Source organism: Bradyrhizobium sp. Ses1, from assembly GCF_059512365.1.
The window spans coordinates 57,146-113,610 of sequence record NZ_JCAMOQ010000001.1 but is presented as its reverse complement, the minus strand read 5'-3'; the positions used below and the strand labels follow the sequence as shown (position 1 = coordinate 113,610).

The following is a 56,465-nucleotide window of genomic DNA, read 5'->3' as shown; positions in this document are numbered from 1 at the left end:
GCTGAGGCCGGTAGGGGCGTTCATGAAGATCATCGAGAGCTCGCGGCGTTCCGCCGTCGGTTCGCCTGAGGTCTCGATCAAATGGGCACTATGGGTCACCGGGTCGAAGACGATCACGGGCTGCGCCGGAAGTTGCAGAGCCAGAATCATCCGTTCGCCGGCGTGCAGCTCGATCGTCTCCAACACAGCCTTACTGGCGAGCTCGGCGAACGCGTCCGGCCTGGGGGAGACGACCCCCGTCCCGAAAAAGACCTGCCGGTGATAGTCCCAGAAGCCGAGTTCGTCCGGAGAGTGGGCGGCGATGCGGCGAATCCGTGGGCTGACCGTGAAGCTGACCTCCACCGTTTCGTCCAGCACCGGCTCGCTCGCCACCCCGCAGAACGCGCAATGGTAGTCCTCCTTCTGCACGCTCCGCAACGTGGCGTTGGCGCCGAGGATGCCGCCGCAGCTCGGACATAGAATGTTCCAGGACATCTCGAACAGCCCAAGCCGCGATGCGTGCAGAAGGGCCGCGATGACCTTTTCCTCGTCCAGGCCGCTGCCGGCAGCGAAGGCCACGGCATTGAGCCGCGCGAGTTCCTCGTCACGGCCGTTCTGGACGAGATTATCGACGGCATCGACCACGACCGGGTCGGCCGAGCGGCGCAAGGCGTCGAACAGGGTGTCGCGATCCTGCATGTGCCGAGCATACCTCAAATGTCCGGCGACGACATCCGGCCGCTAGGGTCGAAGTGCGTCGATAGCGTGGGCTATGAGAATACCGACGCTCAATATAATCAGACATGAAATTACTGCATCAAACATGCCTTTAGGGGATGATCTCGTCCCTGATCAGTCAAAAGGATTCGACCGCAGGGGAACATTTCCGGCACTGTCGATGCGTCGAGGCCACAACCCCGCGTCATGTGAGACCAAGCGAGCGCTACGCGGCCTCGAACACGATCAAGATTGTCGTTTCCCCTTCCGAAGGGTGGCGGCTACGACCGCGGTCGACAGGTTCTGATGGCTGACGGCGCCAAAGGCGCTCACCCGGAGAGCAATAGGTCAGTGCAATGGCAACAAGTCCATTGAAGGCGAGCCAAGCCGCAATGACCCCGAAACAGGTTACAGTGTAGTCCACCGACCACCCATCAAGCCGTCGCCCCCTGAGATAGGCCACGACGTCTTTGTGTCGTTATGGTGGTCACAAGGAATGTAATCTGTGATTCAGGCTAACCGTACCAAATGAGCAACAGGAGATTTCGCGATCACACCCTGAAATGCTTCGAGAGCTTCAGGCCCTGGGCCTGGTAGTTCGAGCCGATGCGCTGGCCGTACATCGCATCGGGCCGGGCCAGCATCTTCTCATAGACCAGGCGGCCGACGATCTGGCCGTGCTCGAGGATGAACGGCACCTCGCGCGAGCGCACTTCCAGCACGGCGCGGGCGCCCTGCCCGCCGGCGCCGGCATAGCCGAAGCCGGGATCGAAGAAGCCGGCATAGTGCACGCGGAATTCACCGACCAAGGGATCGAACGGCACCATCTCGGCGGCATAGTCCGGCGGCACCTGCACGGCTTCCTTCGAGGCGAGGATATAGAACTCGCCGGGATCGAGGATCAGGCTGCCGTCGGGGCGCGCGCGGATCGGCTCCCAGAAATCATCGACCGGATAACCACCGCGGCGATCGACATCGACCACGCCGGTGTGGCGCTTGGCGCGATAGCCGACGAAGCCGCCGGAATTCTCGCCCGAGAGATCAACCGAAACCGCGACGCCATTGGTGAGATCGGCATCGTCGATATCGACCAGGCGTTCGGCGTCATGCAGCGCATCGAGCTCGTTGGCGCTGAGGATGGCATCGCCGGTGCGGAAGCGCACCTGGGACAGCCGCGAGCCCTCGCGCACCAGGATCGGAAACGTCTTGGGGCTGATCTCGGCATAGAGCGGGCCGTGATAGCCGGCACCGATCATGTCGAAACGGCGCGTGCCGTCGGCGATCACGCGGGTGAAGACATCGAGCCGCCCGGTCGAACTCTTCGGGTTCGCAGCTGCGACGATCTCCGGCGGCAGCGCGAGGCTCTCGAGCAGCGGCACGATGTAGACGCAATTGGTCTCCAGCACCGCGTCGTCGGCGAGATCGATCTCGTGCAACTTGAGCTCGTCGATGCGCTCGGCAACGGTGGCGTCGGGACCGGGCAGAAAGCTCGCGCGCACGCGATAGGCGATGTCGCCGAGGCGAAGATCGAGGCTCGCGGGCTGGATCTGGCTCTCCACAAAGGGATAGACCGGCAGGATCAGGCCCGCGTCCGCCATCGCCGCGATCATGCGGTCGGGCAGGATCCCATTGGCATCGTCTTGCAGTACGAACGACACAGACGCGGTCCCTCAAGACGGCTTAGAGCCATAAAAGGCCCAAAAAATGGATTTTATCGGTTAGCCGATGCCCGCCTTGACGGAAAGGGCGGGAACGAATATCAGCATGACTTATCCCGTGGTGATTTGAGCCGGCCGGCTTGCAGCCACGTTAAATAAGTCGCTAAACAGGCCGGGGACCTCAGCGATCCCGGCCCTTCAGGCCGGTTTTTTTGTGACCATTTTCCCAAGGACGAAAATGGTCACGTTGGAGGTCCTAATGTCTGCAGCTACACGCTACCGCCCCGAAACCCGGCTGGTTCATTCCGGAACGCTACGCTCACAATTTGGCGAGACGTCCGAAGCAATATTCCTGACCCAAGGGTTCGTCTACGCCACGGCCGAGGAATGCGAGGCGCGATTCAAGGGCGAGGATCCCGGCTTCCTCTATTCGCGCTTCTCCAACCCCGACGTCTCGATGTTCGAGCGCCGCATGATCGAGCTCGAGGGCGCGGAAGCTGCGCGCGCGACCGCGACCGGCATGGCGGCGGTGACGACTGCGATCCTCGCGCCGCTGAAGGCCGGCGATCACGTGGTGGCCTCGAAAGCGATGTTCGGCTCATGCCGCTACGTCGTGGAGGACCTCTTGCCGCGCTACGGCATCCAGTCGACGCTGGTCGACGGGCTCGACCTCGACCAGTGGAAAAAGGCGATCCGGCCGAACACGAAGACCTGCTTCCTCGAGAGCCCGACCAATCCGACGCTCGACGTGCTCGACATCGGCGCGATTGCCGAGATCGCGCATCAGGGCGGCGCACGGCTGATCGTCGACAATGTGTTCGCCACTCCGATCTGGCAGAGCCCGCTGTCGCTCGGCGCCGACGTCGTGGTCTATTCCGCGACCAAGCATATCGACGGCCAGGGACGGTGCCTCGGCGGCATCATCCTCTCCTCCGAGGCGTTCATCACCGAGCATATCCATAACTTCCTGCGCCAGACCGGGCCGTCGATGTCGCCGTTCAATGCGTGGATACTGCTGAAGGGGCTGGAGACCTTGGCGGTGCGCGTCCGGGCGCAGACCGAGACGGCAGCGAAGATCGCGGATGCGCTCGCAAGCCATCCGAAGATCACGCGGCTCATCTATCCGGGCCGCGCCGATCATCCGCAGGCAGCCACCGTGAAGAAGCAGATGCGGTCGGGATCGACCCTGATCGGGTTCGAGGTGAAGGGCGGCAAGGCCGGCGCATTCCGCTGCCTCAACGGGCTCAAGATCTCGCGCATCTCCAACAATCTCGGCGACGCCAAGAGCCTCGTCACCCACCCCGCCACCACGACGCATCAGCGCCTGGGGCCGGACGCGCGCGCCGAGCTCGGCATCAGCGAAGGTTTTATTCGTTTCTCCGCCGGCCTCGAGCACGCCGACGATTTGATCGAGGATTTTGCCCAGGCGCTGGAGACGGTGTGATTCAGGCGAATGGCGCGTGGCGAGTAGGGTCAGCCCTATTCGCCACTCTCCATTCGCTTTCAGCCTTACATCGGCCGATACGTCCGCACATCCGCCGGCACGTTGACGCCGAGCTTGATCTGACCGACCGACTTGATGATGTCGTCGCCGAGCAACTGGGCGAAGCAGGCATAGCCCCAATCGTTCATGTGCAGGCCGTCGGCGATCACGAAGCTGTCGATCGGGATCGACTGTTTCTCATGCCAGTCGCGCATCACTTCAAAACGCGGGAAGATGCTGACATGGCGGAGCTCGGCGATGCGGTTGAGCAGCCGGATCATCTTGTTGGCGCTAGCGGCACGCTCGGTGACGCGCGGCGAATATTGGGGATCGACCAGCACGACGTCGGCGCCAGCCGACTGGATGCGCGTCACGCCATCCTCGACCATTTTTTCGGTCTCGCCGGGGTCGAGATTGCGCAGCACGGCATTGGTGCCGACTTGCCAGATCACGAGGTCCGGGTGGGCGTCGATCACCTCGGTCTGCAGCCGCTGCATCATCTCCGGCGCGTCCTCGCCGCCCCGGCCGCGGTTGACGACGCGGATGTCGGCGCCGGGATACTGCCGGTGCAATTGCGCCGCGAGCCGGTTTGGATAGGTGAATTCCGGCGCCGAAGAACCATAGCCCTGGGTCGAGGACGAGCCGAACGCGATGATGGTGACCGGCTGGCCCGCGGCAAGCTTGCTCGCGACATGGGGCAGCGAGCCCATCGTTTTCGAGACGCCCTTCGGCGGCAGGCAGGGCACGCGACGGAAGATGTCGCTGGCCGACTTCGCGACCTCCTTCACCTTGTCGATCGCCTTGCCGGCGATGCCCTTCTGGGCATCAGCCTCGGCGGCGGCCGCAGCACCGGACGAAATGGCCGGCGTGGATGGTCCCGATTTGTCGGATGGGGGGTGGGATTTCGCGCCGTCAGTCAGCGCGGCATGCTGGTCACCTTGCGCAACTTGCGCGTGCAGCGGCGAGGTCACAAGCATGGACGCCGTGACGGCGGCGGCCGCCACCAGCCATGTGCTTCGGCAAAAAGGGCGGTAGGTCCTCATTAACGCTGGTTCCCTTTAGTTCTGCTGCGCCGGTCCGAGGTGGGCCGCGTCGATCACGAATTTCGACAGCGCACGGCCGAGACAGGCATGCACCCGCTTGGCCAATTCCACGCCGTGGGCGGAGCTGAACAGGTCGAAATCACCAGCATCGTTCCAGTGATGCATGATGGCGAAACGATCAAACAGCGGGACATCATGTTCGTGCGCCGACACCCGCATATTATCTAGGTATGGTGATCCGGAAATCATGCTTTCGGTGCGGGGGCTGTACTGAAGATTGACCAGAACCACGTCGGTTCCCGCCTGTTGCAATGCACCAATTCCCGCATCCAGAGCGCTGCGAAAGTCGTCGGGATCGGTAGCTCGGATGGCATCGACGGTTCCCGTCTGCCAGATCACCAAAGTAGGCCTTTTTGCTTCCACCAGCTTAACAAGGGTGTCGGCTGTATCCCCCGTGGTTTTGGCGCCCTGCAGTTCTACGGACAGGTTAACGGTCGTGCTGGGCAGGCTTTCCTTCAGCGCCGCCTGCAACTTTGCCGGGTAGGCGCTGGCCTCGGAAGAAGGAATCGTGGAGGAGCGGCTGCCGACCACCAGCACGTTCAGGGGTTGGCCGCTTCGCACCGCCTCGGCGACCTTGCGCAACGAGCTTTCGGTGGCCAGCAGATTGGCCGGCACGTCGCAGATCTGCTCGGGATCGCCGGCGCGTGCCGGGGCCGCCGACAGATAAACGGCCAGCAATGTCAGGCCTAGCATAGTCCATAAGCCGGACTTCATACCGCCCCTCCCGCCAGGTCGGCATTGCCGCCGGCGCTCTTGTATCGCGCGGCACCTTTGTCGGCGGAGTGTTTGTACCACGAAATCACCCACGCCATGGCGCACATGATGACAATCCCGGTGACGCTGACCAGGAAGTGCATTCCGGCGCCGCCGGACACCTCGGCCAAGATGAAATGCCCGGCAAATGCCAGGAACACACCAAGGCAGAATATCTCAAGGGAGTGCTGGCCGCAGAGGATCAAAGGTCGCAGCCAGGGCGATTTCAGGCCCGGCCAATCCCGGGGCAGGACGCGGACGGTGATGGCCGCGAGCGCCAGGAAATGGGCAAAGCGCAACACGTCCAGATCGGTCTTGTTGATCGGATACATCCACTGCTCGATGCGGCGCGGCACGATGTGGCCGAGCTGCGGCAGATACCAGGACAGCGTGACCAGGAACGCCGCGAACAGATAGACAATGCAGATCCAGAGCGTGATCGGGGAGGCCAGGATGCGCGACATCCTTCTTGCGCCGCCGAGCGCGCACCAGGCGCCGAACACGAACAATAATTGCCAGGCGAACGGATTGAACGCCCAGACGCCGTTCGGATAGGCGCTGAGATAGAGGTCGAAATGCCAGGTCAGGACGTAGAGGCCGGCCGAGAGCGCCAGCGTCACGTCGGTGCGCCATTTCATCAGCCACAGGATCAAGGGCAGGAACAGCATCAGCACGATGTAGAGCGGCAGCACGTCCATGTTGACGGGACGGAAGCGCAACAGCAGCGCCTGCACGATGGTGACATCGGGCTGCTTGAGGAAATCCATGATCCCCATCTCTTCGGTGTAGAGCGGGTTCTCGAAGCGGGTGGCGACGTAGGAGATTTCCGCAAGAAAGATCGTGAACAGGAACACGTGGGCGACATAAATCTGCCAGACGCGGCGCAGGATGCGCGCGGTCGCCACCACGAAGCCGGCCTGAAGCATCGCACGGCCATAGACGAAGGCCGCGGTGTAGCCGGAGATGAAGATGAAAATCTCGGTCGCGTCGGAGAAGCCGTAATTGCGGATCGTGAGCCAGGTCAGAATGTTCGTCGGCAAATGGTCGATGAAGATCAGCCACAGCGCGAGCCCGCGGAACAAATCCAGCCGCAATTCGCGCTCGGAGGTCGCGGGCATCGTGATCGCGGGCGCGGCGGCGACCGCTGCGCTCGCGTCCTTGGCGTCGGCAAGCTGCGTTCCGGAAATTGGATCGGCAATCGACGTCATCGGGCACCATGACCGTGCGAAGTTTTGCGCTGCCCCGACTCAAAAGGATAATATCCGCCCGCCACTTGCGGACAAGATACGGGATTGACGCGGATGCTCGCGCCTTTAGAGCGGAACTATGGTCAAACGGGGATGAAAAACAGAAACCGCCCAACTTCGTCACCAAGTGCGACGATTGGTTCCGACGGACTTATTGGCTATGATGCGAGTTGAGGAGACTGGAAAAGTGTACCGCGCCGTCACCCGCGACATCGAAGTCACCGTCGAGCCGAACTTCCTGCCGGAACGTTCGTCGACTGAAAACCGGCAATATTTCTGGTCCTACACCATCGTCATCACCAATTCCGGCACCGAGACGGTGCAACTGCGCACCCGATACTGGCTCATCACCGACGCCACCGGCCGCCAGCAGGAAGTGCGCGGCGAGGGCGTGGTCGGCGAGCAGCCGGTGCTCGCGCCGGGCGAGCGCTTCGAATACACTTCGGGCGTGCCGCTGCCGACTGAATCCGGCTTCATGAGCGGGCGCTACCAGATGGTGAGCGAAAGCGGCGAACGGTTCGAGATCGACGTGCCGACATTTTCGCTGGACAGCCCGGACGGGAAGAGGGTGTTGAATTGACGAGCGCTCGCGCTCGTCATCGCCGGGCTTGACCCGGTGATCCATCCCTTCAACGACAATCGTAGGGTGGGCAAAGGCGCTCTTGCGCCGTGCCCACCATCAACACTCCGCTCGAAATGGTGGGCACGCTTCGCTTTGCCCACCCTACGATTCCACGTGCGAGCGCCCTACTCCACCCCGGCCTCTTCCGGCGTGAATTCGTACACCGACGAGCAGAACTCGCAGGTGACGACGACCTTGCCGTCCTTCACCATGTCGGCGCGGTCCTTCGCCGTAAAGCTTTTCAGCATCGAGGACACCGCCTCGCGCGAGCAGGAGCATTGCGCGCGCAGCGGCAGAGGCGTGAACACGCGCACGCCGCGCTCGTGGAACAGGCGGTACAATAGCCGCTCGCCCGACAGATCCGGATCGAGCAGTTCGACGTCCTCGACCGTTCCGATCAGCGACTGCCCCTCGACCCAGGCATCGTCTTCCGGAACCTCATGGGCGGCCGTTCCTTCGGGCGCATCGCCGGGGTGCAGATCGGCCTGCCGCGCGCGCTCCGGCGCCTTCGGCAGGAACTGCAGCAGCATGCCGCCGGCGCGCCAGCGAACCTTGCCGCCGTCGCCGCCGCGCCATTCCTCGCCGACTGCAAGGCGCACGCGCGTCGGGATCTGCTCCGAGCGCAGGAAATACTCATGAGCTGCGTCCTCGAGGCTGCCGCCATGGAGCGCGACCAGGCCCTGATAGCGGCTCATGTCCGGCCCCTGGTCGATGGTCATCGCGAGATGGCCCTTGCCGAGCAGCGCGCCGGAGTCGAGCCCGTCCTGCAATCTTGTCGCATCGTAGCGCGCATAGGCGCGCAGCCGATCGGGCGCCTTGAAATCGACGATCAGGAACGAGACCGGGCCGTCGGTCCGGGTCTGCAGGATGAAACGGCCGTCGAACTTCAGGGATGAACCGAGCAGCGTCGTCAGCACGATCGCCTCGCCGAGCAATTTGCCGACCGCAGGCGGATAATCATGCTTGTGCAGGATGTCGTCGAGGGCGGGACCGAGCCGCGTCAGCCGCCCACGCAGATCGAGTGCATCGACCTCGAATGGCAGCACCGCGTCGTCGACCGGCACGGCCGATGGCGCCCGGGTCGGTGTTTCCGTGATCTTGATGTCGGGGGATTGTGAAACCATGGCGCTCTATCTGGGGTCTTGAGAGGCGAAACGAAAGGGGTTCACATCTATCGTTGTTAGCCGTCATCCCTGCGAAAGCAGGGATCCATAACCACCGATGTGAGCATTGTGAAAAGCTGGGGCCGCAGCTTGATGCAACAACTCACATCGGTGGTTATGGATCCCGGCTCGCGCTTCGCTTGGCCGGGACGACAGCTATCTTGGCGGCGCGCTTACGCGACCGCGTCAAAACACCAGGCCAGAATGCCCTTTTGCGCATGCAGGCGGTTCTCGGCCTCGTCGAACACCACCGATTGCGGACCGTCGATCACCTCGTCGGTGACTTCCTCGCCGCGATGCGCCGGCAGGCAATGCATGAACAAAGCATCGGGCTTGGCCAGCGACATCAGCTTGGCATTGACCTGATAGGGCCGGAGCAGATTGTGCCGGTGCTCGCCGTCCTTGTCGCCCATCGACACCCAGGTGTCGGTGACGACGCAGTCGGCGCCGCGCACGGCCTCCTCGGGGTCGTTGCCGAGCACGATCGGCGCCTGGGTCGCCTTGATCCAGTCGCGCATCGCCTTGTTCGGCGCGAGCTGCGGCGGCGTCGCGATATTGAGGGCGAACTTGAAACGCTCGGCGGCATGCGCCCATGACGCCAGCACGTTGTTGTCGTCACCGGTCCAGGCCACGGTCTTGCCCTCGATCGAACCGCGACGCTCCTCGAACGTCATCAGGTCGGCCATCACCTGGCAGGGATGCGAGCGGCGCGTCAGCCCGTTGATCACGGGGACGGTGGCATGCGCGGCGAGCTCCAAGAGCGCATCGTGGTTGAGGATGCGGATCATGATCGCATCGACATAGCGCGACAGCACGCGCGCAGTGTCGGCGATGGTCTCGCCACGGCCGAGCTGCATCTCGGCGCCGGTGAGCATGATCGATTCACCGCCAAGCTGGCGCATGCCGACGTCGAACGACACTCGCGTGCGGGTCGAAGGACGCTCGAAGATCATCGCCAGCGTCTTGCCTTCGAGCGGCTTCGTGGCCCGCTCATGCGCCTTCAGTCTCGCCTTCATGGCGGCGCCGGCGGCCAGCATGGCGCGCAGCTCGTTGAGCGACATTTCGTTGATGTCGAGGAAGTGACGGGGCGCCTTGCTCATCATCCCGCTGCCTTCTTCGAAGGTCCGCTTGAGAGCGCGGTGCAGGCGCGCTCCAGACAACCGATGGCGTGCTCGATCTCGGCCTCGCTGACGATCAGCGGCGCGAGGAAGCGCACCACATTATCGCCGGCGCCGACTGTGAGCAGCTTCTGCTCGCGCAGGGCGTTGACGAGGTCGCCCGAGGGCACCACGGCCTTGACGCCGATCAGAAGCCCCTCGCCGCGCACGTCGGCGAGAATGGACGGATAGCGGTCAACCGCGGAGGCGAGCTTCTGCTTGAGCAGGAGCGACATCTTCTGCACGTGATCGAAGAAGCCGGGCTTCAGCATCACATCGAGCACGGCGCCGGCGGCCGCGACCGCGAGCGGATTGCCGCCGAAGGTCGAGCCATGCGAACCCGCCGTCATGCCGGAGGCGGCTTCCGCGGTCGCAAGGAAGGCGCCGATCGGAAAGCCGCCGCCGAGCGCCTTGGCCAGCGACATCACGTCAGGGGTGACCCCGATACGCTTGTAGGCGAAGAGATCGCCGGTGCGGCCCATGCCGGTCTGCACCTCGTCGAACGCGAGCAATAGGCCATGCTCGTCGCAAAGCTGGCGCAGCGCCTTGAAGAAAGCCGGCGGCGCGGAGCGCACGCCGCCCTCGCCCTGCACCGGCTCGATCAGAATGCCCGCGGTCTCTGGACCGATCGCGCGTTTCACCGCTTCGATATCGCCATGCGGCACCTGGTCGAAGCCGTCCATCGGCGGACCGAAGCCCTCGAGATATTTAGCAGCGCCGGTCGCTGCGAGTGTCGCGAGCGTGCGGCCATGGAAGGCGCCTTCGAAGGTGATGATGCGGTAGCGCTCCGGATGCCCCTTCGAGAAGTGATAGTGACGCACGACCTTGATCACGCCCTCCATCGCTTCCGCGCCGGAATTGCAGAAGAACACGAAGTCCGCAAAACTCTGCTCGCACAGCCGCGCGGCAAGCTTCTCGCCGTCCGGGCTCTTGAACAGGTTCGACATGTGCCAGAGCTTCGTCGCCTGTTCCTGCAGCGCCTTCACCAGATGCGGATGGGCATGGCCGAGCGCGTTCACCGCGACGCCGGAGGTGAAGTCGAGATAACGCTCGCCTTTGGTCGAGATCAGCCAACAGCCTTCGCCGCGTTCGAAGCCGAGATCGGCCCTGGCAAAAACGGGAAGCAGATGCGACGTGGCGCGGTCGGTCATGGCGATCACTGAAGGGTTCAGACAAGCCTTTCAGACAAGCCCCGGCGGCGTGCAGCGATGCAGACACGCGGCTGGAGCTCATCCAGCGAAAACAAAACGTGCCGCCTTTGCAGGGCGGCACGTGAAGGCATTCTATGCGCGCGGCGGGTGCTGTCAATCGCCACGAAGCCGCCAGGCTGCGCTGCAAAGTGCCGGTAATCCGCAGTTTTCCGGTGTGGTGGAAAAGCCCGATTGCAATCCCTAAATGTCGGAACATGTGGACGCATAGGCGCGGACTCTTGCGCCAGAGTCACGCCATATTGTAGCGTCTAGCCTGTCGGGTACGACATCTCGTGCGGCAGTTTTGATCCCTTAGAGTCCTTTGTGTGCGGCGTACACGTTCGGGTGCGGTTTTCGTGCCCGGCGAGCCTTAAGGGATTCTGCCCGCAGGGATTTTTGAGATTAGGCATCGCAGCGCTGTCCCAGGATCGGCCGGCGCAACGCGAAGGGAAAGATGCGATGACGGTATTGACCTGGTCCGACGAACGCGTCGAGCAGTTGAAAAAGCTCTGGGAAGGTGGCCTTTCGGCCAGCCAGATCGCTGCGGAACTGGGCAACGTGACCCGCAATGCGGTGATCGGCAAGGTGCACCGGCTCGGCCTCTCGGGCCGCGCCAAGAGTCCTGCTGCAGCCGCGCCGCGGCAGCGCAAGGCGCGTCCCGCACAGCCGATGATGCGCGTGGCGCGTCCGGTCTCCCGCGGCAACACCGCGCTCGCCCACGCCTTCGAGGTGGAGGTGGAAGCGGACCCTATCGCCTACGACAATGTGGTACCGATGAGCCAGCGGCTGTCGCTGCTCGAATTGAACGAGGCCACCTGCCACTGGCCGGTCGGCGATCCCTCGAGCCCGGAATTCTTCTTCTGCGGCGGCAAGGCGCTTCCCGGCCTGCCCTATTGCGCGCACCACTCCCGCATCGCCTACCAGCCGGCGGCTGACCGCCGCCGTCCGACGGTCAAGCCGTCACAAGGCAAGTAAACCGACGACAGATCGTAGCCTGGGTGGAGCGCAGCGCAACCCGGGAACGCTGTATCGGCAGGTCCAAATTTCCCCGGGTTACGCTTCGCTGCACCCGGGCTGCGGATTGAGGTCGCCGGTTTACGACTGCTCGGCCTTCGCGAAGCGATCATCGAGCGCGTAGCCCGCACCGCGGACGGTGCGGATCGGGTCCTGCTCGCGGCCGGGATTGAGCAATTTGCGCAGGCGGCCGATGTGAACGTCGACGGTGCGCTCGTCGATATAGATGTCGCGGCCCCAAACGCTGTCGAGCAGCTGCTCGCGGCTGAACACGCGGCCGGGATGCTCCAGGAAGAACTCCAGCAGGCGATATTCGGTCGGGCCGAGATCGATCGGGCGGCCCGAGCGCGCGACGCGGCGCTTCTCGCGGTCGAGTTCGATGTCGCCATAGGTGAGCACGGTGGCGAGCCGCTCCGGGCTTGCCCGGCGCAACAGGCCCTTCACCCGCGCGAGCAGTTCAGGCACCGAGAACGGCTTGACGATGTAGTCGTCGGCACCGGTCGCCAGCCCCCTCACGCGCTCGCTTTCCTCGCCGCGCGCGGTCAGCATGATGATCGGGAGCTGCTTGGTCTCCGGCCGCGCCCGCAGACGGCGGCACAGCTCGATGCCGGAGAGTCCCGGCAGCATCCAGTCGAGCACGACAAGGTCGGGAATACGTTCCTTGAGCCTTGTGTCCGCATCGTCTCCACGGGCGACCGTTTCGACATCATAGCCTTCTGCATCGAGATTGTAGCGCAACAGCGTCGTCAGCGCTTCTTCGTCTTCGACCACCAGAATGCGTGCGCTCATCGGCTTGGCTTCTCCTATAGCGGGATGACTCTCTGCTTGAATCGTCATCCCACTCTTCCTTTGATGTTTGAGCAGGATCTTGGCGGAAAGCCGGCGTCGACTTTCCGGATGTTGCTCTAGTTGCCCGGAACGGTCGTGGCGAACGTCGTCATATCCCCCTTCGGCCGCTTGTCGGTGATCTGCTGACCCTCGATCATGTAGAAGACCGTTTCCGCGATGTTGGTGGCGTGGTCGCCGATCCGCTCGATATTCTTGGCGCAGAACATCAGGTGGATGCAGAACGAGATGTTGCGCGGATCTTCCATCATGTAGGTGAGGAGCTCGCGGAACAGCGAGGTGCAGATCGCGTCCACCTCCTCGTCGCTCTTCCAGACGTTCATCGCCGCCGGCAGATCGTGCGCGGCATAGGCGTCGAGCACGGACTTGACCTGCGACAGCACGAGGTCGGTCATGTGCTCCAGGCCGCGGATCAACTTCAGCGGCTGGAAGTCGTTCTCCAGCGCGGCGACGCGCTTGCCCATGTTCTTGGCGAGGTCGCCGATCCGCTCGAGGTCGGTCGCCACCCGCATCGCGCCGACGATCTCGCGCAAGTCGACAGCCATCGGCTGGCGGCGGGCGATCGTCAGCACGGCGCGCTCCTCGATCACGCGCTGCAGGCTGTCGATCTCGATGTCGGAAGCGACGACACGCTTGCCGAGCGCGACGTCGCGGCGGATCAGCGCATCGACGGATTCGGTGATCATCCGTTCGACCAGCCCGCCCATCTCTGCGACCAGACGGGTCAGTTCCTGAAGATCGCTGTCGAATGCCTTGGCGGTATGTTCAGAAGCCATGATGTCCCTCCTCAACCAAACCGGCCGGTGATGTAGTCCTGGGTGCGTCGATCGCTCGGCGAGGTGAAGATCTTGCTGGTGTCGTCGAACTCGATCAGTTCGCCCAGATACATGAACGCAGTCTTGTCGGAGACGCGCGCCGCCTGCTGCATGTTATGCGTGACGATCGCGATCGTGTAGTCCTCCGACAATTCCTGGATCAACTCCTCGACCTTGGCGGTCGAGATCGGATCGAGCGCCGAGCAGGGCTCGTCGAACAGGATAACTTCGGGCCGCACCGCAACCGTGCGGGCGATGCAGAGGCGCTGCTGCTGGCCGCCGGAGAGGCTCAGGCCGGAGGCGTTGAGCTTGTCCTTGACCTCGTTCCACAGCGCACCGCCGCGCAGCGCTTTCTCGACGCGGCCGTCCATTTCAGATTTCGAAATCTTCTCGTAAAGGCGGATGCCGAAGGCGATGTTCTCATAGATCGTCATCGGGAACGGCGTCGGCTTCTGGAACACCATTCCGATCCGCGCCCGCAGCAGGTTGAGGTCGAGCTTGGGGTCGAGGATGTTGGTCTGGTCCAGCATCAACTGGCCGGTGGCGCGCTGGCCGGGATACAGGTCGTACATCCGGTTGAAGATCCGGAGCAGGGTCGACTTGCCGCAGCCGGACGGGCCGATAAAGGCGGTGACGCGGTTGGTGCCGAGCGTCAGGTTGATGTTCTTCAACGCATGGTGCTCACCGTAATAGAAGTTGAGGCTGCGTGCAGTCACCTTTGGCGCCGCTTCCGGCAGCGACTTCTGGGGAATGGCCGCGCTCGGGCTGGTCGTCGATACGGACAGATCGGTCATTTTGCGCTCCTTTCGGCGCCGAGGATGCGCGCGCCGATGTTGAGCGCGAGCACGGTCAAGGTGATAAGCAAGGCCCCGCTCCAGGCGAGTTCCTTCCAATAGGCGTAGGGGCTCTGCACGAAGTTGTTGATGGTCACCGGCAGGTTCGCCATCGTCTTGGTCAGGTTCAGGCTGAAGAACTGATTGGACAGCGCGGTGAACAACAGCGGGGCGGTCTCACCGGCGACACGGGCGGTCGCCAGCAGCACGCCCGTGATCAGGCCGGAGCGCGCCGCGCGATAGGCGATCCGCTTGATCACCAGCGAGCGCGGAAGGCCAAGCGCGGAGGCCGCTTCGCGCAGCGGGTTGGGGACGAGCAGCAGCATGTCCTCCGTGGTGCGGAGCACGACCGGGATGACGATCACCGCCAGCGCCAGGCAGCCGGCCAGCGCGGAGAAGCCGCCCATCGGCACGACAACCGCGCCATAGATGAACAGGCCGATGATGATCGACGGCGCGCTCAAGAGGATGTCGTTGATGAAGCGGATCACCGAGGTGAGCCGATCATGCTTGCCGTATTCGGCCAGATAGGTGCCCGCGAACAGGCCGAGCGGCGCGCCGATGCCGACACCGATCACGGTCATGATCACCGAGCCGACGATCGCGTTCAACAGGCCGCCATCGGTGGAGCCGGGCGGCGGGGTGTTCTTGGTGAAGACGTCGAGGCTGAGGCCGGCGAGACCGTTGTAGAACAGCGTGAACAGGATCAGCGCCAGCCAGGTCACCCCAAACGCGGCAGCGGCGATGCAAAGCCCGCGGATGATGATGTCGTTGCGGCGACGTGCTTTGTAAATCGGGTTCATGTCAGTTCCCCGCCTTCCTTTCCAGACGCATCAGCATCAGTCGCGCGCAGGCAAGAACAATGAATGTCAGCACGAACAGCAAGAGGCCGAGCAGGATCAGGCCCGACTGGTGCAGTCCGTCACTCTCGGCGAATTCGCTGGCGATCGCCGCGGAGATCGTGGTGCCCGGCGCGAAGATCGAGGAGGAGATGCGGAACGAATTGCCGATGATGAAGGTCACGGCCATGGTCTCGCCGAGGGCGCGGCCGAGCGCCAGCATGATGCCGCCGATCACGCCGACGCGGGTATAGGGGATCACGACGTTGCGGACGACTTCCCAGGTGGTGCAGCCGACCCCGTAGGCCGCCTCCTTGAGGACCGGCGGCACCGTCTTGAACACGTCGACCGAGATCGCCGTGATGAAGGGCAGCACCATGATCGCGAGGATCAGCGCGGCGTTGAACAGGCTGAGATAGGATGGCGGGCCTGCGAATATCGCGCCCAGCACCGGCACGCCGTCGAACAGGCGGATCATGAACGGCTGGAACGTATTGGCGAGGAACGGGCCTAGCACGAAGAAGCCCCACATGCCGTAAATGATCGAGGGGATGCCGGCGAGCAGTTCGATCGCGATGCCGATCGGGCGGCGCAGCCATTGTGGGCAGAGCTCGGTGAGGAAGATCGCAATGCCGATGCCAACTGGAATGGCAATCATCATCGCGATGACAGAGGTGATCAGCGTGCCGTAGATCGGCCCGAGCGCGCCGAGCACCGGCGGGTCTGCCGAAGGCGCCCAGCGCTGGGTCCACAGGAACGAGAAGCCGTATTCCTTCATTGCCGGCCAGGCGCCGGCGATCAGCGAAAGGATGATACCGCCTAGGATCAGGAGCACCGAAATCGCGCAGGCGCGAGTGATCCAGTAGAAGGTGATGTCACCGAGTTTGAAGGCGCTGAGGGCCCTGGCACGATCGTAAGGTCCGGAGGCTGCCATTACGTCGCTTTGAACGGCCATGTCTGCCACGCCAATCCCCTGTGTTTACTCGATCGCAACTTACTGCGCGACCCGTTCTGAACGTTTTCCCGCATCGTCGCAGGATGCACCCCGTCGGGCGTAGACCCGGAATCCACAGCTTCGGTTGCGAAGCGATGGATTCCGGTTTCTCGACTTTGTCGCGCCCGCAGAGGACAGGGCGCGACGCTCGCTATGCGAGCCTCAGCTCTTGATGTCCGACGACCAGGTCTTCTCGATCAGCTTGACGACCGGCTCCGGCATCGGGATGTAGTCGAGCTCTTCGGCGGCCTTGCCACCCTTCTCGAACGACCACTTGAAGAACTTGATGGCTTCGGCCGAGGCCGCCTTATCCGTCGGCTCCTTGTGCATCAGGATGAAGGTCGCCGCGGTGATCGGCCAGGACGCATCGCCCGGCTGGTCGGTCAGGATCACGTAGTAGCCCGGAGCCTTGGCCCAGTCCGCGTTGGAAGCAGCGGCCTGGAACGCAGCAATGGTCGGCTGCACGGTCTTGCCGGCCTTGTTGACCATCGCCGCATAGGTCAGCTTGTTCTGCTTGGCGTAGGCGTATTCGACATAGCCGATGGCGTTCTTGGTCTGGCTGATGTTGCCGGCAACACCCTCGTTGCCCTTGGCGCCAACGCCAACCGGCCACTCGACCGCGGTGCCCGAACCAACCTTGGACTTCCAGTCGGCATTCGACTTGGAGAGGAAGTCGGTGAAGTTGAAGGTGGTGCCCGAACCGTCGGAACGGCGGACCACGGTGATGGCGTCAGAGGGCAGCTTCAGCTTCGGATTGAGCTTGGCGATCGCCGCATCGTCCCACTTGGTGATCTTGCCGAGATAGATGTTGCCGAGCACCTCGCCCGACAGCACCAGTTCGCCCGGCTTGATGCCTTCGAGGTTCACGACCGGCACGATCGCGCCCATCACCATCGGCCACTGGACGAGTCCGTCCTTCTCGAGCTGCTCGGCCTTCAGCGGCGCATCGGTGGCACCGAAGGTCACGGTCTTGGCCTGGATCTGCTTGATGCCGGCGCCGGAGCCGATCGACTGATAATTCAGCCCGTTGCCCGTTTCCTTCTTATAGGCGTCCGCCCATTTGGAATAGATCGGGAACGGAAAGGTCGCGCCCGCGCCAGTGATATCGGCCGCAAAGGCCGACGTCGAAACGGCCACCAAGCCGGCAGCGACGATTGTCCTAAAGAAATTCATGGGGTGGTCTCCAATCCTGTGAGCGAAGCGCCGGATGCGCCCGATCGCGCTCACGCCGGTCCGTTTAGGAGCGGTCGATGCTCGTTTTACGAAGGTTGGATGACAGTTGGATGACACATTCAAGCAATTGAAATTGCTTGATTTTATGCCGCCGCAGGGGTCTTCACCTGGGGAAAACAGGCGGTAAAAGTGGCGCCGTTTTTCGGCACGCTTTCGATCAAAAGACGGCCGCGATGACGGTTAAGAATATGTTTCACCAAGGATAATCCAAGCCCGGTTCCGCCCTGGAGGCGGCTGTCGCCGACGTCGACCCGATAGAAGCGCTCGGTCAGCCGCGGCAGGTGTTCCGGGGCGATGCCGGGACCGAAATCCCGCACCAGGACCCGGATCTCCCGGGCGCCCTCGCCGGAGGCGGCCTCCTTCAGCGAGACGATCACCCGGCCGCCGGAGGCACCGTATTTCAGGGCGTTCTCGATCAGGTTCTCGAACAGCCGCAACAGCTCCTCGCGGTCGCCCGCGATCATGACCGGCGTCTCGGGAAGCTGGATCTCGATCACGACCTGCCGCTCGCGCGCCAGCGGCTCCAGGCCGTCGGCGACCTGGCGGATGATCGGGATCAGGTCGACGCAGGTGTCGGGGCGGACATGGGCCGAGAGCTCGACCCGTGACAGCGACAACAGATCGTCGATCAGCCGCGCCATCCGCGTGGCCTGGGTATGCATGATGCCGAGGAAGCGCTCCCGCGCCCGCGGATCGTCCCTGGCCGGCCCCTGCAGGGTGTCGATGAAGCCCGACAGCGCCGCGAGCGGCGTCCGCAATTCGTGGCTGGCATTGGCGACGAAGTCGGCGCGCATTTCCTCGACCCGGCGCAGCGGCGTCAGATCGTGGAAGGTCATCAGCATGCATTTGTCGGTGCCGCCGAACAGGGTCGGCACCGGCACCGGCGTGATCACCAATTCCATCCAGCGATCGACCGGGACATGGTCGAGATAGGTGGCGCGCCGCGGCTCGGTGGTGGCAATCGCCTCGCGCAGCGCGGTGATGATCTCCGGCGAGCGCAGCGCGAATTGGGCCAGCTCGTTCTTGCGCAGCGCCGGCGCCAACTGGGCCGCCGCGGCATTGAGGTGGATCACGCGGCCGGCACGGTCGAGCAGCACGGCCGGGTCCGGCATGCCCGCGACGACGGCGGCAACCGCCCCGTTCTCGACCGGGTTGACGCTGCGGGTATCCTCGCGGGAGGCCGCCACGTCATGCAGGCGCCAGGGCACCAGCGCCGCGGCGGCGATGCAGAGGAACACCGCAAAGGCGCGGATCAGCGAGAGCTCATCGAGCGCGACCAGCACGCTGAGCGCCAGCCCCGCCGCAAGCAGGACAATAGCCGAGTGCCGCAGCCGGTCGGGCCACGGCGAGAAAAAGGAGGAAGAGGATTCATGAAGGGCCATTGAGCCGGCTTCTTCCTGTTCAGGCGGCGGCGTCAGGCGCTGGTGTCTCCGCGCTCGCGGACATAAACGGCCTCATGCCGCGGTTTGGCGTCGGAGCCAGCTCCCAAATGGCGCAGGCGCTTGATTCGCGCTCCAAGGATAAGCTCCCGAAACGTCAGCAAGATTACAGATATGACAAAAGGTGAAATATAGTAGAGCATCCGGAACAAAAGCATCCCGCCAAGCAGGTCCTCGCGGTCCATCTGCCAGAGGCCGACCAGCATGGCGGCGTCGAACACGCCAAGGCCGCCGGGCGAGTGGCTGGCAAAGCCCAGTAGCGTCGCCGAGACGAAGATGACGGCCACCACGACAAAGCCGAGATTGGGCTCGTCCGGCACCAGCACGTACATCGCCAAGGCGCAGAAGCCGAGGTCGATGATGCCGATGCAGATCTGCAAGAGCGTCAGCGGGCCGCCCGGCAGCGTCACCGTCCAGGGCCCGCGCCCGACCACCCGCGGCTGGGTCCAGACCCAGACCACATAGGCCACCAGCGCGACGATGATGGTGAATGCTGCGACCCGATTGAGCCAGGGTGGAAGCTGATCGATCGCAGCGGCGGCTTCCGGATGATAGGCAATCCCGATGCCGAGCACGGCGGCATTGCCGAGCCAGAAGGTCAACCCGGCCAGGAAGCAGATCTTGGCGACGTCGATCGCGTTCAGCCCCCAGGCCGAATAGATGCGGTAGCGTACCGCCCCGCCGGTGAAGACGCTGGCGCCGACATTGTGCCCGATCGAATAGGAGGTGAAGGCGGCGAGCGCATTGATGCGGTAGGGAACGTGGCTGTGGCCGATCGCGCGCACCGCGAACAGGTCGTAGAAGGTCAGCGTGAAATAGCCGGCCGCCACGAACAGCGCCGCCAGGGCGATCTGGCGCGGCTCGGTACTCTTGATAGCCTCGAGCACCTCGTTGGTGTCGATGCCGCGCAGCATGTGATAGAGCACGTAGCACGCGATCGCGATGACCGTGATGCTAATCGCAACGCCCAATTTGTGCAGGACCTGCTTCTGGCGCAGAAACGCGATCGCCCTGCGGATTGCTTCCAGCATCTAGACCTCGAATTGCGATCCTGCGACGACGGCTATCGGGCGAACCCCGCCGACGCTCCGCTGTTCCCTCCCGCCTGTCGTAGCGCGTTTCGGGTCGAAGTGGAATTCGTCTGGCGACGATAAAACGCGCATCTTCAACACATTAGGGGGAGTTCATGACAGCAGGTGCACAGTTTTGCTGCATTCTCTCCGATCCTACAAGGAGTTGACACGTAGGCGCGGGCCATGGCCAGCCCGGCACCGATGCGACCGAACGTCCCGGCAGCAGCCATCGGGAGCACGAAAACGCGCTTGGCGGCCGCAACTTGCCGCCTCACCCGACCACCTCATCGGGCCGGCTGGCTGCGCGACACCACCCAATCACGCAGCCACGATCCCACCAGGCATCCGGCGAGGTAGAGCGCGAACATGATCAGGAACAGGTCGAGCCAATAGCCGAACCGGCCGGGAACGATGTGGCCGAGCGCAAGGGCGATCAGGATCGCCGCGAGCAGCGCCAGCCATCGCGCCAGCTTTCGTGACACGCCTTCCCCGTGCTGCACCACCGATATCCAGCCCATCGCAAGGCCGATCAACAGCGCCGCGAGCAGCCAACCCCAGAAGAATGTCGCCAGATAGGCCATCACTTCACCACGAAATCGATGCGGCGGTTCTGCGCCTTGCCTTCTTCGCTGTCGTTGCCGGCAAGCGGCTGCGTAGCGCCGTAGCCGACCGCCTGGAAGCGGGTTGGCGGCAGGCCCGCTTTGACCAGATAGTCCATCACCGCCTCGGCGCGCCGTTCCGAGAGCGCCTGGTTGGCGCTCTCGTCGCCGTCGCTGTCGGTGTGACCGGCGATCTCGATCGTGGCATTCGGACAGCGCAGCGCGGTCTCGGTGAGGCGGTCGAGCAGGCCCACGGAATCCGCGGAGATATCGGCCTTGCCCGATTCAAAGCGGATCCTCGCCTTCGACAGCAGCTCGGTGAAGAGCTGCTGGCACACGGTCGCATCCACCGGGGAGGCCGCCGGCTTCACCGAAATATCGGCCTTGTACTGCCAGCCTTGCGGAAAATCCCGGCCGAGCCCGGCGCGGATCTGGTTGGCGGCGGCGTCATAGAACGCATCGCCCGACAGCTTCACTTCGCGATCGGTCACCACGAGCGTGCCGGTCGACAGCCGCGACAAGGCGCCGAGCGCGGGCACCACGGCGTTCGTAAAGCCGGAAGGAGCGCCCAGGCTGGCCTTGAGGTTGTCGACGACCTTCTCTGAGAAGAACTTGCGCCCGGCGGCCGCGACGAGCGCGGCATGAGCGTTGTTGTCGGGCACATTGCCGGTGAGCGTCAGCGTCACCGCCACCGGATCCTTGTAGGCCTGGAAGATGTAGGGCGGCGCCTTGATGTCATTGGCTGCGACCGAATAGCCCTCCGGCAGATTCCGTAGCGCGGCCGCGATCGCCTCGCGCCCGCCGAGCTCGCGCGCCATGCCGGACAGGTTGACCTTGGTGTCGGTCAACGTGATCTTGCCATCCTTCAACTTGCCGATCTGGTCGAGCAGCAGCAGCGCCGCACTGTCGAAGCGCGGCGGCGCGCCGCGCGCGAGCGACATCTGGTCGGCGACTTCGACGCTGCCAAGCGTATTGCGGGCCGCTTCGAGCAGCTTGCCCTTGCTCGACGGTAACGGCGCACTGCCGGTGAGCGTCACCCGGACGACGTCGCGCTCGGCCGACCAGACGAATGGCTTTGCTTCGGGAACGAGTCGCGTCTCGTTATTGACGAGGCGCACGCCGGGCACTGCCTCGACGGAGGCCACCGCGCTCTGACGGCCCTCCTCCGAGAACGCCTCGGCGGCAAACGTCACGTCCCGCCCGGCGACCGCGATCCTGCGCTTGTCAAGGATGGTGTCCTTGAGCGCGGCGTTTGATCGCGCGGCGAGATCAGCCTCCACGGTTGCGGTCGTGGTCCAGGCCGCGATACCCCAACAGATGACCAGCGGAATCACGCCCGGCCACCACTTGCGACTCCACTTGAAAAGTTCGTGCATTCGGGGTCCTGGCTCCGGAACCAGAGAGAAAACAAACCCTTGGCTGACTGTCAAACCCGAAATACCGCGTCTGGCAAAGAGCCGCGTATAACCGGGCCGGCTAACCGTTTGTTCAGCGGTGGTTCGCTAATTTCGCTCCGTAATGCAACCGGCCGGCCGATGTCCCGGATGAAAAAACAGCTCAGAAAAACCGTTATCCGCGCCGGACTCGAAGCGCTGTATTTCTCCGGAGCCCATTTCCTGCTGCGACCAATCTTCGCAGGCGTCGGCGCGGTTTTCATGCTGCACCATGTCCGGCCACGCCGCAACGATGAGTTCCAGCCGAACCACCATCTCGAGGTTGAACCGGAGTTCCTGCGCGCGATGCTGGAGCATCTGCGCTCGCTGGACATCGACATCGTCACCATGGACGAGATGCACCGGCGGATGACCGAGCGCGATTTCGCGCGGCGCTTTGCCTGCTTCACCTTCGACGACGGCTATCGCGACAACCGCGACCATGCACTGCCCGTCATGCGCGAGTTCGACGCGCCGTTCATTGTCTACGCCGCCAGCGATTTCGCGGAAGGGACCGGCCGGCTGTGGTGGATCGCGCTGGAGCAGGTGGTCGCCAAGGCGGCCGCGATCGAGGCGCCGGTCGGCGGAGCGATGACGCCGATCGATACTTCGACGCCGGAGGCGAAACACACCGCCTTCGAGCAGTTGCACGACTGGTTGCGGAGCTTGCCGGGCGAGCAGGATGTCCAGCACGAGGTTTCGGCGCTCTGCGCGCGCCATGATGTCGACGAGACGACGATCGCGCGCAAGTTCTGCATGTCCTGGAGCGAACTGAAGGAATTCGCCAACGATCCGCTGGTGACAATCGGCGCGCACACCATCACCCATTGCAACCTCGCCCGGCAGTCCGAGGACGTGGCGGCGTTCGAGATGACCGCCAGCCGGGAGCGGATCGAAGCGGCGCTGGCGCGGCCGGTGCTGCATTTCGCCTATCCCTATGGCGACAAGATCGCGGCCGGCCAACGCGAATTCGCGCTTGCCAGCGCCGCGGGCTTCAAGACCGCGGTGACGACGCGGCCGGGCATGATCTTCCCGGAAAGCGCCGACTACCTGACCGCCCTGCAGCGCGTCTCGCTGAACGGCAACTACCAGGACGCGCGCATCATCCCCGTCCTCACCTCCGGCGCCGCCACCGCCGTCTGGAACGGCTTCCGCCGCATCGACGCGGCGTAGCTTTTCTACCCTCGCTACGGCGCCCTTCCCTTCTCCCCTTGTGGGAGAAGGTGGCGTGGACGCAGTCCACGCCGGATGAGGGGTTGTCTCCACGGGCGCAGGTGTTCGTGGAGAGAACCCCTCACCCAAGCGAATTTGCCGTAGCGCCGGAGCCGCCCTCTCCCACAAGGGGCGAGGGCGCATCAACTTGCAGCCTTGAAGTTGTGATGATTGGCGAGCGAACAAAGCACGCGAGCTGCTCCGCGTTGCGGGTACTTCCTTGACTCGTCTCGATGCTCCTCTCACAACTTTCGGCAACGCAGTTTGGAGGAACGCATGTTCAAGGATCTGTTTTCACTCAAGGGCCGCGTTGCGCTGGTGACGGGCGGATCGCGCGGCATCGGCAGGATGATCGCCGCGGGCTTCCTCGCGCAAGGCGCGGCAAAGGTCTACATCACCGCGCGGAAAGCCGGACCGTGCGAAGAGACCGCAAAGGAGCTTTCGGCCGAATATGGCGGCGAGTGCATCGCGCTGCCGATCGACATCTCCAGTCTCGCCGGCATCGAGATGCTGGCTGCGGAGATCAAGACGCGTGAGCCGAGGCTCGACATCCTCGTCAACAATGCCGGCGCGGCATGGGGCGCGGACTTCGACGAGTTTCCGGAAAGCGGCTGGGACAAGGTGATGAACCTCAACGTCAAGGCGCCGTTCTTCCTGACCAAGGCGCTGGCCGCGCCGCTGCGCGCGGCCGCAAGCGCCGAGCGGCCGGCGAAGGTGATCAACATCGCCTCGATCGACGGCATCTTCGTCAACCCGCTGGAGACCTATTCCTATGCCGCAAGCAAGGCCGGCTTGATCCACCTGACGCGGCGGATGGCGGTGAAGCTGATCAAGGACCACGTCGTGGTCACCGCGATCGCGCCGGGGCCGTTCAAATCGGACTTGAACCGCGCGGCGCGCGACAATGCCGATGAGGTGGCGACGAAGGTGCCGTCTGGCCGGATCGGCACCGACGAGGACATGGCGGGCGCTGCGATCTATCTCGCCTCCCGCGCCGGCGACTATGTGGTCGGCGCCACCATCACGGTGGACGGCGGCATCGTCTATGCGAATGCCGGGATCAAGGGCAGCGGGTGGGATAGCTGAGGCTAAGATCGCGTTCGAGCTCGCGGCAGCGTCACTCGTATTCGTGGTCGGCGCGCGGCGCGTTGGGCAGTTCGCGATCGAGCGCCTCCCGGTATCGGAGGCAGCCTCGCAAGAATTTCGGCCATGGCGGGACGGCGACCTCCGGCGCAACCCGCTCGGGAAGCAGCCCCCACATGTCGGGATGATGCCAGCACAAATCGTGACCGGTGCTGTCCCGGTGCGCGCGGATACCTGCCCGCAAGCGTTTCACCTCCGCGACCAGTTGGTCGCGGTCCATCCCTTCAAGGTCATGGTCGGGGTCCATGCCGTCTTCTCCCCGAATGCCCGGTTTATGACTCGATCTTCACATACTCGAAATCGCCGGGCTTGTTGTCGATACCTACCTTCGGTGGTGAGATCCAGGAGGCGAATTTCCCGATCTCGGTGACGGGCTTCATCAGCGAAGCCACGAACTCGCCATCTTCGATGGTCGGCAACCATTCGTTCTTGCGTTTGTTCCAGGTGGCATCGTCGATCAGGATGCCCTCGGGCGTCGCCTCGACATCCTTGAACTCGCCGATGGCGCGGTGGAAGGCGACGTGCGGCACCGCGAGCTTGAAGTCGTAGCCTGATGTCGAGATCACCTTGTTCCAGCGCAGCATGCCCTTGACGCAGTCCTGGGTGTAGTCGTCGCGCAGGCGCATGTTGAGCGCGGTCAGCGCCGGTTCGTCGACCAGCTTGAGCTCGCCGTCGATCAGCTTCAGCACCGGATAGGTCGAGTTCTGGAGCTGGTGATCGTCCTCGATCGTCGTCTCCTTGTAACGGCCCTTGATACCGGCGTTGAAGGCGTTGGCAGCGTTGGTCGAGACTTCGGAGCCGAACAAATCGAGCGACAATGAATAGTGCAGGTTCAATTTCTTCTGGATGGTCGGCAGGTCGATCACCCCGAGCGCCCGCACCTTCGCGATATCGGTCGGGTCCTCGATGCCGGCCTCCCGCATCGCCTCGCAGGTCCGCTGCACGACGCGGCTGATGCCGGTCTCGCCGACGAACATGTGGTGCGCCTCTTCCGTCAGCATGAAGCGGCAGGTGCGCGACAGGGGGTCGAAGCCGGATTGCGCCAGCGAGTGGAGCTGCATCTTGCCGTCGCGATCGGTGAAATAGGTGAACATGAAAAAGGACAGCCAGTCCGGTGTCTTCTCGTTGAAGGCGCCGAGCATGCGCGGTGAGTCCGTGTCGCCGGAGCGGCGGCGCAACAGATCGTCTGCCTCCTCGCGGCCGTCACGGCCGAAATATTTCTGCAGCAGATAGACCATCGCCCAGAGATGGCGGCCCTCCTCGACATTGACCTGGAACAGGTTGCGCATGTCGTAGAGCGAGGGCGCGGTCTTGCCGAGGTGGCGCTGCTGCTCGACGGAAGCCGGCTCGGTATCGCCCTGGATCACGATCAGCCGCCGCAGCATGGCGCGGTGCTCGCCTGGCACTTCCTGCCAGGCCGGCTCGCCATAATGGGCGCCGAACGGCACCACGCGGTTCTCTTCCTGCGGCGCCAGCAGGATGCCCCAGCGATATTCGGGCATCTTGACGTAGTCGAACTTGGCCCAGCCACGCGGATCGACCGAATAGGCGGTGCGCAGATAGACCAGCGACTGCTGGAAGCCTTCCGGCCCCATGTCGCTCCACCAGTCCATGTAGCCGGGATGCCAGCCCTCCAGCGCCTTCAAGACCTGGCGATCCGCCGACAGGTTCACGTTGTTGGGAATCTTGGTCGAGTAGTCGACGTTCATGATGTTGACGTTCATGGCAGCCTCCTTGGGGCATATTCTTTCCGTCATGCCCGGGCTTGTCCCGGGCATCCACGCACTTCCCTCCCTCGACGAAGGAAGACGTGGATGGCCGGGACAAGCCCGGCCATGACGCAGCAAATCTTTAAACCCTCGTCATATCGAACTGCGCCTTCTGGCCAGTGCCGTAGCGGCGCAGCGCGCCCTCTTCGCCGACCGCGTTGGGGCGCTGGAAGATCCAGTTCTGCCACGCGGTCAAGCGCGCAAAGATTTTCGATTCCATGGTCTCGGGGCCGACGAAGCGCAGGTTCGCTTCCATGCCAGTGAGGCCGTCGGGGGAGAAGCTGGTGCGCTCCTCCAGGAACACGCGCACCTCGTCGTCCCAGTCGATGTCGTCGAGCGCAAAGGTGACGAGGCCGAATTCTTCGGCCTCTTCCGCATCGAGCGCCTTGCCGATCGCGCCGCGCGCGCGCTCAAGATCGGATGGATCGGCCTGGAAGCGTGATTGCAGACGGGTGAGCCCGTGGCTCATCGGATAGGGGCCAAAATTCATCGCGGTGAGCTGGATCGCGGGCGGCGGGCGGTTGTCGCCCTCGCGCGAGCCGATCAGCATGTAGGAGCGATCGGCCGCGAACACGAGTTCGGCGAGCGTGCCGACGAAACAGGAGCCGGGCTCGACCAGCGCCACCAGCGTGCGCGAGGTGACGTCGATGCGCTTCAGCACGCGCTTCCAAATGTGCCTGATCTCGTTGACCAGCCAATGGGACTTGTTGGCCTCGAGGAAATCGTCATAGGCGACGACATGAGCGGGATCGCCGTGGCTCTTGAATACCAGCATCGCGATCCCGAGCTCGTTGATGCGCAGATGCAGGATCGCGTCATCGAGCTCGCGCGCGACCTGCAGCGGCCAGAACGCCGCTCCTTGCGCGATCAGACCGTCGATATCGGACGGCGGCGCGGCCTCCGGCGCCTGGATCGAGATCGTGGCGATGCGTGCAGGCCGATCGATGTCGACGCTGACGAAGCCGTAGCGGATGCTGTTCTCGTCGATCACGCGGTTGAGGGGCGAGAGCGCAATGCCCTTGCCGCTGCCGTTGCGCGTCGACTTGGCGGCGAATTCCTTGACGCGGTCGGCGAGCTTGCCTTCCAGCTTGCTGTTCGGCGCGATCTCGTCGACGAGGCGCCACTGCACGGCGCGCTTGCCCTTGATGCCTTCCTCGATGGTGCAGAAGAAGTCGGCATGGTCGCGGCGCACCTTGCGCTTGTCGACGACACGCGTCAGCCCGCCGGTGCCCGGCAGCACCGCGAGCAGCGGCACTTCCGGCAGCGCCACGGCGGCCGCGCCGTCGTCGGCGAGGATGATGTGGTCGGTCGCCAGCGCAAGCTCGTAGCCGCCGCCGGCCGCGGTGCCGTTGACGACGGTGATGAAGCGCTGGCCGGAATTCTCCGAGGAGTCCTCGATCCCGTTGCGGGTCTCGTTGGTGAATTTGCAGAAATTGACCTTGTGCGCGTGCGTCGAGCCCGCGAGCATGCGGATGTTGGCGCCGGCGCAGAACACGCGGTTCTTGCCCGAGCGCATCACCACGACCTTCACATCGGGATGCTCGAAGCGCAGCCGCTGCACGGCGTCGGCGAGTTCGATGTCAACGCCGAGGTCGTAGGAATTGAGCTTGAGCTGGTAGCCTTCGAACAGGCCGGCATTCTCGTCGACGTCCATGGTCAGGGTTGCGACCTCGCCGTCGACATCGAGTTTCCAATGCCGGTAACGGGACGGGTCGGTCTGAAAATCGATGTATTTCGCGCCGTTCGCGAGCACGCGATCCTCACCGGCCATGAGCCACCCTTGTACGTTATTGGTTATCTGGATATGCACAATAATGCATGTTTTGGAATTGGTCTAGTCAAAAACGCGAGAACATGCACTTTGCTTCATGTTCCGGCACTCGGCCAATGGCCTAGGCCGCTTGCGGCTGGTCAGTCCGCAACGCCGCCTCGGCGAAATCCGCGATTGCGTTGAGCGTTGCCTCCGGCGCCTCGCGATGCGGCGAATGTCCCGCACCCGGAACGACCGTGACATCGACCGGGCAGTAGCACTCTTCCTTGGCGATCTCGGCCTGGCGCAATGTTCCGTACTGATCGCCCTCGCCCTGCAGGATGGCGATGGGCACGCGGATATAGGCGAGGTATTCGGAAATATCCCAGTCCCGGAATTTCGAATCGAGCCAGGCGCCGCTCCAGCCGTAGAAGGCGTTGTCGACATCCTTGTGCCAGCGCGCCAGCTTCTCCTTCAAGTTCGTACTCTCGTACATCGTCTTGATCTCCGCGATCGACTTCACCGAGATGTCCTCGACGATGAAATGCGGCGCGATCAATGCGATGCCCTGCAGGCGATGGTCCTGGTGCGAGCCGGCGTAGATCGCCGCGATCGACGCACCGTCGGAATGCCCGACCAGAAGCCCGCGGCGGAAGCCAATGGCATCCAACAGCTTGGGCAGCACCTCCTGCGCCTCGGCGTGCATATAGTCGAGCGGCCGCGGCAGCTTCACCGGGCTCGAGGCGCCATAGCCGGCGCGCGAATAGGCGAACACGCCGGCGCCGGTCGCTGCCTGCAGCTTCTCCGGAAAGTCACCCCACAGTCCGACCGAGCCCAGGCCTTCATGCAGCATCACGATGGTTGGTGCTGCGTCAGGAGCCGGACCGATCATGCGGTATTCGAGATCGGAGCCGTTGATGCGAAGGAAGCCGGACGGAGAAAGAGTCATGTTGCTCCTCTTGTGTCTCTCGTCATGCCCGGGCTTGTCCCGGGCATCCACGTCCTTTTGCCAAGTGGCGAGACGTGGATGGCCGGGTCAAGCCCGGCCATGACGACTAGTGTTCCCGCAGCTTGAAGCGCTGGATCTTGCCTGTCGCGGTCTTGGGCAAGCTCTCGACCACCTCGATCCAGCGCGGATATTTCCACGGGCCGATCTTCTGCTTGACGTACTCCTTCAGCGTCTCGTGCAGGCCATCGGTGTTCGCGTCCGCGCGCAGCACCACAAAGGCCTTCGGCTTGAGCAATCCTTCCGGATCGGCTTCCGGCACGACGGCGGCTTCCAGCACCGCGGGATGGGTGATCAGCGCGCTCTCGACCTCGAAAGGCGAGACCCAGATGCCGGAGACCTTGAACATGTCGTCGCTGCGGCCGCAGAAGGTGTAGCGGCCCTCGGCATCGCGGATGTATTTGTCGCCGGTGCGGGTCCAGTGACCCTCGAAGGTCTGCCGGCTCTTGCTGCGCTGGTTCCAGTAGCCCTCGCCGGCGGAAGGCGCATCGACCAGGAGTTCGCCGACTTCACCATCCGGCACATCGGCGCCTGACTCGTTGACGAGGCGCACCTTGTAGCCGGGGACCGGACGGCCGGATGAGCCATACTTGATGTCGCCCGGCGCATTCGACAGGAAGATGTGCAAGAGCTCGGTCGAGCCGACGCCGTCAAGGATATCGACGCCGAAACGCGCCTTCCAGGCATTGCCAACGGATTCCGGCAGCGCCTCGCCGGCGGAGGTGCAGATGCGCAGCCGCTTCCCCGCGGGCATCGTCTTCGACGCTTCATCGTGCAGCATCGACGCGAACAGCGTCGGCACGCCGTAGAAGATGGTCGGGTGATATTTGTTCATCAGCGCGAACATCACCGCAGGCGTCGGCCGCTCCGAGTTGAGGATGGTGGTGGCGCCGACCGACATCGGGAAGGTGAGCGCGTTGCCGAGGCCGTAAGCAAAGAACAGCTTTGCCGCCGAGAGCCCGACGTCGTTCTCCTGGATGCCGAGCACCTGCCTGGCGTAGGTCTCGGCGGTCGCGGCGAGATTGGAATGCAGGTGGCGCACGCCCTTGGGCATGCCGGTCGATCCTGACGAATAGAGCCAGAACGCCGGCTCGTCCGGATGGGTCGCGGCGGTTCTGAAGTCATCGCCCTCGCGCGCCAGCTCGTCGGAAAACGTCTTGTGGCCGTGCGCATCCTTGCCGGAGACCACGACATGCTCGAGGTCAGGCATCCGCCCGACGATGTCCTTCACCATCGGCAGCAGCGCTTCGGAGATGAACAGCACCCGCGCGCGGCAGTCGGCGAGCACATAGGCATATTGATCCGCGGTGAGCAGCGTATTCAGCGGCACCGGCACCACACCGGCGCGGATCGCGCCCAAGAACACGATCGGAAAATCGACCGTGTCGAGCATGATCATCGCCACCCGCTCCTCGCGGTGGACGCCGAGACGGCGCAGCAGGTTGGCAAGGCGACGCGTCTGTCGCTGCAGCTCGCCATAGGTGAGTTGCGAGACGGTGTCGTCGAAGACGAGCTTGTCGCCGCGGCCCTCGTCGACATTGCGGTCCAACAGCCAAGTCACCGCGTTGTAGGAGGTGCCGCTCATGCCCTGCTCCGTACGCCTACGCGCGCCACGACGTCTCTCCCCAGATTTTAAGAATTATAATTCATAGAAAGCCACTGGAGCGGCTTGCTGTCAATCCTCGTCGGCACTATCCTTCCTGCGACTCCTTTGCGGGGGGACATGACAGACCAAGGCGATCCTGAAACCGATTTCCTAGAACAGCTCGGCCGGCGCGTGCGCACGATGCGCGCGCTGCGCGGCATGTCGCGGAAAGTGCTCGCCAAGGTTTCGGGAATTTCGGAGCGCTATATCGCGCAGCTCGAAAGCGGCAAGGGCAATGTCTCGATCGTGCTGCTGCGCCGGGTGTCGCACGCGATGGGCGCGCATCTGCAAGACCTGATCCCTTCCGCTGAGCCGGCGCCGGACTGGGCCGTGATCCGCGACCTCCTGCGCAAGGCAACGCCGGAGCAGATCGCGCATGCCAAGGACATCCTCGCCGGCGGCAGCGCATCCACGCCGCGGCGGTCCTCATTCTCTGGCATCGCGCTGATCGGGCTGCGCGGCGCCGGCAAGTCCACGCTCGGCAGGATGCTGGCGAAACGAATCGGCTGGAGCTTTGTCGAGCTCAACAAGGAGGTCGAGCGCGAGAACGGCCTCTCCGTCGCCGAGATCATCGCGCTTTACGGCCAGGAAGGTTTCCGGCGCATGGAGCAGGCCGCGCTGAAGCAATTGCTCGCGCGGAACGAACTGATGGTGCTCGCCACCGGCGGCGGCATCGTCTCCGAGCCGTTGACCTTCGACCTGATCCTGTCGTCGTTCTACACGATCTGGCTGAAGGCCGAGCCGGAGGAACACATGGCGCGAGTGCGCCGGCAAGGTGATCTGCGGCCGATGGCCGACGATCGCTCGGCGATGGCCGAGCTGCGCAATATCCTGCTCAGCCGCGAGCCGCTTTATTCCCGTGCAACGGCCGTGGTCGATACGGCCGGCCTTTCCGTCGATGCCGCAGCCGCGCGGCTGATCGAAGCAGTGACGCCGGTGCTACAGAACAAGGCGCGCAGTTTTGGATTGCGCAGCGTGGCGATGTAGTTACGCCAACCACGCAACTCCCCGTCGTCCCGGGCTTGACCCGGGACCCATAACCACAGGCCTTTGTTGTATGCTCCGCTGCAACTGCTTGCTCGCGCCACAACCTCTCCCTGTGGTTATGGGTCCCCGCCTTCGCGGGGACGACAGTCGTAGAATGGAAAGAGCGAAGCGCAACCCGGGCTACACGCTTCAGAGCAACCTGCCTTTCACATCCTCCGCTCCCTCGCGCAGCAGCGGCAGGAAGCGTTCGATCAACTCTTCCGTCGGCACGCGGTCGACATGGGCGCCCATGTTGATGGCGGCAACAATAGTGTCGTCGTAGCGGCGCACCGGCACCGAAATCGAGCGGAAATGCGGCTCGGCTTCGCGGTCGACCAGTGAATAGCCCTTTTGCCGATCGGCGATGATGGCGGCGAGCAGCCGCTTCGGGTCGGTCACCGTCTGCGGCGTCAGCGCCTCGCGGCGCATCGCCTTCAACCGCATTGCCAGTTCTTCATCGCGGAGCCGGCCGAGCATGGCGCGGCCGACCGAGGTGCAGAAGGCCGGCAGGCGATAGCCGATATCGAGACCGCTGGAGAACATCCGCGCCGGGCTGCCGCGCGCGACGAACACCACCTCGTCGCCATCGAGCAAGGCCAGCGAACTGATCTCCTGCGCCGCGCTCGCGATACGATCGAGCACCGGCTGCAGCACCGCGATCACCTGGTTCGAGCGCAGGTACGATCCTGCGAGCGTCAGCACATGCGCCGTGAGCGTGAACAGCTTGCCATCGGTTGCGACGAACCCGCCGCGCTCCAGCGTGAACAGGATGCGCCGCGCGGTGGCGCGCGGCAGGTCGGCGGCACGCGCCAGATCGCTCAGCGTCGCAGGGCCGGTGATGGTGCCGAAGATCTGGAGCAGCCGCAGCCCACGGTCGAGGCTTTCGACGAAATCGGTGGCGCGCTCCTCGCGATCTTCACGCTTCAGCTTCGGCATAGGCCCGCCCCTGGCGGCGCGGATCAAAAATTGGGCTTGCCGCCGTATTGAGCCATGGCATAATTCGCCCATTCGTTCAATAGGCGAACAAATCCAAATACCCGGGAAGGAACGCCGCCATGATGAGCCAGGAGCAGAACGACCTGATCACCCGCACCGGGCCGAAGGATCCGTGCGGGAAATTGATGCGGATGTACTGGCAGCCGGCGGCGCTGGTGGACGAACTCGAGGGGCCGCGGCCGGTGCGTCCGGTCAGGCTGCTTGGCGAGAACCTCGTACTGTTTCGCGACGAGAACGGCCGCTACGGCCTGATCGACCGCCACTGCGCGCATCGCGGCGCCGATCTCGCCTTCGGGCGGCTCGAACATGGCGGGCTGCGCTGCGCCTTCCACGGCTGGCTGTTCGACGTCACCGGTCAATGCCTGGAGACGCCGGCCGAGCCGAAGAACTCGCAGCTCTGCAAAGGCATCCGGCAGCGCTCCTATCCCGTGGTCGAGAAGAGCGGCATCCTCTGGGCTTATCTCGGCGAAGGTACCCCGCCGGCCTTTCCGGAGATCGACTGCTTCGTGGCGCCCGGCAGCCACACCTTCGCCTTCAAGGGTCACATGAACTGCAACTGGCTGCAGGCGCTCGAAGTCGGCATCGATCCCTCGCACGCCTCCTACCTGCACCGCTTCTTCGAGGACGAGGACACCTCGACCGCATACGGCAAGCAGTTCCGCGGCGCGTCCGCGGGATCCGAGATGCCGATGACCAGGATCCTGCGCGAATATGACCGGCCCATCATCAATGTCGAGCACACCGAATATGGCCTGCGGCTGATCGCGCTGCGCGAACTGGATGAAGAGCGCACCCATGTGCGCGTGACCAACCAGCTCTTCCCGCACGGCTTCGTCATTCCGATGAGCACGGAGATGACGATCACGCAGTGGCATGTGCCTGTCGATGACGAGAACTGCTACTGGTACGCGATCTTCACCAGCTACACGGCGCCGGTCGACAAGAAGAAGATGCGCGACCAGCGGCTCGAGCTCTATGAGCTGCCTGACTACATCTCGCGCAAGAACAGGTCGAACGATTACGGCTTCGATCCGCACGAGCAGATGACGGCGACCTATACCGGCATGGGCAACGACATCAACGTCCACGACCAATGGGCGGTGGAATCGATGGGCCCGATCCAGGATCGCACCAAGGAGCATCTCGGCCGAAGCGACAAGGCGATCGTGCAGTATCGCCGACTGCTGCGCCAGGAGATCGAAAAGGTGTCCGGCGGCGAGAAGCCGATGCTGTTCCTGGACGAGGCGACGTCCCGCAGCATCCAGGGCCCCGCGACCATGGACGGCATTGGGCCGACCCAGGGTTGGGAGCTCTACTGGATGGAAGTCGACGTCAAGCGGCGCCGCGGCGCGCCGTGGGCCGCGCCGGTGCCGAGCGAGATCGCCGGCAAGGTGCGGCATCTCTCGGCGGCCGAGTGATGCTGCTTTCCCCGTCATTGCGAGCGAAGCGAAGCAATCCATCCATCCACACGCGCGGAGGCAATGGATTGCTTCGCTGCGCTCGCAATGACGATCAATGCAAAGGAACAGCGCGTTGAGCTTTGTCCAGCGTCACGGCCTGTGGTCGGATGAGCAGAAGGCGGCGGCGGCGCGCGTCCGCCGCATCGTCGAAGAGAAGAACCTCGAAGTTGTCAGGCTGTCGTTTCCGGACCAGCACGGCATCCTGCGCGGCAAGACGCTGATCGCAAGCGAAGCGGTGCGCGCGCTGGAAAACTGCTGCTCCATCACCACGACCATGCTGGCGAAGGACACTTCGCACAAGACGGTGTTTCCCGTATTCACCGCCGGCGGCGGCTTCGGCATGAAGGAGATGGAAGGCGCCGCCGACGTGTTGATGGTGGCCGACCCCACTACGTTCCGGATACTGCCATGGGCGCCCACGACGGGCTGGCTGCTCTGCGACATCTATTTCAATGACGGCCGGCCGGTGCCGTTCGCGACGCGCAATCTCTATCGCAGGGTGCTCGAGCAGCTCGGCGCGCGCGGCTATGACTTCGTTGCCGGCCTCGAGGTCGAATTCCACCTCTTCAAGCTCGACGACGCGCATATGGCGCCGGAGGATTCCGGTCAGCCGGGCCGGCCGCCCTCGGTGAGCCTGCTCTCGCACGGCTATCAATATCTGACCGAGCAGCGCTACGACCAGATGGAGCCGGCGCTGGAGATTATCCGCCGCGACGTCCTTGCGCTCGGCCTGCCGCTGCGCTCGGTCGAGGTCGAGTTCGGCCCGAGCCAGTGCGAGTTCACGTTCCAGCCGACCGCAGGCATCGAGCCCGCCGACACCATGGTGCTGTTCCGCGCCGCCGTGAAACAGATCGCGCGGCGGCATGGCTATCACGCGACCTTCATGTGCCGCCCGAAGCTGCCGAACGTGTTTGCGTCGGGCTGGCACCTGCATCAGTCGCTGGTGTCGCGCACAAGCGGCGAGAATGCACTCATGGCGAGGGAGCCCGACCAGGCCTTGAGCCCGTTCGGGTCCTGCTATCTCGCCGGGCTGTTGGAGCATGCCCGCGCCTCCACCGTGTTCACGACGCCGACCATCAACGGCTACAAGCGCTACCGCTCCTACTCATTGGCGCCGGATCGCGCGATCTGGGGTCGCGACAATCGCGGCGTCATGATCCGCGTGCTCGGCGGCGCGGGCGATCCCGCGACGCGGCTGGAGAACCGGATCGGGGAGCCGGCCGCCAATCCCTATCTCTACATGGCCTCGCAGATCCTGTCGGGGCTCGACGGCATCGACCGCAAGCTCGATCCGGGGCCATCGGCCGACACTCCGTACGAAACCAAGGCGGCGCTATTGCCAAAGAGCCTGCGTGAGGCGGTGTTCGCACTGAGCGACGATCCGTTCTTCCGTCAGGCGCTGGGCGCGGAGTTCGTCGATTACTACGTGCATATCAAGAACGCCGAGATCGAGCGCTTCCAGGCCGAAGTCTCCGACTGGGAGCATCGCGAATATTTCGAGATGTTCTGAGGGGACGGACGCCGCGAACAAGGACAGTAGACCTCACCAAATGACGGCGATATTCCTCACACGCGCGTGAATCGGTTTCGTGCATTGTCGCCCGACGAAATCCACTATGGCCGCAACGAAACCATTTTGCCAAGCCACGAAAATCTCCTGAAAGAATAAGGGGTCAACCTACCCCTCCATGATCAACAGCGGAGTTCGATCATGTTGGCATATTTCTTCAACATCATTTACCGCTTCGCCTGCCGCGCCAGCCTTGCGCAAATGGGACGGCACCATCTGGGCCGCTGACATCAAAGCATTTATGTGCGCCCGTCCGGCGTATCAGACCACGGCGTTTTGCTTGATGACCTCACGGTAGAATGAAGCGCTCAATTTCGGGGTACGGCGTTGCGTCTTGAAGTCGACGTGGTAGAGCCCGAACCTTTTCTGATAGCCATCCGCCCATTCAAAATTATCGATCAGGCTCCAGTGGAAGTACCCGGCCACGGGCACTCCCTGTGACGTCGCGCGCTGGAGCTGCTGCAAATAGTTGCGCAGATACATCACCCGATCGAGGTCGTAGACGTTGCCGTCCGCTGCAGGTTGGTCCGACGACGACGTCCCGTTCTCGGTGATATAGATCGACCGCACGCCCCACAGCTTTGCCGCGTGACGCGGCGCCCAGTACATCGCCTCGGGGCCGAACCGGAGCCAATCCGCATCCATGTGCGGGAACGATGCGGGAAACGGCGCCAAGGCGAAGCCGCGTTCGTTGTCGGCCGCCAGCACGTAATGGTCGGGCTTGTAGATGTTCAGCCCCAAGAAATCGATCGGCGACGAGATGATGCGGAGATCTTCGGTCGTGTATTTTGGGGCGTCCTTTCCGGCCTGAGCCAGAAAGCCGTCGATGTACTGCCCTTCGAGCATCACGGTCAGATAGCCGCCGTTGAGTTCACGTGTCGCGATTTCTGCGGCGCGCACATGCGCGGGAGTGTCGATCGCCGGTATGCAGACGACCAGGTTCTCCGCGGGCCCGACCTTCGTCCCCGGCCGCCCACGCACGCGGATCGCCTGCACCGACAGGCCATGTCCGAGCGCAACGTTGTGACGGACCTGATTCAACTCGGCTTGCGGCAGTTTCAAACCAGGGGCGTCGATCCCAAGGCCGTGGCCGAGATGAACGAGCCTCGAACATTCGTTGATGGTGAAGATGTGGCTGACGCGATCGGTCAGGCGCTCGGCGACATAGGCCGCGTAATCCGCAAAGGCCTTCGCGGTGTCGCGCGACATCCAGCCGCCGAAGCGGTCCTGCAATGCCTGGGGCAGATCCCAATGATAGAGCGTGGCGAACGGCTCGATGCCGTTCGCCAGGAGTTCGTCAATCAGCCGGTCGTAGAAGTCGAGGCCCTTCGGATTTGGCGTGCCTGCCCCCTCCGGGAAGACGCGCGGCCACGCGATCGAGAAACGATACGCCGTGGCTCCCAGCGCCTTCATCAACTGGACGTCGTCGCGGTACAGGCGATAGTGATCATCGGCGACATCGGCATTGCTGTGATCGATGATGGTCCCGGGCGTGTGAGCAAAGCCGTCCCAGATCGCCGGCCCGCGGCCGTCTTCGTTGACGGCTCCTTCGATCTGATAGGCCGAAGTCGCCGTGCCCCATCGGAAATCGGCCGGAAAGCCGGCCAGCGAATTTTCACCGGCGGCTCTGACCTCCTGCGGCTTGCCGGCATCGGCCGGATAGGCCGGCGCGGCCGACAATCCGAGCGCTGCCGCTCCGGCGAGCGTTGCGAAATGACGCCGTGAAAGTCCATCCAGCGACATCGATATACTCCAGAAATTCACCGCCCGCGCGACGACCACAGCGCGGCGCCAAGCAGAACAAACGCGGCCGCGGTCCATAGCGACTGCCAGTTTTGAATGCCTTCATTCAGCAGGATGAAGACCGCGGCCGCCGCGAACAGGCCAGCGAATACCGACTCGGATGTTGCGCGCACCTCCGGCTTTCGACGGTTCAGTAGCGCCACCACCAGGATCGGCACCGCCGCCATGGTCAAGCTGGCAAATGGGAAGTCGCGCGACCGCGGGTCGAACATGAAGCCCAGTGCGCTTTCCGCTGCGACCATGGCCGTGAGGAGGAGCACAGCGCCGTGAAGCAGTGCCGGCAGGGATCGTGTTCGCATCTCGCGCGGTCCGATCAATTCCGCAATCGCCGGGAGCGCGCGGCCCGACATCAAGGCGTTCATGCACAGGAGCGGCAGAACCGTTGCTGCGATCAAGAACGAGCCTTGCCGCATCAACCCGGCAAGGCCGTAGCTTTCGTGGAGCGCATTCTCGACGCTGATACCGAGCAGGATTCCGCCGACGGTGGCGGATGCCGCCACCGCAAGCCACCGCGACAATGCCGTTGGCGCAGCCGAGCGCAGGCGCGCCAACAACGCCGTGACGAACATGGCGATGCTGAAAGCCAGGCCAGCGCCGAGCTGCAGCTTCCAGAACGGATAGTTGCTGACGGCAGCTCCGGGTGAATATTTCAGCCGGCGGCTTTCTCCATCGAGCCAGCCCCAATGAGCGCCCACCGTCCCTTCCCACTGGCGCTTCCATGGCTCGTCATACGCTTCGAACAAATTGATACGAACGTTCTCCCGACTGGCCTTGTCGAGCAGCTCGAAGGTGAAGCGCGCCTGATTGATGCGCGATGGCAGCGCACCGTCGCGCATGCGTCCTCGGCTCGGCCAGCCGGCCTCGCCGATGAAGATCTCCTTTCCGGGAAATGCCAGCGCGACCTTGTTGCGCGCGTCGAGCACATGCTGGGGCGCTTCCTCGGCGCGGGGCGGAACGTCTTCCCAATAGGGCAGGACGTGGATCGTCACGAAATCGACGTCATGGCCGAGTTCCGGGTAGCGCAGCCAGAAGTCCCAGGTGTCGGCGTAGCTCACGGGAACGCTGACGCGAACTTTGGCGGAGCGGATGGCCTCGCGAAGGCCCGCCTCGGGCAGTTCACCACGGAGCAGCACCTCGTTGCCGACGATGACTGCGGTGACGACGTCGGTAAATTGGTTGGCCAGCGACACCGCGGTTTCAATGAGGCTGGCATTCTTCAGACGATCGCGTCCGATCCAGACGCCGAGGATCACCTTCAGCCCGACCTTTGACGCGAGCTCGGGCACCTTGTCCAGGCCGTTCTCCACCGAGTAGATGCGGATGCAGGTGCTGATCTTGGCAAGATCGGCGATATCTTCCGCGATCTGGTCCGGGCTGATGACGGCGGAGGAATTCCACGGCGTCTGGTGGCCGCGAAATGGCGCATAGGAAACACAATCCAGTTTCTTCGCGAGATCGACGGGCGCGTGTCCCAATGGGACCGGCATCGCCAGCCAGCACCAAACCGCGACAATGATGCACATGGACAGTAGGAACAGCCATAGCGGCGCGGCAACCCTAAGCGGCGATCTTATGGCGGCGCCACCGGGCAACCGGCTCGCACGATTGGGGCTTGATCCGGCGGGAACATCGAGCTGCATCAGTTAAGCGCTCCGGGCTGCGTCCGAACCGACGATCGCAGGGGAGCGCGAGGAACCATCCAGTTCGCTGAAGAAAGCGATTGAAGACATCGTTTCAAATGCTTTAGCCTGGCCCGGTCAAGCCAAAGCTAAATCCCCAAATTCGCCGCACGCAACTACGGCAGACCCCATCCGTAGATTTACGGAAGAAGTATAGCAGTGTCTTTCATGTGCCTACAAACGCAGGAATGGCAATGGGCAGGCTACGCGCGTTCTTGAAGGCCCTGGCGATTGCGCGGGGAAGCTATTGATGCGGCGACGCGAGTTCATTGCAGGCGCGGCGGCGCTGGTGGCCTGTATGCAACTTTCGAGGCGGACTGGTCTACTGACGCCGGCCTCTGGCGAGGTACTGCCCCCCGGCAATCCGCTGCCTACCGGCTTCTACAATTTTACCGGCTCCAACCTCCCCAATTGGCAGAAAGCATCGGTGGCGCAGCAGCGCGGAGACGCCAATGCGATCATCGGCTGTCTCGGCGATTCAACGGTCGCCGGCCAGGGTGCCGCCAGCAACGAACTCGCGTCCAACGCCAAGAGCAAGTCGTGGCCAACGCAATTGGCAAGACTGACTCCGAACGGAAGCTGGTCAAGCGTATGGGGTGACAACAACGTCAGCGCCGCCACCGGCGACCTTCATGCCTTCGATGCGCGGCTTCATCCCGGTTGGCCGATCAGCAATATGAGGGCTCAAGTCGCTGGCGCTTGCAATGACGAGCGGAGAGTTCTGATTTGAATGTCAAACAGCAATTCCGTAGGATGGGCAGAGCGCAGCGAAACCCATCAGCTTCGGCGACGGCGGCACGAATGATGGGTTTCGCTGCGCTCTACCTATCCTACGTTTGATTTCAAACAGCAGTGAGGATGCGAGTCCGCATTCTCGCGGCGTTTTGCGCCCGAGCTTTGCGTCTCGTTTCACCCTCCTCGATATCAGAGGGCGCAGGGAAAGCCGGGTGCCGGTTGCACCCGTGGGTCCCGTGCAACAAAAAAGCACGGGGGTAGGACCACAGGTCAACCGAAGCATTCCGGCTTTCCCTGCGCGATGGTGTTACGGTTTCCTTCGTGCTCTCCTTGGTGACCGGGCTTTCTTGCCACCATCACCCGCGGGCAGCTCTTGCTGCTCGCGAGCTTAGCGCCAGCGTCGGGGCGCCAGAACCACACGACTTCGCCGTCCACGGATAGTTGCGTTCGTCTATCGCAACACCCGCGTCCACCGCATCTCACCGCAACGTTCGTGACGATCGCGACCCGCCCCTCATCCGCCGTGAGACGCGCGGAGTTAAATCACTGATTTGCCCGACGACGGAAGCGGAATGTTTTTCCTGCGAGGGCTGGACAGACTTTTGGTGATTTGCCCGTCGAGGCTGGGCAAGTATTCGCCGCGGGCGCGTCCTCGTAGAACGTCCTTTCTTTGCGCGACGCGCATGGCAATGAGGATGGAATTTTCTATGTGCAATCGCCCGCAACGGCGAATGCATTTCTGCGCCGTTCAAGGCTGATTGAATATTTGCCCAGCCTCGTCGGGTTGATTTGTCGCACCCGTTGCATCCACGTCGTCATTGCGAGCGGAGCGAAGCAATCCATAGCGCCGCCCGTGGAGACGTGGATTGCTTCGCTTCGCTCGCAATGACGCAGGGCCGTCATCCCCCAAAGCGGCCACTTGCGATTTAAAGACCAATTGGTCTATATATTGGCAATGAGCCACCAAACCCCAGCACAGTTGCCCCGTGGCCGCCCCCGAAGTTTCGACATGGAAGCTGCTGTCGAACGCGCGATGGGTGTGTTCTGGTCGCGCGGCTATCACGCCACGGCGCTCCCTGACCTTCTTCGTGCGACAAAGCTCTCGCGTGGCAGCCTTTACGCGGCTTTCGGTGACAAGCACTCGCTCTTCTTGCGCTCGCTTGATCGCTACATTGCCGATGCTCTGACAAGGATGGATATCGAACTCGACCCCCGCAGAGAGCCGGTCGACGGCCTGCGGGCCTACCTTGCCGGCTACGTTGACCGCACCAGCGGTGCCAATGGTCGGCGCGGATGCCTGCTGGTGGCCGCAGCCATGGAGCTGGCTGGCCAGGATACTGAAGTTGGTCGTCGCATCGCGAGCTTTTTCAAAGCCATGGAGGCCAGGGTGGCGGATGCGCTTTCTCGCGCGAAGGCGGCGGGCAAGTTGGCCGATGGTGTTGAGCCTTCAAGTGCCGCCCGAATTCTCGTCTGTTTCGTTGAGGGGCTGCGAGTGGTCGGCAAAACGGCACCGACTCGGATCACATCGCAAGCCACCGTTGACGCTCTTCTCGACCGCTTCATCAAGTAAACAACCCTTCGTCAGGTAATCGCCCCTTGGACGCCTCCGCTATTGGCGCAGCGATATCTAGACTGATCGGTCTTGAAAGGAAGATGCCCATGTCTGCCATCCAGATCGTCTGCGCGGTGGTCGTTCCGTTGCTCTGGGGTTATCAGTTCGTGGCCATCAAGGTGGGCGTCACGGAGTTTCCGCCTCTCTTCTTCCTCGCACTGCGCTTCCTGGCCATCGCGCTGCTGCTGGTTCCGTTCGTCAAGAGGCCCACGCGGCAACAGCTCGGCCCGATCGCAGCTATTTCGATTTTCTTTGGTGGACTGAACTTCGGACTCTTCTATGTTGGCCTTGGGCTCGGCTCGGGAAGCATGTCGGCCGTCGCATATCAGCTCGCCACGCCCTTTACTGTGCTGTTAGCCTGGCCGTTACTGGCGGAGAGGCCGTCTCTCACCACGTCCGCCGGAGTGGTGCTTGCATTCGTCGGCGTGGTCGTGTTGGCAGCGGAGCCTGGCCTGTCGGCAAATGCGCGTCCGCTGCTGCTTGTGGTCGGATCAGCCTTCGCATTCGCGGTGTCCAACGTCTTGACGAAACGCTACGGCCCTTTTGATCCCCTGGCGTTGATGGGGTGGTCGTCCCTGCTCACGGTGCCGCAGGTCATGTTGATGTCGCTGCTCCTTGAGTATGGACAACTGGCGAGCCTTGTCACAGCGGATCACCGTGGTTGGCTGGCACTCGCCTACACAATTTTCATCGGAGGAATTGTTGGGTTTGGCCTTTGGTTCTGGCTGATCGCCCGCTGCTCCATGGGCCGCGTCGCACCCTTCGGTCTGCTGCTTCCGGTGTTCGCCTTGATTTCGAGCGTGTTATTCCTTGGCGACCGCATGACTCCAAAGTTGATTGTCGGTGGGCTGCTCGCGATCTCCGGCGTCGCTATCACACAATTAAGACCGAGCGCTCGACCGATTTGAACCCGGAAGTCGCGTCGTGGCGACTTCCGGGTTTGTGAAGGGTTTCGGATGCCGGTCGCATGATTGACGGCGCGGCATATTCGGCGGCCGGCGTCCGAAACCCTTCAAAGGCGACCTTAAACTCGCAACCAGCGAGAGGCTGATCGCGGCTTAGCAGAGTCCTGGTGGGACTTAGCACAAGCGGCACGCCCCCCAGGATGCGCAGCAACCCGCGCAACCACCAACCCCCCAGCCACCATACCCCCAGCCACCGAACCCGATGTCGTCATCGAACCCGATGTCGTCATAGAACCCGACGCTGAACCCGCAGCCGCCGCAACCGCAACCACGGAAGCCAAGGCAACCACGGAAGCCACCGCAACCTCGGACGCCAACAAACCTGGCACCACCGCAACCTCGGCCGCCAACAAATCCGCCACCACCGCAACCTCGGATGCCAACAAACCCGCCACCACCGCAACCTCGACCGCCAGCAAATCCGCCACCACCGCAACCTCCGCCGCCGACAAATCCGGCACCACCGCAACCTCGGCCGCCGCCAAACCCGCCACCACCGCAACCTCGGCCGCCGCCGCAACCACCGCCACCATGACCGCACCCGCAACCGCCGCAGCCGCCGCCGCGCGCCAGCTGCACGCCGCGACCAAAGTTTTCTCTATCGAACAGATGGAACGTGGCCAGACTGACGTCGGCCATTTCCTCCTCGCCGAGAAAGAAGCGCTGATTTGGCGAGGTATTGTGAGGCTGCGGGACACCGGCAGCGGGCATCGTGGATGCGGATGCACTACCCGCCAGCGAAAGACCCAGTCCGACGGCACCTAGCACCTTCACGGTGGCGGCTTTGGTTGCGCGTTTCTGCTTCGAAGCCTGCTTGACCCTTGGCATGGTCGCACCCTCCGTAAGTTCTTGTGAAACGCTCCGGAAGAGTGCGCTCGGCGAAACCGGCGCGCAAGGGTTAGTTGTGCCATAACATGCGAAACATCTCATCGAGTTCCGTGCCGATTCTGGCCTCTTGCGTCATTTACTGCCGCGCAGCAATTGCGTCGCTTTGGGTGCGAAGCGGACAGCGACTTCAGTGGGTGGCACAAGCGGCGTAGGCGACGGAGCCCTTCTTCGAGCCGGGATCGCGGCACCAAGCCTTACCTCAAATCCCGAGATACCGGTGCTGCAAATCGGGCTCGGCGACCAGTTGCTCCGACGTGCCGCTCCACACGGTCCGACCGCGCTCGATGATGTAATGGCGGTCGGCGATGCGGGCGAGGTTTCCGACGTTCTTGTCGATCACCAGCACGGACTGGCCGCGTCCTTTCAGCATCGACAGGCAGCTCCAGATCTCGTCGCGGATCAAGGGGGCGAGGCCTTCGGTGGCCTCGTCCAGGATCAGGAGTTTCGGATTGGTCATCAGTGCGCGGCCGATGGCGAGCATCTGCTGCTCGCCGCCGGAGAGCGTGACGCCCATGTTGCTGCCGCGCTCGGCGAGCCGCGGGAACAGCGCGTGGATCTTCTCCAGCGTCCAGGGATCCGAGCTGCGCAGACGATTGCCTGAGGCCGCGACCAGGTTTTCGCGCACGGTCAGGTTCGGGAAGATCTGCCGGCCCTCCGGCACCAGGCCGATGCCGAGTTTCGCAATCTTGTAGGAGGGCAGGCCACGCACCTGTTGCCCGGCGAAGCGGATCGCGCCTGATCGCGCCGGGGTCAATCCCATGATGGAGCGGATCGTGGTGGTCTTGCCCATGCCGTTGCGGCCCATCAGCGCGACCATCTCGCCGCTCTTGATCGACAGCGACAGGCCGAACAGCACCTGGCTGAGGCCGTAGCAGGTCTCGATCCCCTCGATTTCAAGTAACGTGTCAGCCATGACGGGTCACCGCATGCTGCTCGCCGAGATAGGCCCGCTTCACCTCTTCATGCCGGCGGATCGCATCCGGCGTATCGCAGGCGATAACGCGGCCATAGACCAGGACCGTGATGCGGTCGGCGAGTGCGAACACCGCTTCCATGTCGTGCTCGACCAGCACGATGGTGAATTCCTTGCGCAGCTCCTTCAGCAGCCCGACCATCCGCGCGGACTCGGTGACGCCGAGGCCTGCCATCGGCTCATCCAGCAGTAGGAGCTGCGGCTTGGTTGCGAGCGCCACCGCGAGTTCGAGCTCACGCTGCTCGCCATGGCTGAGCTCGGAGACCAGGACATCGGCGCGCGATCCGAGGCCGACGCGTTCCAGCGCCGCACGCGCGGTATCGCGCAGGTGCTTCTCCTTGCGCGCATTGCCCCAGAAGCGGAAGGAGTGGCCGTCATGCGCCTGCGCCGCGAGCGCGACATTGTCGATCGCGGTGAAATCCTTGAGCAGCGAGGTGATCTGGAACGAGCGCGCCAGCCCGAGCCGGCTGCGCCGATAGGACGGCAGCCGCGTGACGTCGCGACCGGCAAAATGGATGCTGCCGGAATTCGGCATCAATTGCCCGGTCAACTGGCTGATCAGCGTGGTCTTGCCGGCGCCGTTGGGGCCGATGATCGCGTGCAACTCGCCGCGCGGCACCTCGAGCGACAGATTGTCGGTGGCGAGGATGCCGCCGAAACGGCGCACCAGATTGTCGACGCGAAGCAGGGGATCAGCCACGACGCACCCTCCCGAGCAGGCCCATGATGCCACCACGCGCGAACAGCACGATCAAGACCAATAGCGGGCCCATGATCAGCGCCCAATATTCGGTGAATTGCGACAGCAATTCTTCCAGCACGAGGAAGACGATCGCGCCGATCAACGGGCCGAACAGCCAGCCCATGCCGCCGAGGATCACCATCACCATGAGTTCGCCGGAGCGGGTCCAGTACATCACGGCCGGGCTGACGAAATCCGTATTGTTGGCGAGCAGTGCGCCGGCAAGGCCACAGATCGTGCCCGCGATGACGAAGCAGGTCAGCCGGTAGCGATAGGCCGGAAAGCCGATCGCCTGCATGCGCTGCTCGTTGGAGCGCACGCCCTGCACCACCAGGCCGAACCGCGAATTGACGATGCGCCAGATCAGGTAGATGCCGCCGAACAAGCAGGCGAGGCAGAGATAGTAGAACTGCGTGCGGTCCGAGAGGTTGATCAGCCCGTCGAAGGTGCTGCGCTTGTAGATGGTCAGGCCGTCGTCACCGCCATAGCGCGACAGCGCGGAGGCGACGTAATAGGCCATCTGCGCGAAGGCGAGCGTGATCATGATGAAATAGACGCCGCGGGTGCGCAGGGAGAGCGAGCCGATCACCAGCGCAAACAAAGCGGAGACGGCGAGCGCCACAGGCCACTGGATGAAGCCGGAGCCGATGCCTTCGGCGGCCAGGATGCCGACGGCATAGCCGCCGATGCCGAGATAGGCGGCGTGGCCGAAACTCATCATGCCGCCGTAACCCATCATCAGGTTCAGGCTCGAAGCCGCCAGCGCAAAGATGATGATGCGCGTGAACAGCGTCAGGATGAAGATGTTGCCTGTAACAGCCGAATAGACCGGCAGCAGGACAAGCGCGGCGCAAACCACCGCCACAACGGCGTTGCTGGCGTTGAGCTTGAACTTCATCGCTTGGCGGCCGGAAACAGCCCCTCCGGCCGCACGACCAGCACGATCGCCATCAACAAATAGATCAGCATCGAAGACAAAGCGGGTGCGGCGGTCGAGGCAGCGGCGCCGCTCAGCACCTTGCGCAGGAGATCCGGCAGGAAGGCGCGGCCGAGCGTGTCGATCAGGCCGACGAAGATCGCGGCGAGGAAGGCGCCGCGGATCGAGCCGATGCCGCCGATCACGATGATGACGAAGGCGAGGATCAGGATGTTCTCGCCCATGCCGATCTGCACGGTCAGGATCGGCGCCTGCATCAAGCCGGCAAGGCCCGCGAGCGCGGCGCCAAGGCCGAACACCAGCGTGAACAGCAGCTTGATGTTGATGCCGAGCGCACCGGCCATCTCGCGGTTGGAGGCGCCGGCGCGGATCAGCATGCCGATGCGGGTGCGCATCACCACGAGATAGAGCAGCGCGGCGACCAGCAGCGCGACAATGATGATCGAGAGCCGGTAGGCCGGGTAGTACACGCCGGGCAGAAGCTGGACCGGGGTGGTCAGCCATGTCGGCAGCGGCAGCGCGAGGCCGGCCGGCCCCCAGATCAGCCGCACCATGTCATTGAAGAACAGGATCAGGCCGAAGGTCGCCAGCACCTGGTCGAGATGGTCGCGGCCATAGAGATGCCTGAGCGCCACGAATTCGAGGGCGATGCCGAGCAGAAGCGTGGCGGCCAGCGCGAGGATCGCGCCAAGCACGAAGCTGCCGGTCCAGCCGACAAAGGTCGCGGCGAAATAGGCGCCCATCATGTAGAGCGAACCATGCGCCAGGTTCACGAAATCCATGATGCCGAACACCAGCGTGAGCCCGGCCGCCAGCAGGAACAAGAGCAGGCCGAACTGCAATCCGTTCAGAAGTTGTTCGATCAGAAGGAACATCGGGAGCTTAAGTCAGCCTCACAAACAAAACAGCGGCAGCGCGCATGCGCCGCCGCCTTCTCCCTCGCCCCGCCCTTGCGGGGTCGAGACGAGCGAAAGCTCGCTCTGAGAGCGCCGGGGTGAGGGGCTGCCTCCACGAACACCGCGCTCGCGGAGAGGCCCCCTCACCCGGATCGCAAGAGCGATCCGACCTCTCCCGGCAAGCTGGGCGAGGTGATTTACCTTCACTTCATCGGACACTTGTCGTGAAAGCGGTCCTGGTCGTTCTCGACGATGGTTGCGACCGTCTTCAGCGATAGCTGACCGTCCGCGTCCTTGACCACGTCCTGCAGGTAGAAATTCTGGATCGGGATGTGGTTGTTGCCGTATTTGAACGGGCCACGCAGCGACTTGAAGTTCGCCTTCTCCATCTCCGCCTTCATCGCGTCCTTTTTGGTCAGGTCGCCCTTCACTGCGACCACCGCGCTGTTGATGAGCTGGGCGGCGTCATAGGCCTGCGCGCCGTAATAGGTTGGGCGCAGGTTCGCGTATTTCTTGCGGTAATCGGCGACGAAACGCTTGTTCTCTTCATTCGGCAAATCGTTCACCCATTCCTGGGCCCCGGGAATGCCGAGCGCGTTCTCCTTTTGCAGCGGCAACGACAATTCGTCGATGGTGAAGGCGGTGTAGAGCGGGATCTGCTGCTTGATGCCAGCCTGCACATACTGGTTGAGGAACTGCACGCCGGCCGCGCCCGGATAGAACACGAAGATCGACTCGGCCTTCGAGTTGCGCGCCTTGGTCAGCTCGGCGGAGAAATCGAGCTGGCTCGGCCACACCGTATATTCTTCGCCGACCACCTCGCCCTTGAAGGTGCTCTTGACGCCCGCGAGCATGTCCTTGCCGGCGGCATAGTTCGGCCCGATCAGGAACACCGATTTCACGCCCTTTTGGTTCATGTAGAGGCCCATGGCGGCGGGCGTCTGGTCGTTCTGCCAGGAGGTCGAGAAGATGTAAGGGGAGCAGAGCTCGCCGGCGAGCTGCGACGGACCGGCATTGGCCGAGATCAGGAAGGTCTTGCTGTCGACGGCGGTCTTCAGCGAAGCCAGCAGCACGTTCGACCAGATGTAGCCGACGATGAAATCGACCTTGTCGGACTGCACCAGTTTCTCCGTCTTCTGCTTGCCGATATCGGGCTTCTGCTGGTCGTCCTCGTAGATCACCTCGACCGGCTTGCCGTCCATCTTGCGGCCGAGATGGTCGAGCGCCAGCTCGAACGAGTTCCGCATATCGTTGCCGATGACGGCGGTCGGACCGCTGAAAGTCGAGACAAAGCCGATCTTGATGGTGTCAGCCGCCAATGCGGGCTGCGCCAGCGCCAGCGCGGTGACGCCCGCCAGCCAAAATGACGTTTTCATGTTCACTCCCCTCCTCCTCAACCATTCCAACCGACCCGCCAGGCGGGTGAACCGTCCGGCAGCGTTGTCCGTGCCCCCGTCACTCCCTTTTTAGGTGACGTGTTTTGTGCGCGGAATCCTGACCGGGCAGCAAGCGCGAACCGAAGGCGGCGTTTAGAACCTTCGGCGCATGCTTACGCCTGATCTGCACCATAATTCGTAAAATGCGAGGCTGGCAAGAATTATAGTGCCGGTTGCGCGGGCAACCATTGTCGCAGTTTTGCAGCTGTTGCCGGCCGCCTTTGCGGCGCTCCACTACACGAGATATTCCGCGTCCTCGATGACGTAGGACGTGTGGCGGAAATCCCGGATGCTCGCGACCCTGTCGGCCTGCCAGTCCAGCAGCACGAAATATTTCGGCCGCGTCGCGGCGGGCGCCGTGGGGTCGAACACCAGAATCGCGGGACGGCCTTCCACAAGCCCCGGCACCAGATGCCAGTCGCTGGCCTTGGCATAATTGCCGAAATAGCGCGAAACTTCGGCCTTGCCATTGAGCCGGGTCCTGCTGACGAGATCAAGCTTGATGTCGTCGGCGATCATGGTGCGGATGGCGTCGAAATCGCGGGCGTTGAAATGGGTGACATAGGCGGAAAGACGGGCCCGGTCGGCGTCCGTCAGCTTCGGCCGCGGCGCGTCGTCGCCTTCTTGCGCGAGCTCGCGCAGCCGGGACCGGCCACGATGCAAGGTGGCCTTTGCCGCGACCAGGCTCAGGTCCATGATCTCGCAGACTTCCGCCAGCGAATAGCCGAGCACGTCCATCAGGATCACGCTGCTGCGCTGCGCCACCGGCAAGCTCATGAAGGTGCGCAGGCTGGCGGCTGCGATCTCGCGGCGGGCGATGTCGTCGAACTCGTCGGCCATCATATCGACCTCCTCCGCCGATCGGAGCGCGTCCTGCCGATGGCGGCGGCGCAGGAAATCGAGCGCGGCGTTGTGCGCTATCCTGAACAGCCAGCCTTGCGGGTTTTGAACCTCGCCGACGGAAGGAAACGCTTCCACCGCCTTGATCAGCGCATCCTGCAACACGTCCTCGCCGTCGATCACCGAACCGACCATGCGGGAGCAATAGCGGTGCAGCCGGGGCCGCAGCACGACCAGGAGATTGTCGAGACCGGCCGCCGAGGCATCGGACACTGGCGCCATCCTCCCTGCTCAGGACTCATTCCCTATCTGGTCCGGATCATGCTCCAGCATACGGTAGTTCCCGACCACCCTGGCGCTGCGAACCAGCGGCGGCTCGGCGCAGCGGTCGCGAATGCCGCTCTGGAACGCCTTGAACGCGGCCAGTTGCGGCAACGGGCTGGAGCCGTCGTCGGATGCGGTCTCCACGACATGGATGAACGTGTCGTCCTCCAGCCGCAGCGTTAGATAACGCACCCCATCGGGCTTTGCCGCCTTCAGTTCCGCAAACACCGCCGCAACCAGTTCGGCGTTCGTATCGGCCATTTCGGGCTTCGTTTTGTACCTGATCAGCCTGGTCGTCATCGTCCTCTCCCTGGTTCGCGCCGCGATGCGGAGGCTATCGCGCACCCCAAGGACGTTTGACGACGGCCAAAGGATACGATCCCAGGAAGAATTTTTCCGGCCGCATCCTTTGCCCCTCCCGGCTCGTCTTGCCCGCGGAACACGCCGCCACGGGGCAGCGCGACACATGGAGGACAGACAATGAATGACCCCACCAATCGGGCCGAACAACGCTGGGTGCTCGGCATCACCTCACTGGCATCCTTTATGATGGCGCTCGACGCCCTGGTCATCACGACCGGATTTGCGACCATCCGCGCCGACTTCGGCAGCCCGGTCGAGACGCTGCAGTGGACAGTCAACGCCTTCAATCTCACCTTCGGGGTACTGCTGCTTACCGGGGCCGCGCTCGGCGACCGTTTTGGACGGCGGCGGATGTTTGCAAGTGGAATCGCCGTTTTTGTGCTGGCATCCGCCGCCTGCGCTCTGTCGAACGGACCCGTATCACTGATCGCCGCCCGCGCGCTGCAAGGTGCCGGCGCCGCCCTTGTCATGCCGCCTGCAATGGCAATACTCGGCAGCACGTTCGCTCGTGAGGAGCGCGCCCGCGCGCTCGGCATCTTCGCCAGCATCACCGGCTGCGCGCTGATCATTGGGCCCACGATCGGCGGCTTCATCACCGAAAGTTTCGGATGGCGTTGGATCTTCTGGATCAACCTGCCGATCGGTGCGATCGCCATCGCGCTGGCGCTGACGCGGCTGCGCGAAAGCTTCGGTCCGGCCGCAGCGCTTGACATCCCGGGCTTGCTGCTGGTCGCCATTGCCGCATTTGCGCTGGTCTGGGCGCTGTTGCGCGGCAATGCGATCGGTTGGACGAGCCCCGAGGTGGCGGGCACGCTTATCGCCGGCGTTTTGTTCTCGGTCGCTTTCGTGCTGTGGGAATCGCGCGCGGCTGCACCGATGGTGCCGATGCGGCTATTCACGTCGAAATCGTTCGCCGCGGGCATATGCGCGAGCTTCCTGTTCTACGCCGCTATGTACGGGGTGCTGTTCCTGCTGCCGCAATTCCTACAGATCGGGCTCGGCTTCAGCCCGTTCGGCACCGGGCTGCGGCTATTGCCATGGACAGCAACATTGTTCGTGACGGCACCGGTTGCGGGCGCGATGGTCAGCCAATTCGGTGAACGGCCGCTGGTGGTAGCGGGATTGCTGATGCAAGCGATCGGTCTTGGCTGGATCGCCATGGTTACGGCGCCCGGCCTCCCTTATTCCGCCCTCGTTGCTCCGCTGGTGCTGGCCGGCGTCGGAGTATCGATGTCGATGCCGGCCGCCCAGAACGCGATCCTTGGCTCAGTGGCGGTGCCCGAGATTGGCAAGGCGTCGGGTATCTTCAACATGGGCCGCTTTCTCGGCGGCATGTTCGGCATCGCCGCAATGGTCACGACCTTTTCCGCTGCGGGCGCGGCCGACAGCGCTGTGCACTTCAACAAGGGGTTTGCAGCGGCGATGATGTCGGCGGCAGCGCTCTCGCTGGCCGGCGCATTGGTTGGCCTGATGCTTCCAGCGCAGTCGCCGATCACGGCCACGGCACCACGGAAGGCCTAAGCCATACGTTTTTCGCTATCGTGCGATTAGAAAGAAGCGCCTTGGAACGCCTGGGTGGATGAATACATAATAGGAGGGAAGACACCGAGAATCCTGGGGCCATATTCGATGACGACGCCGCCGAAAGATCCGCATCACGTGGTGATTGTCGGCGCCGGATTTGGCGGCCTGGAGGCGACCTTTGGGCTCGCCGGTGCGCCGGTGAAGATTACCTTGATCGATCGCCGCAACCATCATCTGTTCCAGCCGCTGCTCTACCAGGTCGCAACCGCTTCGCTGGCGACCTCCGAAATCGCCTGGCCGATCCGCTACCTCCTGCGCGACCGCCGCGAGGTGACGACGCTGTTCGCCAACGTCAACAGCATCGACACCGAAGGCAAGCGTGTCGTGCTCGATGATGGCGACAGCGTCCCCTACGACACGCTGATCCTGGCGACCGGCGCACGCCACGACTATTTCGGCCACGACGAATGGGAGCCGTTCGCACCGGGCCTGAAAACGCTCGAGGATGCCACCACGCTGCGGCGCCGCATCCTCGTTGCCTTCGAGCGCGCCGAGCGCGAGACCGATCCGGCGCGGCGCGCGGCGCTACTCACCTTCGTCATCGTCGGCGCCGGACCGACCGGCGTCGAAATGGCCGGCACCATCGCCGATCTCGCACGCGATACGCTGGCGCCCGACTTCCGCAACATCGACACCCACAAGACCCGCGTCGTGCTGATCGAGGCGGGCTCGCGGGTGCTCGCGGGCTTTCCCGACGATCTCTCGACTTATGCGCAGCGCTCGCTGGAAAAGCTCGGCGTCGAGGTCATGCTGGGCGCGCCGGTCACCGAATGCGATGCCGACGGCGTGGTTTATGGCGGCAAGAGGCTGGAGGCGCGGACCATCATCTGGGCCGCCGGCGTGCGCGCCTCGCGGGCCGCCGAATGGCTGAACGCCCCCGCCGACCGCGCCTACCGGCTGCAGGTCAATCCCGACCTCACCGTCCCCGGCCATCCCGACATCTTTGCGATCGGCGACACCATCACGATCGCCGGCCCCGACGGCAAGCCGGTGCCCGGCATCGCGCCGGCGGCGAAGCAGGAAGGGCGTTATGTCGCATCGCTGATCAGGGCGCGGCTCGAGGGCCGCACGCTGCCGCCATTCCGCTACAAGCACCAGGGCAGCCTCGCCCAGATCGGCAAGCGGCTCGCCGTGATCGATTTCGGCTGGCTCAAGCTGCGCGGCGCCATCGCCTGGTGGATCTGGGGCATCGCCCACATCTACTTTCTGATCGGTATCCGACACCGCCTCAGCGTCGCGCTGAGCTGGCTCTGGATTCACGCCCGCGACCAGCGCGCGGCCCGGCTGATCACGCAAGGCAGCAGCAAGGTGGCGCGATAACTTTAACGAAAAAGAACCGCTGGAACGTCCTTATTGCGGGCAGCGACCCCGCAGCGATGATTGAAATATGAGCACTCAAACCTCCCCCAGGAAGCCGCGCCGGCCGAGAGCTGCGCAAGCTGCTTCTGTCAATTCCGGCCCGACACTCGACCTCGATCGCTACGTGCCGGGCTTCGTCACCTTCATTGCCAACAAGCTCTCGAACAGCGCCACCACGCTCTACCAGCGTCATTTCGGCGTCAACGTCACCGAGTGGCGGATCATGTCGCAGCTCGCGATCGAGCCGGGCATCCCGGCCTCCCGCATCTGCCACATCATCGGCTTCGACAAGGGACCAGTGAGCCGGACGCTGGCGCTGTTGCAAAAGCGCGGGCTGGTCGCGATCCGCGCCAACCCGCATGACGGCCGCAGCCATTCGATCGCGCTGACGGCCAGAGGCCGCGCGATCCATGACAAGGTTATCGTCGCCGCGCTCGATCGCGAGCGTCGGCTGTTGTCCTGCCTGCGCAAGGACGAGCGGGAGGTGTTGATCGATCTGTTGCGGCGGCTGCACAACAATCTCGGCGCCGTCACCGGCCGGACCGGCTCCTGACTCCAGGCCCGGTGTCAGCCGGCGCAGGCGATCCATTCACGCGAAGCATCATCGTCCAGTACCGCTACCGCGCCGGCGCGGCGCGTCAGCACCGCGCGCTGGTTGATGTAGCCCTTGTCGGTGATCTCGCCGCCGTCGACGGAGGCGGGCTCCGCAAGCAACAGCGCGCGCGTGGCATGGCCGGAGGAGTTGCCGCTCTGCGCCTTCAGTCTTGCAAGACCCTGCCCGATCGCGCCGCGGATCATTTCATGGCCGATCACATCGGAAACATCGGCGCTGTCAGGCAACCCGGCCCGCGCGCGGCAGGCGGCGATATTGGGGAATACCAGGAAGCGAACCTCGTCGCCGCCATGACCGGTGACGACGATGTCCTGCGCGAGCGGCGCCAGTGCGGCGATGCCGGCGACGCGCAGCGTGCCGACGCTGACCCAGGTGCCGGAATTGAGCTTGAAATCCTCGGCAACGCGGCCGTCGAAGAACAGCCCGCGCTCCGGCTGTTCCGGATCGGCAAACTTCACGGCATCGCCAATCCGGTAAAAGCCCTCCTCGTCGAACGCCTGCGCGGTCAGCTCCGGCGCCTTCCAGTAGCCCGGCGTGACATTGGGGCCGCGCACGCGCACCTCGAGCTTGTCGCCGGAGGCGACGAGCTTCAATTCGGTGCCCGGGACCGGCACGCCGATATTGCCGGAACGCTCCGCCAGGAAATGGCAGTCGGTCGCGAGCGGCGACGTCTCGGTCGAGCCCCAGGCCGACACCATCGGAAGCCGGCGGCCGACCGTCTTCATGGACAATTCTTCCAGCGCGTCCCAGAGATTTTGCGGCAGCGCCGCGCCAGCATAGAAGGCGAACTTCACCTCGCCGAAGAATTTCCGCCGCAACGCGTCATCGCCCTGAAGCGCCGCGATCAGCATGTCGAAACCGCGCGGCACGTTGAAATAGACCGTCGGCACCACGCTGCGCAGATTGGCGAGCGAGGTCGCGAACAGGCCGGGCGCTGGCTTGCCGCCGTCGATATAAAGCGTGCCGCCGTTGCGCAGCACCAGATTGAAATTGTGGTTGGCGCCGAAGGTGTGGCTCCAGGGCAGCCAGTCCAGGATCACGAGATCGTCGCTGTCAGCATCGAGGAAGGTCCAGGTCTGGGCCTTGGCCTGCTGGCTCGAGGTCAGCATCCGCTGGGTATTGATCACGGCCTTCGGCGCGCCCGTCGACCCCGAGGTGAACAGGAATTTTGCAATGGTGTCCGGTGTCACCGCAGCGAAGGCTTTTTCCACGTCCGCGGTCTCCGGCGTAGCCGCGTCGCTGTCGTCGGCATTGCCGCTGATGATGCTCGCGGTATGCAGCGGCTTGACCGCGGCAAGCGCCGCCGCGAACGGCCTGGCGGCGGAAACATAGATCGCGCCGGGCTCGAGCAGCCGGACCATGCTCTTCAGCTTGTCGAAATCTTTCGACATCAGCGAATAGGCCGGCGAGATCGCCGCCGAGGGCACGCCGACATGCTGGGCGGCGAGCCCGAGCAGCGCATGATCGATGCTATTATCAGAGAGGATCATCACCGGACGTTCGACGCCGAGACCCTGCCCAAGGATCCAGGAGGCAAGCGAACGCACCTGCCGCAGGGCATCGGCATACCTGATGGTGGTCCAGGGCGCCTCGACATCGGCGCGCTCGGCGAGGAAGACCCGGTTCGGCGCCAGCCGCGCCCAATGCTCCAGCCAGTCGCCGACGCAGCGCGCGCCTTCGCGCAGGGGCACGGTCGATCTCACGATGATGCTGCCGTCGTTCCGCCGATCGGCAACGATCGCGGGCACGGCAAACAGCATTTCGGGATCATCGCGGCGGGCGACGGCTAAGGTCATTGGGGCTTCCTCACACGCCCTCTTTGCTGGGGCTGGCTCTGCTCTACGCGACTATCCCGCGATCAGGCAATGTCGCCGCACGCCGCGGATAGAGGATCGCAAAGCTTGCGGTACTGCGCCCAAAAATTGGGCAGAGCATCGCAACCGGTCGTCGTTGCGCGCTTCTGCCGGTTCTCGGCGAGAGACTTAAGTCACGGAGATTACAGCCCGATTTCCGCAAGCACCCCAATACTGCAAATGTACACAATGGCACATCGCTTGCTTCGGTGGGCTTGGGTTTTGTCAGGCCGGGCGCCGTCGATTGTGACGGAGATCGGCCGACCAAATGGACGAGGCACCACGTGACTGAAACCGTCGCTGAGATCCTTGCTGCGCACCGCGCCGGCACCATGACGCCTGCGGAAACGGTCGCGCGCAGTTTTCAGCGCATCCACGACCATGGCGATCCCGCCGTCTTCATCACCCTGCGCGCCGAGAAAGACGCGCAAGCCGAAGCCGAGGCGCTGGCCGGCAAGGACGCCGCGCGCCTGCCGCTTTATGGCGTGCCGGTCGCGGTGAAGGACAATATCGACGCCGCGGGAATGTCGACCACGGCGGCTTGTCCAGCCTTCTCCTATAGGCCGACGCATGACGCGACTGCCATCGCGCGGTTGCGCGCGGCCGGCGCCATCATCATCGGCAAGACCAATCTCGACCAGTTCGCGACCGGCCTGGTCGGCGTGCGCTCGCCCTACGGGATCCCCAGGAATCCGGTCCGCGACGACCTCATTCCGGGCGGATCGAGCTCGGGATCGGCGGTTGCAGTCTCCGCCCGACTGGTGCCGCTGGCGCTGGGCACGGATACCGCGGGAAGCGGCCGCGTGCCGGCGATGCTCAACAACATCGTGGGACTGAAGCCAAGCCTCGGATTGATCTCGACCGCCGGCGTGGTGCCCGCCTGCCGCACGCTCGATTGCATCTCGGTGTTCTCGCTCACCGTCGACGACGCCATGACGGCGCTGAAGGTGATGGCCGGCACTGATGGCGCCGATCCCTTCTCGCGCGAGCGGCCGCTTGGCGAGATGACGGAGTTGCCGGCCAAGCTTCGGCTCGGTGTCCCCCGCAAAGGGCAGTTGATCTTCTTCGGCGACCGCCAGTCGGAGCAGCTTTATGC

Annotated in this window: 50 protein-coding genes and 1 riboswitch (2 of these 51 running past the window's edge); of the genes, 15 read left to right on the top strand and 35 right to left on the bottom strand. The window is 63.7% G+C overall.

What is annotated here, in order from left to right; all coding sequences use genetic code 11:
* Both AC5ZG5_RS00510 and AC5ZG5_RS00505 read right to left on the bottom strand, forming a co-directional pair.
* Positions 1-678, bottom strand: the 5' portion of a protein-coding gene (locus AC5ZG5_RS00510; RefSeq protein WP_456640686.1) for an adenylate/guanylate cyclase domain-containing protein. It extends 735 nt beyond the left edge of the window; 678 of the gene's 1,413 nt are visible here — the first part of the coding sequence; it begins with the start codon at positions 676-678; the stop codon falls past the left edge of the window.
* Between the two features lie 569 nt (positions 679-1,247).
* Entirely contained in the window at positions 1,248-2,306 is a 1,059-nt protein-coding gene (locus AC5ZG5_RS00505) for a 2'-deoxycytidine 5'-triphosphate deaminase (protein ID WP_456641005.1), read from the bottom strand.
* Positions 2,307-2,462: 156 nt separating this feature from the next.
* A riboswitch (SAM riboswitch) is annotated at positions 2,463-2,542 on the top strand.
* A 71-nt stretch (positions 2,543-2,613) separates the two neighbouring features.
* On the opposite strand from AC5ZG5_RS00505, the gene AC5ZG5_RS00500 reads away from it, so the two are divergent.
* Positions 2,614-3,798, top strand: coding sequence for an O-succinylhomoserine sulfhydrylase (locus AC5ZG5_RS00500; RefSeq protein ID WP_456640685.1), 1,185 nt, complete (start codon positions 2,614-2,616; stop codon positions 3,796-3,798).
* Between the two features lie 65 nt (positions 3,799-3,863).
* On the opposite strand, the gene AC5ZG5_RS00495 is transcribed toward AC5ZG5_RS00500, so the two are convergent.
* The 3 genes from AC5ZG5_RS00495 to AC5ZG5_RS00485 are packed head-to-tail and all read right to left on the bottom strand — an operon-like array spanning position 3,864 to position 6,901.
* Positions 3,864-4,880: an SGNH/GDSL hydrolase family protein gene (locus tag AC5ZG5_RS00495; RefSeq protein ID WP_456640684.1), complete on the bottom strand. Its 1,017-nt coding sequence runs from the start codon at positions 4,878-4,880 to the stop codon at positions 3,864-3,866.
* A 15-nt stretch (positions 4,881-4,895) separates the two neighbouring features.
* Complete coding sequence (locus AC5ZG5_RS00490) at positions 4,896-5,654, bottom strand: SGNH/GDSL hydrolase family protein (RefSeq protein WP_130229010.1); 759 nt, start codon at positions 5,652-5,654, stop codon at positions 4,896-4,898.
* The gene (locus AC5ZG5_RS00485; protein ID WP_130229009.1) at positions 5,651-6,901 is read right to left on the bottom strand and encodes an OpgC domain-containing protein; all 1,251 of its coding nucleotides are present in this window, start codon (positions 6,899-6,901) and stop codon (positions 5,651-5,653) included. Before AC5ZG5_RS00485 ends, AC5ZG5_RS00490 begins: the two co-directional genes overlap by 4 nt.
* A 226-nt stretch (positions 6,902-7,127) precedes the next feature.
* On the opposite strand from AC5ZG5_RS00485, the gene apaG reads away from it, so the two are divergent.
* Positions 7,128-7,520, top strand: a complete 393-nt coding sequence (apaG, locus tag AC5ZG5_RS00480; protein ID WP_028163459.1) for a Co2+/Mg2+ efflux facilitator ApaG/CorD — start codon at positions 7,128-7,130, stop codon at positions 7,518-7,520.
* Positions 7,521-7,687: 167 nt separating this feature from the next.
* Here the strand turns inward: apaG and AC5ZG5_RS00475 are convergent, their stop codons facing one another.
* From AC5ZG5_RS00475 to AC5ZG5_RS00465, 3 genes are all read right to left on the bottom strand, one after another.
* Positions 7,688-8,686 carry an Hsp33 family molecular chaperone gene (locus tag AC5ZG5_RS00475; protein ID WP_456640683.1) on the bottom strand — a complete coding sequence of 333 codons (999 nt, stop codon included), beginning with the start codon at positions 8,684-8,686 and terminating at the stop codon, positions 7,688-7,690.
* Between the two features lie 212 nt (positions 8,687-8,898).
* Positions 8,899-9,825 (bottom strand): ornithine carbamoyltransferase, encoded by a 927-nt coding sequence (gene argF, locus AC5ZG5_RS00470; RefSeq protein ID WP_028163457.1) that lies wholly within the window; start codon positions 9,823-9,825, stop codon positions 8,899-8,901.
* Positions 9,825-11,033 (bottom strand): aspartate aminotransferase family protein, encoded by a 1,209-nt coding sequence (locus AC5ZG5_RS00465; protein WP_456640682.1) that lies wholly within the window; start codon positions 11,031-11,033, stop codon positions 9,825-9,827. Before AC5ZG5_RS00465 ends, argF begins: the two co-directional genes overlap by 1 nt.
* A 498-nt stretch (positions 11,034-11,531) precedes the next feature.
* Between AC5ZG5_RS00465 and AC5ZG5_RS00460 the strand changes: the two genes are divergently transcribed.
* Positions 11,532-12,047: a GcrA family cell cycle regulator gene (locus AC5ZG5_RS00460; protein WP_028163455.1), complete on the top strand. Its 516-nt coding sequence runs from the start codon at positions 11,532-11,534 to the stop codon at positions 12,045-12,047.
* Positions 12,048-12,167: 120 nt separating this feature from the next.
* Here the strand turns inward: AC5ZG5_RS00460 and phoB are convergent, their stop codons facing one another.
* The 10 genes from phoB to AC5ZG5_RS00410 all read right to left on the bottom strand — a co-directional run bounded on the left by phoB (position 12,168) and on the right by AC5ZG5_RS00410 (position 22,133).
* Positions 12,168-12,875: a phosphate regulon transcriptional regulator PhoB gene (gene phoB / locus AC5ZG5_RS00455; protein ID WP_028163454.1), complete on the bottom strand. Its 708-nt coding sequence runs from the start codon at positions 12,873-12,875 to the stop codon at positions 12,168-12,170.
* A gap of 116 nt (positions 12,876-12,991) precedes the next feature.
* A complete protein-coding gene (phoU, locus tag AC5ZG5_RS00450) occupies positions 12,992-13,708 on the bottom strand; it encodes a phosphate signaling complex protein PhoU (protein ID WP_028163453.1) in 717 nt (238 codons plus the stop codon).
* A gap of 11 nt (positions 13,709-13,719) precedes the next feature.
* On the bottom strand, positions 13,720-14,541 hold the full coding sequence (gene pstB / locus AC5ZG5_RS00445) for a phosphate ABC transporter ATP-binding protein PstB (protein ID WP_028163452.1): 822 nt from the start codon (positions 14,539-14,541) through the stop codon (positions 13,720-13,722).
* Positions 14,538-15,383: a phosphate ABC transporter permease PstA gene (gene pstA / locus AC5ZG5_RS00440; protein WP_028163451.1), complete on the bottom strand. Its 846-nt coding sequence runs from the start codon at positions 15,381-15,383 to the stop codon at positions 14,538-14,540. Before pstA ends, pstB begins: the two co-directional genes overlap by 4 nt.
* A 1-nt stretch (position 15,384) precedes the next feature.
* Positions 15,385-16,374 carry a phosphate ABC transporter permease subunit PstC gene (gene pstC / locus AC5ZG5_RS00435; RefSeq protein ID WP_456640681.1) on the bottom strand — a complete coding sequence of 330 codons (990 nt, stop codon included), beginning with the start codon at positions 16,372-16,374 and terminating at the stop codon, positions 15,385-15,387.
* Between the two features lie 201 nt (positions 16,375-16,575).
* Positions 16,576-17,586 carry a phosphate ABC transporter substrate-binding protein PstS gene (pstS, locus tag AC5ZG5_RS00430; RefSeq protein WP_028163449.1) on the bottom strand — a complete coding sequence of 337 codons (1,011 nt, stop codon included), beginning with the start codon at positions 17,584-17,586 and terminating at the stop codon, positions 16,576-16,578.
* 143 nt (positions 17,587-17,729) lie between these two features.
* Positions 17,730-19,028, bottom strand: a complete 1,299-nt coding sequence (locus AC5ZG5_RS00425; protein WP_456640680.1) for an ATP-binding protein — start codon at positions 19,026-19,028, stop codon at positions 17,730-17,732.
* Positions 19,029-19,060: 32 nt separating this feature from the next.
* Positions 19,061-20,116 (bottom strand): lysylphosphatidylglycerol synthase domain-containing protein, encoded by a 1,056-nt coding sequence (locus AC5ZG5_RS00420; protein WP_130229143.1) that lies wholly within the window; start codon positions 20,114-20,116, stop codon positions 19,061-19,063.
* Positions 20,117-20,442: 326 nt separating this feature from the next.
* Complete coding sequence (locus tag AC5ZG5_RS00415; protein ID WP_028163446.1) at positions 20,443-20,739, bottom strand: hypothetical protein; 297 nt, start codon at positions 20,737-20,739, stop codon at positions 20,443-20,445.
* Entirely contained in the window at positions 20,739-22,133 is a 1,395-nt protein-coding gene (locus tag AC5ZG5_RS00410; RefSeq protein ID WP_456640679.1) for an OmpA family protein, read from the bottom strand. Before AC5ZG5_RS00410 ends, AC5ZG5_RS00415 begins: the two co-directional genes overlap by 1 nt.
* Before the next feature lie 168 nt (positions 22,134-22,301).
* Between AC5ZG5_RS00410 and AC5ZG5_RS00405 the strand changes: the two genes are divergently transcribed.
* The gene (locus AC5ZG5_RS00405) at positions 22,302-23,363 is read left to right on the top strand and encodes a polysaccharide deacetylase family protein (RefSeq protein ID WP_456640678.1); all 1,062 of its coding nucleotides are present in this window, start codon (positions 22,302-22,304) and stop codon (positions 23,361-23,363) included.
* Positions 23,364-23,678: 315 nt separating this feature from the next.
* Positions 23,679-24,488, top strand: coding sequence for an SDR family oxidoreductase (locus tag AC5ZG5_RS00400; protein ID WP_456640677.1), 810 nt, complete (start codon positions 23,679-23,681; stop codon positions 24,486-24,488).
* Between the two features lie 31 nt (positions 24,489-24,519).
* Here AC5ZG5_RS00400 and AC5ZG5_RS00395 read toward each other — a convergent pair whose 3' ends face one another.
* The 5 genes from AC5ZG5_RS00395 to AC5ZG5_RS00375 form a co-directional block, all read right to left on the bottom strand.
* Entirely contained in the window at positions 24,520-24,792 is a 273-nt protein-coding gene (locus AC5ZG5_RS00395; protein WP_456640676.1) for a hypothetical protein, read from the bottom strand.
* Between the two features lie 25 nt (positions 24,793-24,817).
* Positions 24,818-26,269: a benzoyl-CoA 2,3-epoxidase subunit BoxB gene (gene boxB / locus AC5ZG5_RS00390; protein ID WP_456640675.1), complete on the bottom strand. Its 1,452-nt coding sequence runs from the start codon at positions 26,267-26,269 to the stop codon at positions 24,818-24,820.
* A gap of 127 nt (positions 26,270-26,396) precedes the next feature.
* Positions 26,397-28,085, bottom strand: a complete 1,689-nt coding sequence (boxC, locus tag AC5ZG5_RS00385) for a 2,3-epoxybenzoyl-CoA dihydrolase (protein WP_456640674.1) — start codon at positions 28,083-28,085, stop codon at positions 26,397-26,399.
* 121 nt (positions 28,086-28,206) lie between these two features.
* Positions 28,207-29,013 carry an alpha/beta fold hydrolase gene (locus AC5ZG5_RS00380; RefSeq protein ID WP_456640673.1) on the bottom strand — a complete coding sequence of 269 codons (807 nt, stop codon included), beginning with the start codon at positions 29,011-29,013 and terminating at the stop codon, positions 28,207-28,209.
* Positions 29,014-29,119: 106 nt separating this feature from the next.
* Positions 29,120-30,655, bottom strand: a complete 1,536-nt coding sequence (locus AC5ZG5_RS00375; RefSeq protein WP_456640672.1) for a benzoate-CoA ligase family protein — start codon at positions 30,653-30,655, stop codon at positions 29,120-29,122.
* A gap of 138 nt (positions 30,656-30,793) precedes the next feature.
* On the opposite strand from AC5ZG5_RS00375, the gene AC5ZG5_RS00370 reads away from it, so the two are divergent.
* Positions 30,794-31,702, top strand: coding sequence for a helix-turn-helix transcriptional regulator (locus AC5ZG5_RS00370; protein WP_456640671.1), 909 nt, complete (start codon positions 30,794-30,796; stop codon positions 31,700-31,702).
* 189 nt (positions 31,703-31,891) lie between these two features.
* On the opposite strand, the gene AC5ZG5_RS00365 is transcribed toward AC5ZG5_RS00370, so the two are convergent.
* Positions 31,892-32,677, bottom strand: a complete 786-nt coding sequence (locus AC5ZG5_RS00365) for an IclR family transcriptional regulator domain-containing protein (protein ID WP_456640670.1) — start codon at positions 32,675-32,677, stop codon at positions 31,892-31,894.
* 119 nt (positions 32,678-32,796) lie between these two features.
* Between AC5ZG5_RS00365 and AC5ZG5_RS00360 the strand changes: the two genes are divergently transcribed.
* Both AC5ZG5_RS00360 and AC5ZG5_RS00355 read left to right on the top strand, forming a co-directional pair.
* The gene (locus AC5ZG5_RS00360) at positions 32,797-34,155 is read left to right on the top strand and encodes an aromatic ring-hydroxylating dioxygenase subunit alpha (protein WP_456640669.1); all 1,359 of its coding nucleotides are present in this window, start codon (positions 32,797-32,799) and stop codon (positions 34,153-34,155) included.
* Between the two features lie 115 nt (positions 34,156-34,270).
* Positions 34,271-35,707, top strand: a complete 1,437-nt coding sequence (locus AC5ZG5_RS00355; RefSeq protein WP_456640668.1) for a glutamine synthetase family protein — start codon at positions 34,271-34,273, stop codon at positions 35,705-35,707.
* A gap of 321 nt (positions 35,708-36,028) precedes the next feature.
* On the opposite strand, the gene AC5ZG5_RS00350 is transcribed toward AC5ZG5_RS00355, so the two are convergent.
* Entirely contained in the window at positions 36,029-37,510 is a 1,482-nt protein-coding gene (locus AC5ZG5_RS00350) for a GH1 family beta-glucosidase (protein WP_456640667.1), read from the bottom strand.
* 17 nt (positions 37,511-37,527) lie between these two features.
* Positions 37,528-39,210 (bottom strand): glycoside hydrolase family 17 protein, encoded by a 1,683-nt coding sequence (locus tag AC5ZG5_RS00345; protein WP_456640666.1) that lies wholly within the window; start codon positions 39,208-39,210, stop codon positions 37,528-37,530.
* A 289-nt stretch (positions 39,211-39,499) separates the two neighbouring features.
* On the opposite strand from AC5ZG5_RS00345, the gene AC5ZG5_RS00340 reads away from it, so the two are divergent.
* The 3 genes from AC5ZG5_RS00340 (at position 39,500) to AC5ZG5_RS00330 (ending at position 42,504) form a co-directional block, all read left to right on the top strand.
* Positions 39,500-39,979 (top strand): hypothetical protein, encoded by a 480-nt coding sequence (locus tag AC5ZG5_RS00340; protein ID WP_456640665.1) that lies wholly within the window; start codon positions 39,500-39,502, stop codon positions 39,977-39,979.
* Between the two features lie 960 nt (positions 39,980-40,939).
* On the top strand, positions 40,940-41,554 hold the full coding sequence (locus tag AC5ZG5_RS00335; RefSeq protein WP_456641004.1) for a TetR/AcrR family transcriptional regulator: 615 nt from the start codon (positions 40,940-40,942) through the stop codon (positions 41,552-41,554).
* A gap of 89 nt (positions 41,555-41,643) precedes the next feature.
* Positions 41,644-42,504: a DMT family transporter gene (locus AC5ZG5_RS00330; RefSeq protein WP_456640664.1), complete on the top strand. Its 861-nt coding sequence runs from the start codon at positions 41,644-41,646 to the stop codon at positions 42,502-42,504.
* A gap of 116 nt (positions 42,505-42,620) precedes the next feature.
* Here the strand turns inward: AC5ZG5_RS00330 and AC5ZG5_RS00325 are convergent, their stop codons facing one another.
* The 8 genes from AC5ZG5_RS00325 to AC5ZG5_RS00290 form a co-directional block, all read right to left on the bottom strand.
* A complete protein-coding gene (locus AC5ZG5_RS00325) occupies positions 42,621-43,151 on the bottom strand; it encodes a hypothetical protein (protein WP_456640663.1) in 531 nt (176 codons plus the stop codon).
* A gap of 497 nt (positions 43,152-43,648) precedes the next feature.
* Positions 43,649-44,362, bottom strand: coding sequence for an ABC transporter ATP-binding protein (locus AC5ZG5_RS00320; RefSeq protein ID WP_456640662.1), 714 nt, complete (start codon positions 44,360-44,362; stop codon positions 43,649-43,651).
* Positions 44,355-45,122 (bottom strand): ABC transporter ATP-binding protein, encoded by a 768-nt coding sequence (locus tag AC5ZG5_RS00315; protein WP_456640661.1) that lies wholly within the window; start codon positions 45,120-45,122, stop codon positions 44,355-44,357. The genes AC5ZG5_RS00320 and AC5ZG5_RS00315 overlap by 8 nt, the downstream gene beginning before the upstream one ends.
* On the bottom strand, positions 45,115-46,062 hold the full coding sequence (locus AC5ZG5_RS00310; RefSeq protein WP_456640660.1) for a branched-chain amino acid ABC transporter permease: 948 nt from the start codon (positions 46,060-46,062) through the stop codon (positions 45,115-45,117). The genes AC5ZG5_RS00315 and AC5ZG5_RS00310 overlap by 8 nt, the downstream gene beginning before the upstream one ends.
* A complete protein-coding gene (locus tag AC5ZG5_RS00305) occupies positions 46,059-46,976 on the bottom strand; it encodes a branched-chain amino acid ABC transporter permease (RefSeq protein WP_028163427.1) in 918 nt (305 codons plus the stop codon). The genes AC5ZG5_RS00310 and AC5ZG5_RS00305 overlap by 4 nt, the downstream gene beginning before the upstream one ends.
* 224 nt (positions 46,977-47,200) lie before the next feature.
* Positions 47,201-48,373 carry an ABC transporter substrate-binding protein gene (locus AC5ZG5_RS00300; RefSeq protein ID WP_456640659.1) on the bottom strand — a complete coding sequence of 391 codons (1,173 nt, stop codon included), beginning with the start codon at positions 48,371-48,373 and terminating at the stop codon, positions 47,201-47,203.
* A 294-nt stretch (positions 48,374-48,667) separates the two neighbouring features.
* The gene (locus tag AC5ZG5_RS00295; protein WP_456640658.1) at positions 48,668-49,555 is read right to left on the bottom strand and encodes a sigma-70 family RNA polymerase sigma factor; all 888 of its coding nucleotides are present in this window, start codon (positions 49,553-49,555) and stop codon (positions 48,668-48,670) included.
* Positions 49,556-49,564: 9 nt separating this feature from the next.
* Complete coding sequence (locus tag AC5ZG5_RS00290) at positions 49,565-49,897, bottom strand: hypothetical protein (protein ID WP_456640657.1); 333 nt, start codon at positions 49,895-49,897, stop codon at positions 49,565-49,567.
* 180 nt (positions 49,898-50,077) lie between these two features.
* Here AC5ZG5_RS00290 and AC5ZG5_RS00285 point away from each other — a divergent pair, with 180 nt between their 5' ends.
* From AC5ZG5_RS00285 to AC5ZG5_RS00275, 3 genes are all read left to right on the top strand, one after another.
* Positions 50,078-51,481, top strand: a complete 1,404-nt coding sequence (locus tag AC5ZG5_RS00285; RefSeq protein WP_456640656.1) for a DHA2 family efflux MFS transporter permease subunit — start codon at positions 50,078-50,080, stop codon at positions 51,479-51,481.
* A 108-nt stretch (positions 51,482-51,589) separates the two neighbouring features.
* Positions 51,590-52,864 carry an NAD(P)/FAD-dependent oxidoreductase gene (locus AC5ZG5_RS00280; RefSeq protein ID WP_028163425.1) on the top strand — a complete coding sequence of 425 codons (1,275 nt, stop codon included), beginning with the start codon at positions 51,590-51,592 and terminating at the stop codon, positions 52,862-52,864.
* Positions 52,865-52,931: 67 nt separating this feature from the next.
* Positions 52,932-53,456, top strand: a complete 525-nt coding sequence (locus AC5ZG5_RS00275; RefSeq protein WP_456640655.1) for a MarR family winged helix-turn-helix transcriptional regulator — start codon at positions 52,932-52,934, stop codon at positions 53,454-53,456.
* A 14-nt stretch (positions 53,457-53,470) separates the two neighbouring features.
* Here AC5ZG5_RS00275 and AC5ZG5_RS00270 read toward each other — a convergent pair whose 3' ends face one another.
* Entirely contained in the window at positions 53,471-55,312 is a 1,842-nt protein-coding gene (locus AC5ZG5_RS00270) for a feruloyl-CoA synthase (protein WP_456640654.1), read from the bottom strand.
* Between the two features lie 341 nt (positions 55,313-55,653).
* Here AC5ZG5_RS00270 and atzF point away from each other — a divergent pair, with 341 nt between their 5' ends.
* Positions 55,654-56,465 carry the 5' portion of an allophanate hydrolase gene (gene atzF / locus AC5ZG5_RS00265; RefSeq protein WP_456640653.1) on the top strand. The gene runs 982 nt beyond the window's last position, so the window shows 812 of its 1,794 coding nt (coding positions 1-812); it begins with the start codon at positions 55,654-55,656; its stop codon lies off the right edge, out of view.

Bases quoted from the DNA above. Each gene is read 5' to 3' on its own strand.
- AC5ZG5_RS00505 (WP_456641005.1), bottom strand. From the start codon at position 2,306: ATGATCGCGGCGATGGCGGACGCGGGCCTGATCCTGCCGGTCTATCCC.
- AC5ZG5_RS00500 (WP_456640685.1), top strand. From the start codon at position 2,614: ATGTCTGCAGCTACACGCTACCGCCCCGAAACCCGGCTGGTTCATTCC.
- AC5ZG5_RS00495 (WP_456640684.1), bottom strand. From the start codon at position 4,880: ATGAGGACCTACCGCCCTTTTTGCCGAAGCACATGGCTGGTGGCGGCC.
- AC5ZG5_RS00490 (WP_130229010.1), bottom strand. From the start codon at position 5,654: ATGAAGTCCGGCTTATGGACTATGCTAGGCCTGACATTGCTGGCCGTT.
- AC5ZG5_RS00485 (WP_130229009.1), bottom strand. From the start codon at position 6,901: ATGACGTCGATTGCCGATCCAATTTCCGGAACGCAGCTTGCCGACGCC.
- AC5ZG5_RS00475 (WP_456640683.1), bottom strand. From the start codon at position 8,686: ATGGTTTCACAATCCCCCGACATCAAGATCACGGAAACACCGACCCGG.
- argF (WP_028163457.1), bottom strand. From the start codon at position 9,825: ATGAGCAAGGCGCCCCGTCACTTCCTCGACATCAACGAAATGTCGCTC.
- AC5ZG5_RS00465 (WP_456640682.1), bottom strand. From the start codon at position 11,033: ATGACCGACCGCGCCACGTCGCATCTGCTTCCCGTTTTTGCCAGGGCC.
- AC5ZG5_RS00460 (WP_028163455.1), top strand. From the start codon at position 11,532: ATGACGGTATTGACCTGGTCCGACGAACGCGTCGAGCAGTTGAAAAAG.
- phoB (WP_028163454.1), bottom strand. From the start codon at position 12,875: ATGAGCGCACGCATTCTGGTGGTCGAAGACGAAGAAGCGCTGACGACG.
- phoU (WP_028163453.1), bottom strand. From the start codon at position 13,708: ATGGCTTCTGAACATACCGCCAAGGCATTCGACAGCGATCTTCAGGAA.
- pstB (WP_028163452.1), bottom strand. From the start codon at position 14,541: ATGACCGATCTGTCCGTATCGACGACCAGCCCGAGCGCGGCCATTCCC.
- pstA (WP_028163451.1), bottom strand. From the start codon at position 15,383: ATGAACCCGATTTACAAAGCACGTCGCCGCAACGACATCATCATCCGC.
- pstC (WP_456640681.1), bottom strand. From the start codon at position 16,374: ATGGCCGTTCAAAGCGACGTAATGGCAGCCTCCGGACCTTACGATCGT.
- pstS (WP_028163449.1), bottom strand. From the start codon at position 17,586: ATGAATTTCTTTAGGACAATCGTCGCTGCCGGCTTGGTGGCCGTTTCG.
- AC5ZG5_RS00425 (WP_456640680.1), bottom strand. From the start codon at position 19,028: ATGGCCCTTCATGAATCCTCTTCCTCCTTTTTCTCGCCGTGGCCCGAC.
- AC5ZG5_RS00420 (WP_130229143.1), bottom strand. From the start codon at position 20,116: ATGCTGGAAGCAATCCGCAGGGCGATCGCGTTTCTGCGCCAGAAGCAG.
- AC5ZG5_RS00415 (WP_028163446.1), bottom strand. From the start codon at position 20,739: ATGGCCTATCTGGCGACATTCTTCTGGGGTTGGCTGCTCGCGGCGCTG.
- AC5ZG5_RS00410 (WP_456640679.1), bottom strand. From the start codon at position 22,133: ATGCACGAACTTTTCAAGTGGAGTCGCAAGTGGTGGCCGGGCGTGATT.
- AC5ZG5_RS00405 (WP_456640678.1), top strand. From the start codon at position 22,302: ATGAAAAAACAGCTCAGAAAAACCGTTATCCGCGCCGGACTCGAAGCG.
- AC5ZG5_RS00400 (WP_456640677.1), top strand. From the start codon at position 23,679: ATGTTCAAGGATCTGTTTTCACTCAAGGGCCGCGTTGCGCTGGTGACG.
- AC5ZG5_RS00395 (WP_456640676.1), bottom strand. From the start codon at position 24,792: ATGGACCCCGACCATGACCTTGAAGGGATGGACCGCGACCAACTGGTC.
- boxB (WP_456640675.1), bottom strand. From the start codon at position 26,269: ATGAACGTCAACATCATGAACGTCGACTACTCGACCAAGATTCCCAAC.
- boxC (WP_456640674.1), bottom strand. From the start codon at position 28,085: ATGGCCGGTGAGGATCGCGTGCTCGCGAACGGCGCGAAATACATCGAT.
- AC5ZG5_RS00380 (WP_456640673.1), bottom strand. From the start codon at position 29,013: ATGACTCTTTCTCCGTCCGGCTTCCTTCGCATCAACGGCTCCGATCTC.
- AC5ZG5_RS00375 (WP_456640672.1), bottom strand. From the start codon at position 30,655: ATGAGCGGCACCTCCTACAACGCGGTGACTTGGCTGTTGGACCGCAAT.
- AC5ZG5_RS00370 (WP_456640671.1), top strand. From the start codon at position 30,794: ATGACAGACCAAGGCGATCCTGAAACCGATTTCCTAGAACAGCTCGGC.
- AC5ZG5_RS00365 (WP_456640670.1), bottom strand. From the start codon at position 32,677: ATGCCGAAGCTGAAGCGTGAAGATCGCGAGGAGCGCGCCACCGATTTC.
- AC5ZG5_RS00360 (WP_456640669.1), top strand. From the start codon at position 32,797: ATGATGAGCCAGGAGCAGAACGACCTGATCACCCGCACCGGGCCGAAG.
- AC5ZG5_RS00350 (WP_456640667.1), bottom strand. From the start codon at position 37,510: ATGTCGCTGGATGGACTTTCACGGCGTCATTTCGCAACGCTCGCCGGA.
- AC5ZG5_RS00345 (WP_456640666.1), bottom strand. From the start codon at position 39,210: ATGCAGCTCGATGTTCCCGCCGGATCAAGCCCCAATCGTGCGAGCCGG.
- AC5ZG5_RS00340 (WP_456640665.1), top strand. From the start codon at position 39,500: ATGCGGCGACGCGAGTTCATTGCAGGCGCGGCGGCGCTGGTGGCCTGT.
- AC5ZG5_RS00335 (WP_456641004.1), top strand. From the start codon at position 40,940: ATGAGCCACCAAACCCCAGCACAGTTGCCCCGTGGCCGCCCCCGAAGT.
- AC5ZG5_RS00330 (WP_456640664.1), top strand. From the start codon at position 41,644: ATGTCTGCCATCCAGATCGTCTGCGCGGTGGTCGTTCCGTTGCTCTGG.
- AC5ZG5_RS00320 (WP_456640662.1), bottom strand. From the start codon at position 44,362: ATGGCTGACACGTTACTTGAAATCGAGGGGATCGAGACCTGCTACGGC.
- AC5ZG5_RS00310 (WP_456640660.1), bottom strand. From the start codon at position 46,062: ATGAAGTTCAAGCTCAACGCCAGCAACGCCGTTGTGGCGGTGGTTTGC.
- AC5ZG5_RS00305 (WP_028163427.1), bottom strand. From the start codon at position 46,976: ATGTTCCTTCTGATCGAACAACTTCTGAACGGATTGCAGTTCGGCCTG.
- AC5ZG5_RS00300 (WP_456640659.1), bottom strand. From the start codon at position 48,373: ATGAAAACGTCATTTTGGCTGGCGGGCGTCACCGCGCTGGCGCTGGCG.
- AC5ZG5_RS00295 (WP_456640658.1), bottom strand. From the start codon at position 49,555: ATGGCGCCAGTGTCCGATGCCTCGGCGGCCGGTCTCGACAATCTCCTG.
- AC5ZG5_RS00290 (WP_456640657.1), bottom strand. From the start codon at position 49,897: ATGACGACCAGGCTGATCAGGTACAAAACGAAGCCCGAAATGGCCGAT.
- AC5ZG5_RS00285 (WP_456640656.1), top strand. From the start codon at position 50,078: ATGAATGACCCCACCAATCGGGCCGAACAACGCTGGGTGCTCGGCATC.
- AC5ZG5_RS00280 (WP_028163425.1), top strand. From the start codon at position 51,590: ATGACGACGCCGCCGAAAGATCCGCATCACGTGGTGATTGTCGGCGCC.
- AC5ZG5_RS00275 (WP_456640655.1), top strand. From the start codon at position 52,932: ATGAGCACTCAAACCTCCCCCAGGAAGCCGCGCCGGCCGAGAGCTGCG.
- AC5ZG5_RS00270 (WP_456640654.1), bottom strand. From the start codon at position 55,312: ATGACCTTAGCCGTCGCCCGCCGCGATGATCCCGAAATGCTGTTTGCC.